At 39.5% G+C, this 49,823-nt stretch carries 49 protein-coding genes; 5 read left to right on the top strand and 44 right to left on the bottom strand.

Annotated elements, in window-relative coordinates; all coding sequences use genetic code 11:
- Positions 1 to 115: 115 nt before the first annotated feature.
- The 22 genes from V7124_RS03185 to V7124_RS03290 form a co-directional block, all read right to left on the bottom strand.
- Positions 116 to 871, bottom strand: a complete 756-nt coding sequence (locus V7124_RS03185) for a GntR family transcriptional regulator (protein ID WP_335485897.1) — start codon at positions 869 to 871, stop codon at positions 116 to 118.
- On the bottom strand, positions 871 to 1,554 hold the full coding sequence (locus V7124_RS03190) for a 3-oxoacid CoA-transferase subunit B (RefSeq protein WP_335485900.1): 684 nt from the start codon (positions 1,552 to 1,554) through the stop codon (positions 871 to 873). The genes V7124_RS03185 and V7124_RS03190 overlap by 1 nt, the downstream gene beginning before the upstream one ends.
- Entirely contained in the window at positions 1,547 to 2,239 is a 693-nt protein-coding gene (locus tag V7124_RS03195; RefSeq protein WP_420490500.1) for a 3-oxoacid CoA-transferase subunit A, read from the bottom strand. The genes V7124_RS03190 and V7124_RS03195 overlap by 8 nt, the downstream gene beginning before the upstream one ends.
- 19 nt (positions 2,240 to 2,258) lie before the next feature.
- Complete coding sequence (locus V7124_RS03200; RefSeq protein ID WP_335485905.1) at positions 2,259 to 3,212, bottom strand: MBL fold metallo-hydrolase; 954 nt, start codon at positions 3,210 to 3,212, stop codon at positions 2,259 to 2,261.
- Between the two features lie 16 nt (positions 3,213 to 3,228).
- Positions 3,229 to 4,926, bottom strand: coding sequence for a CocE/NonD family hydrolase (locus V7124_RS03205; RefSeq protein ID WP_335485909.1), 1,698 nt, complete (start codon positions 4,924 to 4,926; stop codon positions 3,229 to 3,231).
- Positions 4,927 to 5,097: 171 nt separating this feature from the next.
- A complete protein-coding gene (locus V7124_RS03210) occupies positions 5,098 to 5,511 on the bottom strand; it encodes a Zn-ribbon domain-containing OB-fold protein (protein ID WP_335485912.1) in 414 nt (137 codons plus the stop codon).
- 3 nt (positions 5,512 to 5,514) lie between these two features.
- Positions 5,515 to 6,678, bottom strand: a complete 1,164-nt coding sequence (locus V7124_RS03215; RefSeq protein ID WP_335485914.1) for a thiolase domain-containing protein — start codon at positions 6,676 to 6,678, stop codon at positions 5,515 to 5,517.
- A 40-nt stretch (positions 6,679 to 6,718) separates the two neighbouring features.
- Positions 6,719 to 7,720, bottom strand: a complete 1,002-nt coding sequence (locus tag V7124_RS03220) for a phosphotriesterase family protein (protein WP_335485917.1) — start codon at positions 7,718 to 7,720, stop codon at positions 6,719 to 6,721.
- Positions 7,721 to 7,741: 21 nt separating this feature from the next.
- Positions 7,742 to 8,764: a phosphotriesterase gene (locus V7124_RS03225; RefSeq protein WP_335485919.1), complete on the bottom strand. Its 1,023-nt coding sequence runs from the start codon at positions 8,762 to 8,764 to the stop codon at positions 7,742 to 7,744.
- Positions 8,765 to 9,236: 472 nt separating this feature from the next.
- Positions 9,237 to 10,685 (bottom strand): aldehyde dehydrogenase family protein, encoded by a 1,449-nt coding sequence (locus V7124_RS03230; protein ID WP_335409689.1) that lies wholly within the window; start codon positions 10,683 to 10,685, stop codon positions 9,237 to 9,239.
- Positions 10,686 to 10,699: 14 nt separating this feature from the next.
- Positions 10,700 to 11,686, bottom strand: coding sequence for an ornithine cyclodeaminase family protein (locus tag V7124_RS03235; RefSeq protein ID WP_335409686.1), 987 nt, complete (start codon positions 11,684 to 11,686; stop codon positions 10,700 to 10,702).
- A gap of 48 nt (positions 11,687 to 11,734) precedes the next feature.
- A complete protein-coding gene (locus tag V7124_RS03240; protein WP_335409684.1) occupies positions 11,735 to 12,790 on the bottom strand; it encodes a dihydrodipicolinate synthase family protein in 1,056 nt (351 codons plus the stop codon).
- Between the two features lie 196 nt (positions 12,791 to 12,986).
- Positions 12,987 to 14,228, bottom strand: coding sequence for an MFS transporter (locus V7124_RS03245; protein ID WP_335485921.1), 1,242 nt, complete (start codon positions 14,226 to 14,228; stop codon positions 12,987 to 12,989).
- A gap of 20 nt (positions 14,229 to 14,248) precedes the next feature.
- Positions 14,249 to 15,148 carry a VOC family protein gene (locus V7124_RS03250; protein WP_335485924.1) on the bottom strand — a complete coding sequence of 300 codons (900 nt, stop codon included), beginning with the start codon at positions 15,146 to 15,148 and terminating at the stop codon, positions 14,249 to 14,251.
- Positions 15,149 to 15,161: 13 nt separating this feature from the next.
- Entirely contained in the window at positions 15,162 to 16,154 is a 993-nt protein-coding gene (locus V7124_RS03255) for a VOC family protein (protein ID WP_335485927.1), read from the bottom strand.
- A 62-nt stretch (positions 16,155 to 16,216) separates the two neighbouring features.
- Complete coding sequence (locus tag V7124_RS03260) at positions 16,217 to 16,753, bottom strand: aromatic-ring-hydroxylating dioxygenase subunit beta (RefSeq protein WP_335485930.1); 537 nt, start codon at positions 16,751 to 16,753, stop codon at positions 16,217 to 16,219.
- 29 nt (positions 16,754 to 16,782) lie between these two features.
- Positions 16,783 to 18,126: an aromatic ring-hydroxylating oxygenase subunit alpha gene (locus V7124_RS03265; protein ID WP_335485933.1), complete on the bottom strand. Its 1,344-nt coding sequence runs from the start codon at positions 18,124 to 18,126 to the stop codon at positions 16,783 to 16,785.
- Between the two features lie 88 nt (positions 18,127 to 18,214).
- The gene (hcaB, locus tag V7124_RS03270; protein ID WP_335409672.1) at positions 18,215 to 19,030 is read right to left on the bottom strand and encodes a 3-(cis-5,6-dihydroxycyclohexa-1,3-dien-1-yl)propanoate dehydrogenase; all 816 of its coding nucleotides are present in this window, start codon (positions 19,028 to 19,030) and stop codon (positions 18,215 to 18,217) included.
- A gap of 278 nt (positions 19,031 to 19,308) precedes the next feature.
- Positions 19,309 to 20,199, bottom strand: coding sequence for a LysR family transcriptional regulator (locus V7124_RS03275; RefSeq protein WP_335485936.1), 891 nt, complete (start codon positions 20,197 to 20,199; stop codon positions 19,309 to 19,311).
- Positions 20,200 to 20,276: 77 nt separating this feature from the next.
- Positions 20,277 to 21,038, bottom strand: a complete 762-nt coding sequence (locus tag V7124_RS03280) for a cyclase family protein (protein ID WP_335485939.1) — start codon at positions 21,036 to 21,038, stop codon at positions 20,277 to 20,279.
- Between the two features lie 47 nt (positions 21,039 to 21,085).
- Positions 21,086 to 21,961, bottom strand: coding sequence for a 3-keto-5-aminohexanoate cleavage protein (locus tag V7124_RS03285; protein ID WP_335485942.1), 876 nt, complete (start codon positions 21,959 to 21,961; stop codon positions 21,086 to 21,088).
- 225 nt (positions 21,962 to 22,186) lie between these two features.
- A complete protein-coding gene (locus V7124_RS03290) occupies positions 22,187 to 22,597 on the bottom strand; it encodes an acyl-CoA thioesterase (RefSeq protein WP_335409663.1) in 411 nt (136 codons plus the stop codon).
- 156 nt (positions 22,598 to 22,753) lie between these two features.
- On the opposite strand from V7124_RS03290, the gene V7124_RS03295 reads away from it, so the two are divergent.
- Positions 22,754 to 23,659, top strand: coding sequence for a LysR family transcriptional regulator (locus V7124_RS03295; protein ID WP_335485944.1), 906 nt, complete (start codon positions 22,754 to 22,756; stop codon positions 23,657 to 23,659).
- A gap of 67 nt (positions 23,660 to 23,726) precedes the next feature.
- Here V7124_RS03295 and V7124_RS03300 read toward each other — a convergent pair whose 3' ends face one another.
- The 9 genes from V7124_RS03300 to V7124_RS03340 all read right to left on the bottom strand — a co-directional run bounded on the left by V7124_RS03300 (position 23,727) and on the right by V7124_RS03340 (position 32,233).
- Positions 23,727 to 24,653 (bottom strand): AEC family transporter, encoded by a 927-nt coding sequence (locus V7124_RS03300; RefSeq protein ID WP_335485995.1) that lies wholly within the window; start codon positions 24,651 to 24,653, stop codon positions 23,727 to 23,729.
- Positions 24,654 to 24,681: 28 nt separating this feature from the next.
- The gene (locus tag V7124_RS03305) at positions 24,682 to 25,347 is read right to left on the bottom strand and encodes an MBL fold metallo-hydrolase (RefSeq protein ID WP_335485946.1); all 666 of its coding nucleotides are present in this window, start codon (positions 25,345 to 25,347) and stop codon (positions 24,682 to 24,684) included.
- A gap of 21 nt (positions 25,348 to 25,368) precedes the next feature.
- Positions 25,369 to 25,851, bottom strand: coding sequence for a flavin reductase family protein (locus V7124_RS03310; protein ID WP_335485949.1), 483 nt, complete (start codon positions 25,849 to 25,851; stop codon positions 25,369 to 25,371).
- A gap of 16 nt (positions 25,852 to 25,867) precedes the next feature.
- Positions 25,868 to 26,761, bottom strand: coding sequence for a sulfite exporter TauE/SafE family protein (locus V7124_RS03315; RefSeq protein ID WP_335485952.1), 894 nt, complete (start codon positions 26,759 to 26,761; stop codon positions 25,868 to 25,870).
- A gap of 78 nt (positions 26,762 to 26,839) precedes the next feature.
- Positions 26,840 to 27,511, bottom strand: a complete 672-nt coding sequence (locus V7124_RS03320; RefSeq protein ID WP_335485955.1) for an RraA family protein — start codon at positions 27,509 to 27,511, stop codon at positions 26,840 to 26,842.
- 20 nt (positions 27,512 to 27,531) lie between these two features.
- On the bottom strand, positions 27,532 to 28,650 hold the full coding sequence (locus tag V7124_RS03325) for a cupin domain-containing protein (protein ID WP_335485958.1): 1,119 nt from the start codon (positions 28,648 to 28,650) through the stop codon (positions 27,532 to 27,534).
- 209 nt (positions 28,651 to 28,859) lie between these two features.
- Entirely contained in the window at positions 28,860 to 29,798 is a 939-nt protein-coding gene (locus tag V7124_RS03330; RefSeq protein WP_335409648.1) for a fumarylacetoacetate hydrolase family protein, read from the bottom strand.
- Positions 29,799 to 29,817: 19 nt separating this feature from the next.
- Entirely contained in the window at positions 29,818 to 31,014 is a 1,197-nt protein-coding gene (locus V7124_RS03335) for an acyl-CoA dehydrogenase family protein (protein ID WP_335485962.1), read from the bottom strand.
- Positions 31,015 to 31,036: 22 nt separating this feature from the next.
- Positions 31,037 to 32,233, bottom strand: a complete 1,197-nt coding sequence (locus V7124_RS03340; protein WP_335485965.1) for an acyl-CoA dehydrogenase family protein — start codon at positions 32,231 to 32,233, stop codon at positions 31,037 to 31,039.
- A 182-nt stretch (positions 32,234 to 32,415) separates the two neighbouring features.
- Here V7124_RS03340 and V7124_RS03345 point away from each other — a divergent pair, with 182 nt between their 5' ends.
- Positions 32,416 to 33,315, top strand: coding sequence for a LysR family transcriptional regulator (locus V7124_RS03345; RefSeq protein ID WP_335485968.1), 900 nt, complete (start codon positions 32,416 to 32,418; stop codon positions 33,313 to 33,315).
- A gap of 27 nt (positions 33,316 to 33,342) precedes the next feature.
- Here the strand turns inward: V7124_RS03345 and V7124_RS03350 are convergent, their stop codons facing one another.
- Complete coding sequence (locus tag V7124_RS03350) at positions 33,343 to 33,843, bottom strand: CarD family transcriptional regulator (protein ID WP_335409638.1); 501 nt, start codon at positions 33,841 to 33,843, stop codon at positions 33,343 to 33,345.
- A gap of 141 nt (positions 33,844 to 33,984) precedes the next feature.
- Between V7124_RS03350 and V7124_RS03355 the strand changes: the two genes are divergently transcribed.
- Complete coding sequence (locus V7124_RS03355; RefSeq protein ID WP_335485971.1) at positions 33,985 to 34,413, top strand: HTH domain-containing protein; 429 nt, start codon at positions 33,985 to 33,987, stop codon at positions 34,411 to 34,413.
- A 104-nt stretch (positions 34,414 to 34,517) separates the two neighbouring features.
- On the opposite strand, the gene V7124_RS03360 is transcribed toward V7124_RS03355, so the two are convergent.
- Entirely contained in the window at positions 34,518 to 35,321 is an 804-nt protein-coding gene (locus V7124_RS03360; RefSeq protein WP_335409635.1) for a nucleotidyltransferase domain-containing protein, read from the bottom strand.
- Positions 35,322 to 35,424: 103 nt separating this feature from the next.
- Positions 35,425 to 36,333, bottom strand: a complete 909-nt coding sequence (locus tag V7124_RS03365) for an AEC family transporter (protein WP_335409634.1) — start codon at positions 36,331 to 36,333, stop codon at positions 35,425 to 35,427.
- 251 nt (positions 36,334 to 36,584) lie between these two features.
- Here V7124_RS03365 and V7124_RS03370 point away from each other — a divergent pair, with 251 nt between their 5' ends.
- A complete protein-coding gene (locus V7124_RS03370) occupies positions 36,585 to 36,902 on the top strand; it encodes a hypothetical protein (RefSeq protein ID WP_335485973.1) in 318 nt (105 codons plus the stop codon).
- 81 nt (positions 36,903 to 36,983) lie between these two features.
- Here the strand turns inward: V7124_RS03370 and V7124_RS03375 are convergent, their stop codons facing one another.
- The 10 genes from V7124_RS03375 to V7124_RS03420 all read right to left on the bottom strand — a co-directional run bounded on the left by V7124_RS03375 (position 36,984) and on the right by V7124_RS03420 (position 48,012).
- Positions 36,984 to 37,514 (bottom strand): hypothetical protein, encoded by a 531-nt coding sequence (locus V7124_RS03375; RefSeq protein WP_335409630.1) that lies wholly within the window; start codon positions 37,512 to 37,514, stop codon positions 36,984 to 36,986.
- A 68-nt stretch (positions 37,515 to 37,582) separates the two neighbouring features.
- Positions 37,583 to 38,545 carry a LacI family DNA-binding transcriptional regulator gene (locus tag V7124_RS03380; RefSeq protein ID WP_335409628.1) on the bottom strand — a complete coding sequence of 321 codons (963 nt, stop codon included), beginning with the start codon at positions 38,543 to 38,545 and terminating at the stop codon, positions 37,583 to 37,585.
- Positions 38,546 to 38,854: 309 nt separating this feature from the next.
- Positions 38,855 to 39,154, bottom strand: a complete 300-nt coding sequence (locus V7124_RS03385; protein WP_335409625.1) for a BC1872 family protein — start codon at positions 39,152 to 39,154, stop codon at positions 38,855 to 38,857.
- Between the two features lie 160 nt (positions 39,155 to 39,314).
- Positions 39,315 to 39,716 carry a cytochrome C oxidase subunit II gene (locus tag V7124_RS03390; protein ID WP_335409624.1) on the bottom strand — a complete coding sequence of 134 codons (402 nt, stop codon included), beginning with the start codon at positions 39,714 to 39,716 and terminating at the stop codon, positions 39,315 to 39,317.
- 193 nt (positions 39,717 to 39,909) lie between these two features.
- Positions 39,910 to 41,652, bottom strand: coding sequence for an aminodeoxychorismate synthase component I (gene pabB, locus V7124_RS03395; protein WP_335485997.1), 1,743 nt, complete (start codon positions 41,650 to 41,652; stop codon positions 39,910 to 39,912).
- A gap of 57 nt (positions 41,653 to 41,709) precedes the next feature.
- On the bottom strand, positions 41,710 to 43,146 hold the full coding sequence (locus V7124_RS03400) for an amino acid permease (protein WP_335485976.1): 1,437 nt from the start codon (positions 43,144 to 43,146) through the stop codon (positions 41,710 to 41,712).
- A 128-nt stretch (positions 43,147 to 43,274) separates the two neighbouring features.
- The gene (locus V7124_RS03405; protein ID WP_335485978.1) at positions 43,275 to 45,257 is read right to left on the bottom strand and encodes an NAD(P)/FAD-dependent oxidoreductase; all 1,983 of its coding nucleotides are present in this window, start codon (positions 45,255 to 45,257) and stop codon (positions 43,275 to 43,277) included.
- A gap of 381 nt (positions 45,258 to 45,638) precedes the next feature.
- The gene (locus tag V7124_RS03410; protein ID WP_335485981.1) at positions 45,639 to 46,160 is read right to left on the bottom strand and encodes a cupin domain-containing protein; all 522 of its coding nucleotides are present in this window, start codon (positions 46,158 to 46,160) and stop codon (positions 45,639 to 45,641) included.
- A 107-nt stretch (positions 46,161 to 46,267) separates the two neighbouring features.
- Entirely contained in the window at positions 46,268 to 46,861 is a 594-nt protein-coding gene (locus V7124_RS03415; RefSeq protein ID WP_335485984.1) for an NADPH-dependent FMN reductase, read from the bottom strand.
- Positions 46,862 to 46,971: 110 nt separating this feature from the next.
- On the bottom strand, positions 46,972 to 48,012 hold the full coding sequence (locus V7124_RS03420) for a threonine aldolase family protein (RefSeq protein ID WP_335485987.1): 1,041 nt from the start codon (positions 48,010 to 48,012) through the stop codon (positions 46,972 to 46,974).
- A 226-nt stretch (positions 48,013 to 48,238) separates the two neighbouring features.
- Between V7124_RS03420 and V7124_RS03425 the strand changes: the two genes are divergently transcribed.
- Positions 48,239 to 49,576, top strand: a complete 1,338-nt coding sequence (locus tag V7124_RS03425) for a TrkH family potassium uptake protein (protein WP_335485999.1) — start codon at positions 48,239 to 48,241, stop codon at positions 49,574 to 49,576.
- The last annotated feature ends 247 nt before the right edge of the window (positions 49,577 to 49,823 follow it).

Raw genomic sequence — 49,823 nt, forward strand, 5'->3', positions numbered from 1 at the left:
TGCGGGGTCTCACTCAGCTCGTGCATCCCGCAGGAGTCGAGCACCTTTCGCTCCAATCAACAAGTTCTAAAATCAACAGTATTAATTTCACAGCCTTTTGAAAAAAGTTAAAGGATCAACGATTGACCGTGAAGGAAAACTTATAGTCATCGGCTTTATGGACAGCCCTTCTCCAGCCTATTAGTCGATCATTTCGCGTGTACAATTTTGTCTCTATTATGAGAACAGGGTCACCTATGTTTATTCCTAAAAGCTCTGCCTCCATGCTGTTAGCACTTGACGCACAGATTTGGTGGTCGCCTCGAGATATAAAAATGCCTTGTTCATTCTCAAGAAGCCTGAAGACACTATCGACCTTCTCAACCTCTTTTTTAGTCAGCTGGATATCCTCCGAGTTGGACAAGTAAGTCTGAGCCCATACCAGTGGTTTCCCTGAAAGAAAGATTAAGCGGGAGATTCGGAGAACCTTATCACTCGGTGCTAGACCAAGAATGGTGCATAGTTTCTCTGTAGATAACACACGATCAACACTTAATATTTTCGAAGTACAATCCAACCCTTGATCGCGAAGAAAACCAACGAGTCCTCCTAACTCTAATCCTGGAGGTCGCACTGGGAGTTCTTGAACAGGGAATGTGCCCCTCGCTCGCTCCCGGTAAACGTACCCTTCATCGGCTAGCTCCTTCAGTGCCTGGCGAATCGGTGCTCGACTCACATTGAAGCGCTCAACAAGTTCATATTCCGTACTGATAGGGCGACCACTAGCACCTACAGCAGCCTGTATCTCACTAATCAATATTTCCTTGATTTGTTTATAAAGTGGCACTGATGAACTGCGGTCAATGGAAGGTTCTGTAGAATGCTTAACCATTATTGTGCAGTCTCTCCTTGTGCTAGACCAGTGGTATGATTCTTAAGCGAAGCAGCAGTGTGCTCCTGCAAATATTCGAACGTAACCCCAGGTGCGAGTTCTTGGACGATAAGGCCCTCATCTGTCACGTCAATTACCGCAAGATCTGTATAGATTCGATCTACACAGCGCGGAGCGGTCAGTGGGTACGTACATTTCTCAACAATTTTCGGAACTCCTTTACTCGTATGCTGCATGCAGAGGAATACACGCTTTGCGCCGACAGTTAAATCCATCGCTCCTCCAACACGCCCAAGCGGTTTGTTAGGGAGTTTCCAACTAGCAAGATCACCGTACATTGAGACTTGAAATGCACCTAATACGGCTGCATCAAGGTGACCGCCGCGGATCATGGCAAATGAGTCTGATTGTGAGAAAAAGCTGCCGCCCGGTTTTAATGTGATGGGTTCCTTACCAGCATTAACAAGGTCCATATCTTCTTCCCCTGGTTCTGGTTTTGGACCTAAACCAAGGAGACCATTCTCACTATGCAAAATGATTTCTCGGCCTTCAGGAATCACATCAGCCACAAGCGTAGGGATACCAATACCAAGATTCACAAACCAGCCATCTTCTAAATCTTGAGCTACTCGAGAAGCTAACTCAATTTTTGACCAGCCAATTTTCAGTTCGTCTTTAACCATTTACTACCACCCTCCCTTCCGGTTCGGTCTGCAATTTTACTAATCGATGGACGTAGACGCTCTGTGTTGCAATATTCTCTGGATCCAAATCCCCAACTTCTACAATTTCATCTACCTCAGCAATGGTAACTTTCGCTGCAGTAGCCATTACCGGGTTAAAATTACGCTGCGTCTTATTGTAAACAAGATTCCCCCAACGATCTGCACGATGTCCCTTGATAAAAGCGTAGTCCCCCGTGATGGCGTGTTCTAAGACATGCAGACGGCCATTGAACATACGTGTTTCCTTACCTTCTCCAAGCTCCGTATGCGCTGCCGTCGGTGTATAAAAAGCAGGAACACCTGCACCACCCGCACGGATACGTTCTGCTAATGTTCCTTGAGGTGAGATTTCTAACTCAATCGTGCCATTTTGAAGTCGTGCAATTAAGTCGTCAGCATGTGGCCCAACAGGGAAAGAGCAAATGATCTTTTTTACTTGATTATTGCTGATTAAAGCTGCAACACCATCGCTAACGGCTCCAATATTATTTGATACTACAGTTAGATTCTTTGCCCCTTGCTCTACCAAAGCAGCAATTAGTTGTGACGGAAGACCGCTTCCACCGAAGCCTCCAACAAGCAGCGTTGCTCCATCATGGATATCGGCAATGGCCTCAGCTGTATTTTTAAACTGTTTCTGAATCATTCAGATTTTCCTCCTCTCATTCATTATGTGAATTAATTTTAAGTTCTTCATGGTAACCATTCATTGTGACAAAGAACGCACATGGTAAGTTCCGCGGATCACCTTTATAGCCAATCTCTTCAGCAATTGATCCAAACGGTTCATACAGACCATTCTGTTTAGTGGGAAGTCCATTCGTTAGATGGCGCTTTACCACATCTCTTAATTTTGCATCCATATCAAGACTGGCTTGTAATACCGTTGCTACTTGTCCACCCTCGATTTGTGCACTATCCAAATCGCCATTGATATTGCGGAATGGATGACCTAGGAATAACCGATTGGGACGAACTTCATCTAGCAAACGTTGGACACTTTTGCGATATAAAGTTGGTTTTTCAATCGTTGGTAAGCCACTAAACCCGCCATACATTTGAACCGCATCCGCTGCGAATGCCCAATCCAATTCATCCAAAACAAACGTTACAGACCCAATGGAATGTCCTGGAGTTTCAATCACTTTAAATGTGATATTACCTCCAAGATGGATGGAATCACCTTCAACTACCTCCAAATCTGGTTCGATCGGACCGCCAATATCGGTTGTTAGCATGTTGATATGTTTTTCTTGTATGGCTGGATCGCTGATGTATTTTCCTTGAAGTGACTTGTAATCAACAATTTGTTCATTTATATCTCGCAATAATCGAGCCTCTTTTTTTGGAATGACTACTTTGGCATTTCGTCCTGTTTTTTCCCATACCGCAAAAGCGCCGCCGAGGTGATCCACATGACCATGCGTTAGTAAAATCCAACGAATATCCTCAATGCGGATACCGTGTTTGGCTAAGGTTGGCTCTATGTCTTGCCATGCCGAGATACTCACACCCGTATCGATAATAGCTGGTTCCGGTGCGTCCACATAATAGGCAAATGCGGAAATGGGACCAAATTTGCATTCAATTGGTATTACACGTACTGATTTTGTCATATTGTTCAGTCCTTCGTTACTTATTCGTAACGTCAAATTGTTTAGGTATTACTGGTAAAACTAAACAAGATGGGTGTTCTGCATCTCGATAGATTTTGTGGGTTGTTGCACGCCCACTTGGCAGATGATAACTATCTGGCGGCAGTAATTTGGCATCTTCTCCATCAAGAGGTTCGTTACAGGCAAGTTCTAATTCAATCTGATGTCCTGGGTTAATTAAGAACGAGAATGGATATAAACGGATTGCATACTCGTTAATTTCACCAGGTGTTACTGGTACCACACGATTATGTGGGTGCCATGGCTCACCGTAAGTTGATTTTTCTGCATTTAATTCACGATGAGATGCTTTTAAATAACCGGATGTCATTAATGTCCGTTTGCCGCTTGGATTCACATCATATAGCTTGGCAATGAAGTTTGTATCGTCTGTATCGATTTCTGCATGAATATATAAAGCCCCTGTACCTGTCATTTCTACAGGCTCACGGAATTTATCACTCGTCCATTTAATCTTCTCTGATGTTGTTGTTACGGTTAATGGTGCCTGGTAAAAGCCATCTGGATGTGCATATTCCGATGTTAATGGCTCTGGTTTCTCACTAATTTTGTGGCGCGGACGCAAGTAGAACGCTTTCTTTTCTTCATATGGCAATGGCCAGTGATCTTCTTTGCGCCATTTGTAAGAACCTTCAACAGAGAATTGCACGGTTGGTTCGTCCATAATGCCATTTTCAATGCCCTTTAACCAGTAATCATACCAGCGGAACATTTCGTCATGACTTTCATGGAATGGGCGTTCCAACATGGGCGGAAGTGCTTGGATATCAAGCTTTTTAATGCCGGATACTTTGTGGAAGCATTCGATTGTCCCTTCAACGTTCCAACCGCGGCCCCATTTAGCTTGGAAGTAAGTCGGGATGTTGACTTTATGGGCTACTTCGATTGCGCTATCTTTTTGCCAGAAGGGTCCATCAAGTGGATTTAATAGGTAATCCATCCATAATTCGTGACGGTCTTGATAATGTAATAAGTGAACGAAATCTGACCAATGTGCAATATCTGGGTCATTTAACCGCTCTAATGTCTTCTCTTTGAGCTCTTCAGGCGAGAAAACCTTAGAACTCTTACTAGCTACATTATTGAATGCGTTACCACTATCACCGCCACGTCCTTCACGAGAGGCTCGAGGCATTAACCACATGATACCGCCATGATAACAAAGTTCATAAAGATCGAAGTGCCCACCGTTAGCAAAGATTGCTTTTAAATGTGGAGGCTGCTCTGCTGCCCCTAATATTTGAACAGATGCAAAGTAGGAAATGCCGATCATCCCGATGTTGCCATCGCACCAATCTTGCTCAGCCATCCATTCAACGAGGTCATAGATATCTTTACCATCACCATGACCGCCAGAATTATAGTTACCACACATTTCACCTTCAGAATGACCTGTACCCCGTACGTCAGCGATAATATGTGCATAGCCATGTTCTACAACTGCACGAATATCGCCCGCCTCAATTGCACCGTTCCAAAGATGACTTGGGCGTGCTTGGGGAGGTAATGTTAACGCTTGTGCTTGCAGTTCTTTCCCATACGGACTGAGTGCAAGTAATGCTGGTACTTTGTCTACTCCATCAGGAAGGTAGATATCAGCAGCGATATGGACGCCATCACGCATAGGAATGCATACATCCTTCATGATTCTCATTTTTATCTGCTCCTCTCTTCCATTCTTCTAAGTTTATTCGTTACTTCTCAATTCCTTGTTCAACCTTCACGGGCACGAATAACCTCTATTCGTTACCTCTTAACCCCTTGTTCAACCATTACGGGATCAAATAACTTTATCAAAATCTTACTTTATGTTTCTATTAAGCTATCAACCTTCAACAGGTGTAAAGCAAGGGATATAAGGACCTGGATTATCTTGATCTCCGCTTTGTTTAAATACAACCTTAACCCTTTGATTGATATGCACCGTATCGAGGTCACAATCGACGATATTAGTCATCATTCTTGGACCCTCATCAAGTTCAACGAAGGCAATTGCATATGGGACACCTCGTCGCATCACGCTATAGGTGTAAATGCTGCCAGTGCCCTTCGCCTCCACCCAGGTCGTTTTGTCACTCATGCAATGCGGACATAACACTCGTGGATAATAATGAAACTCTCCACAGGAATCGCATTGTTTTACCAACAGCTTTCCTACTGCAGCAGCGTCCCAATATTCTTTATGTTCTGGATGAATCTCAGGGATCGTCATCGATCTTTCTTGATAGGTAGTTCCCATTCTTTACACCCTTTCCATGATTAGTGTTGCGCTGCCGTGACGGGTTGCTAAACCTCCACCAGTTCCGTGGGCTAATGCAATGTTACAATTTTTCACCTGGACTTGAGGGTTGGCTTCACCACGAAGTTGACGAACAGCTTCGATTACTTTCACGATGCCTCCTCGACTTGCTGGATGGTTGTTATTCAATCCGCCGCCATCTGTATTAATGGGAAGTTTTCCAATACCTGAAATCAGGTTCCCATCAGCGACAAACCTGCCACCCTCGCCCTTTTTACAAAAGCCTAAGTCTTCAAGCTGCATTAACACGGTGATCGTAAAGCTATCATAAATGGACGCATATTTAATATCTTGAGGGGTAACTCCAGCCTCCTCAAAGGCTCTGGGTCCTGACCAAACAGCTCCTGAATAGGTAAGGTCCGTTTTTCCACCAAGTAATCCTTTAGGTGCTTCACCCGCACCTAATACTCTGACGGGTGGACGTTTTAGACTTTTTGCGATTTCAGGTTTTACAATAACTAAAGCACCGCCCCCGTCGCTTACGACACAACAATCTAATTTATGTAATGGGTCAGCAATCATAGTGGACGACAGTACATCTTCGACAGTCACTAAATCGCGCAGCATCGCATTTGGATTGTGTTGCGCGTGATGGGAAGCTGCTACTTTAACCCAGGCTAATTGCTCGCTCGTCGTGCCGTATTCATACATATGACGCATCGTGGCCATTGCATATTCATTCACAGCCGTAGGTCCAAATGGAAGTTCAAACGGTGTATCTGGAACATTCGCACCTACCTGTTTCTGTTTAACACCACTTCTTCCTTCTGAGCGGGGCCGGCCAGCCATTGTAATTAATGCGACATTACATTTGCCTGATGCGATTGCCTGTGCAGCATGTGACACATGGGCAATGTACGATGAACCGCCAGTGTCTGTACCATCAACATGCCGCACATTAAGCCCTAAGTAATCGACCATCGACAGCACTCCGCCTGGCGCATCACCGGCACAAAAATAACCATCGACATCGGAGAAAGTGAGTCCTGCATCCTCTAGTGCCCCCTTGGCACATTCAGCATGTAAGACTGCCACGGATTTATCCGGAGCCTTACGTGTTGGATGTTCGAACGCACCTGCAATATATGCCATTCCTTTAATCGTCATCTGAATTAACCTCCCGTTGATAACCTTCCGTTTTTACCAATTAACGAGATTCTTTCACGGCTTCTCTTTTTGCAAAATTGAGTTCTTGAGGTTCCTGCATGGTTAAGAACTTCGTTGGATTATGAATTAATAGTTGTTCAAATACTTCTTCACCGACACCAGCTTTACGCAAATCCGGTAAGAATTCTTCGAACAGGTAGTTAACAGAATGTCCTTTTAATCCTGGCCATCCTAGAGCACAGCAATTGGCGTCTGCCGAAATAAGGGCACGGTCGACATAACCTTTGTCAAGGAAACGAAGGAAATGTTCCACACGATCTTGTCGTGGACGAGACCAATATGGTGCACCTACCATCTCACTGTCGTAACCGATAGTATCGAAACCGACCCATCCACCTAAATCTGCAATCAGGTTATCACGGTTTTCATCAAGATAGCCGCCATCATCCGCGTGCCCCATTAGTACGCGATCAAGTGTTAAACCCTCTTCATCAAAAATAGCAATGGCGGTTTCAGCATCTACACATAAATGTGTAATAATTGGTGCACCTGTTTTTAATGCTGCTCGGGCTGCAGCCCGATAGATGCGTTTATCCAGTTCACTTAATTTCCCACCGCGGCTGACACCTACTTTGATTGCACCTGCTTTTGCACCCGTACCATCAATGCCAACTGTAATTTCATGGATGAATAAATCCATTAGGTACTCAACTGATTTATCACGGAAATACGGTAAAGCAGAGTCTCCCGCTACAAAGCCAGTAACAGCAATAATATGAACACCCGTTCTACGTGAAAGTACTTGGAAGTATTCAACATCGCGTCCGTTTCCAATCCCCGTACAATCAACGAAGGTTTTACCGCCAAATTCACGGAAGCGACGCAGCTTTTCAATTGTCACTTCAAACGCTTCTTCAGGTTTTTTCCACCATTGTGTGTCTAAGTCACATCCCGGAAGCCCAAATCCAATATGTTCATGGACTGCTATAATCCCTAAATCTTCTACCGGGATGGGACCTAAAACTGTATTTACCTTAGCCATATATTTATTCACTCCTCACATTTAGTTTTTTACTGATTCCTTTTCCGCTTTAACTGATGTCACAACCGTTAGGACTCGTTGTGGGTTATCTTCCAATAACGTTCGAACTTGCTCGTCCGTTAAACCAGCTTGCTTTAACATTGGCACGAATGTTGTCAGTAAGTAATCATAGCCGATATCTTTTGTGTTATGACCTTTGGCCACACCAAAGGCATTTGTTGAAATAAGCACACGGTCTCCGAGGCCTTCCTTAAACAGTTCGACGATTAATTGAACACGTTGTTCGTCGTTAATGTATCCTTCATGTGTAGCCGAGCCAACGTGGTCTAACGCCACCATTGCATCTTGACGAGCAACCGCGAATGCTTCGCTACGTTCAACAGCATCTATTCGGTCAAGTCCACTGATTATCACCCGGTTTGGTTCAATGCCTTCAGCTAATAGAATTTCTAGATCACTTACAGCATTTGCACCGTATTGTACAGATACAGGTACTCCTGTTGTGATGGCTGCTTGCGCTGAACCACGGAAAAGATTTGTTTCTTTCTCAGTAATCCCACTTTGACTTGCGATTGATGTCACTAATCCCGCTAGACCTGAACGCTCAATACGTGGGACAACGATTCCTTCTGTTACTTCTTTTGCGAACAAATCTGCAAATTGTTCTGCTGACCAAGGAGTTGGCGGATTTTTTTGCGGTGTCACAAAGTAACCGCTTAACATTGGCTCAGGCCCTAAACCTGTTGATGCTACGATATGAACCCCTGTTGTTTTAGATAGTGTTTCGTAAAGTTTTACATCACGACCATGAAACATACCACTGCGATCGACAATTGTCTTCCCGCCTGCACGACGGAAATCAGTAAGCTTTCTTTTTAAGACGTCAAAGATTTCGCTCTTGTCCATATTAATCTCAGGTGCATATTCTGCCCCAGGGAAAACGGAAAGAAGTGATTCATGAATGAGGACAACCCCTAAGTCTTCAGCTGGCACAAGTCCAAGAACAGTACGAACAACACTTTTTCCTTGTAAATTTTCTAGCATTGTAAAACCTCCTATCATTTTATTGACATCACCTTAGTTGTATTTAAGGTGATGATTTTGTTTTTAAGAGTTATTTGAACAGACCAGTTGGTTTAATAATAGCGGAATCAAAACGCTTAAACAGACCAGTCGGTTCATTAAGGCGAAAAGTTCAACTGGCATACCCGCCCATAATGCGATTTCTCTAATGTAATCGCTTACTATACGGTTAAATCAGTGATGTGAATCGATGTTGTTAAGACCATATTATTACATTGTTATACCAAAGTCAAAATATTTTTTAGATTTTTCTAAATTAAAGGAATATTAGAATACTAGTATAATATTTACATACAAATGAACATTATTTCCCAGTTTTTAGTTGAATTTCATAGGAAGGCCATTCTATAGATTTCGAGCTGCTTCGGATACATTAAAAATAGGACATCTGCTTTGATTCTTGCAGATGCCCTATTTCATGCGATTCCTCGATTTATTTTTGTAAATTGAATACAACCATTCTAACTTCTGTCATTTCTTCCACAGCATACCTTGGTCCTTCTCTGCCGGCACCACTTTTATCGATTCCTCCGTATGGCATAATGTCTGCACGGTAGGCAGAAGTATCGTTGATGATTACCCCGCCTGTTCTAATCGTTCTCGCTGCTTTCCATGCTAAATCGATATTGTTTGTGAAAACGCCAGCTTGTAAACCATATTCTGAGTCATTGACGTACGCAATGGCTTCATCAAACGTTTTATATGGAATGATTGAAGCAACTGGCCCAAATACTTCTTCGCAGACTACCTTCATTGCAGGGTTTACATTTTTTAGGATCGTTGGGTACATCATGGCACCCTCACGATTACCTCCTACTACGACTTCTGCACCCTCTTGAACTGCTTCCCGTACCCATTCTTCAACCCTTTCAGCCTCTTTCAAACTAATCATCGGCCCAACATCTGTAGCTTCATCTAATGGGTTTCCAACTACGAGACGATTTGTCGCTTCTAGCATTTTTTGGGTGAAATGCTCTACTACATTTTCCTGCACGTAAATCCGTTGTACAGATACACAAAATTGACCTGCTGAACCAAAAGCTCTTTTTGCCAATAAATCTGCTGCTACATCAATATCCGCATCCTCATGAACAATATTTCCTGAATTATTTCCAAGCTCTAATGTCACTCGGTTAAAACCGCTGTTTTTCTTAATTTGCAAGCCCACCGATGGACTTCCAGTGAAGGTAATCATTTTTTTACCAGGATGTGCAACTAAATAATCCCCTACCGTCCGGCCAGAACCAATTACTAAATTCATATACCCCTTTGGCAATCCTGCTTCTTCTAACAGTTTACATAAATAAATAGCAGACAGTGGAGTAGTCGATGCAGGTTTTAGCACGACCGCACAGCCAGCTGCTATCGCTGGCGCTACTTTATGAACAACTAAATTTATTGGGAAGTTAAATGGTGTAACCGCTGCTATGACACCTACAGGAACGCGAATATATAAGCCCATTCGGTTTTCTGAACCTGGCACCGCATCAAGAGGAACTGTTTCACCGTGAATTCTTTTAGCCTCTTCGGCAGCAGTCAAGATCACAGCAACACCCCGGTTCACTTCAGTAATCGCATCTTTTAAGGGTTTCCCGCCTTCCCTAGCAATTAATTTAGCCATCTCATCCGCATTTTTCTTAACGAGTTCCGCCGTACGTCTCAGGATTTCAAATCTTTCATGTGCCGCTAATGGACAATTCGCCATCGCTTCATTGGCTGCTTGAATGGCTGCGTCTATATCTTGCTGCCGGGCAACAGCAACGTTACCGATAACCTCGTCGGAAAACTTGTCGTATACCTTCATCGTTTCATTTGACTCGAGCCATTCCCCGTTAATATAAAGTCCTGTACCTTGTTGAGTTACCGAAAACACATTACTCATTGTTCCTCCCCCTCCTAATTAAACAGTTTTGCTTCCAAAAACTCACCGACATCGGTTCCTACCTTTAGCCTTTTGGCTTCTTCATAAACAGCCCGTGCTGCCATGATATCCTGAACGGCCGTTCCAACCGATTTGAAAAGAGTTATTTGTTCGTCATTGATTCGAACTTGGCGACCTGCTGCCAATTCTTTCAGCTCAACTACTTTGGAACGGTCATATTGCCCGCTTTTAATGGCTTGCAGTACATCACCGGATTCCTTTTCAAGATGTACGGTATCAATGACAATGCCATCTGCCTTCTCAAAGGTATCGGTATCTATTTCTCTCATAATAGGCATAGTCGAGCCAATCGAATTTACATGCATGCTCTTACTCATCCATTTGCCTTCAAAAGCAACTCCGTTTCCTTTTGTGGACGTATTGGTACATACATTCACAATATCTGCACCTTCTACAGCCATAAATGGTGACGCGACGGCTTCTACTTGTATTCCCAGCTTTGCGCTCATTTCCATTGCAAAAAGCTCTCTGCGTTGAGGATTCGGACTAAATACTCTTACGTATTCAATCTCTCTTACCGCACAAACTGCCTCTAGATTCGTACGTGCTTCCAGCCCTGAACCAATTACGCCAACAGTCCTTGCATTTTCTCTTGCCAAATATTTAGTCGCTAATCCGGTCGTCGCACCGGTTCGAACCGCTGTTAAATAGGAGGAATCCATCATGGCTTCCAAATTGTTATCCTTTTGATCAATGATTCCGATTAAATAACGGACCTGATCATTGCTTTTAAAAAATGCTTTAAAGCCCATATAACCGCTATCATTCATTACAGCAGGCATTAACCGAAAAAAACCTTGGTTATTCGTGGACATATTCATTCGTGGCGGCATGATCACGCCTCCGTTATATTCCTCTACAAGTCCCTTTTCAATTTGATCAATAATCGTTCGCATATTAATGGCCTGCTCAACATCTTTTAAATTTAATATTAATGTCATCGTAATCACCCTTACTTGATAATTTAATAAATAAGTAGAAGCCGCAAGTTAACTCTGCTTCAGTAAGTTGTTTTCATTCTTTACGTTAACTTCTGGATTACGACCAATGAAGAATTGTCTATCATCATCATTCGTTACATCAATTCCAGAATTTATAAGTGCTTGTCGGATAGCACTCATTTGAGTCTGGTTTATTTTCATGGTTGGTTGACGTAATGGTCCACCATTAAAGCCTGTCAGCCAAGATGCATATTTCCAAAGCATCCGATTCACTAAACCCGCGCCATCCGTAGATGCCATAAATCTTCCAATTGTCGATCTAGCAGGGGTTAGTTTCCAATATTGCTCATAAACTTCTTCAAATCTTCCTTCATTCATTAAATTAAATAGCTTTGGTAAAACATCACCGTACATTTCATAGTTACTCGTACCCATCCATTGAATCGGCACTAAATTACCTAGTGCAAATGCATCTTTTTCTAATGGAGTTGTCACAATAACATCATCATTAAATAGTTGATAACATTGAGTGAAGCCGGCAATTAATGGCATTCCGCCCTCTGCTTTAATTGCAACAATGTTTGGTACATCATCAAGTAGTTGTCTAATTATTTTCGGATCGATTGCTGCTGGATGAAGACGTTCAAAGTTCCAGAGCGGAACAGGAAATAGAATGACACCTAAGTTTGTCTCCTCACAGAATGCTTTCGTATATTCATAGATTTCTTGACTGTCCTTCGGGTAAAAATTCGCAGGGTATGACAGCAGAACAAGCTCAGCTCCAGCTTTTTCAGCGGCTTGAACAGCTGCAATATTCTCTTCTAACGTATGAAAACTTGCATGGTGAATGATGGTAAGTTTCCCTTGTGCCTCATCTACGGAGATTTCTGTAAATTGGATATACTCTTCAAGAGTAGTAGCCGTTTCTGCTACAAGTAATGTACCAGTAAACCCCAACTCAATTGATCTTCTTACATCATGCCTGATGCCCGTTTCGTTTAATCCTTTCAAATCTTGTGTAAACGATGGGATCACAACGTTTGCAAGTCCATGTAAATTTTCTTTCGCCCATTTTCTAGATTCTTGTCTTGTATACAGTACCATTTTATTTTTTCTCTCCTTCAAACAGATAGTGGAAACGCTTTACTAACAATAGAATACTAGACCGCGATAATAATTTGAAATATCAATAAATTATATTGATAATAAGGTTTACTTATTACCACCGACAAAAGCCTCCCTGATGAGAGACTTCCATCAAAGAGGCAACCTTATTTAGATTAATTCCCAACGAAAAGACTTATACAACAATATCGACTTCTTTGTTCACCAAAACCTTAACTGGCGCTGTTTCACGGAGAAATAGCGAGAAAGCAAAAGCTAAAAATGCAGCACTAGAGCTAATAATAAGTGGCGCTGCTAACCCCCATTTATCAGCGGCCATACCACTCAACATTGGATTTAAAAAGCCGCCAAAGAGTTCCCCAATACCAATAACTAATCCGACAGCCACTCCAGCATATTGGACCGGAACAGTTTCAGCCGGAATGGTTGACATCACCAATGACCCTACACCCATCCCTGCCGAAAATAGAAATACTAATACTAGAATTAATGCCATTGAGTCCATATAGATTAGGACAAGTGGAGTAAACCCGGAAAGGATTCCAAAAATGAGTGATGCCTGTTTTCTACCAATTCGATCTGAAAGAATCGGAACCAAGATTCCAAAGATGGCGAACCCCGCTCCAAAAGCAGCCATAACTAAACTCATTTCGCCTGGAGACATGCCTTTTGCGTTCACAAGGAAGACTGGACCAAAGATATTGAAAGACATAACATAGATTAAGAAGAAGCTGAAAATAATGATCGATAACCACATGTTTCGGTGTTTGAATACTTCCTTAACGCCCGCCTTTTTATTTGGAGCAGCAGAAGTGTTGATTGCTTTATCCATTACTTGCGGATTTCGCAAAGTCTTCATGATGAAAATGGCTAAAATGATACCTGGGATGATCGTAAGATAAAAAGCCGTGTGCCAATCAAAGACATTTGCCAATGCAACAATGACAAGCGGTGCTAGAAAGCTCCCAAAAATGGCATTTCCAGTATTCATCGTAAGTCCCATGTTGAATCCACGACGCTTCTCTGAAGATTCAACCGCCAAAATGGATTGTGTAATCGGTGTGATTGGACCTTCGACTATTCCCATAATCAATCGTAATACAAACAGAGTAGCAAAAGACGATGCCAATCCATGCATTAAAGAAACGAGAGAAAAACCGAGTACGAAAAAAGCTAAGAGTGCTTTTTTACTTTTCACCTTATCGGACAGATAGCCTCCCAATGGACCAGAGATAGCCCACGTAATCGCTAACGCCGAACCAATTAATCCGATTTGGGTATTGGTTAGTGTGAAATCCTTCTGGATAAAAGGAATCAAATAATTAATCGCTAGTCGATCAAAGAAGACAAATCCTACTGAAAAGAAAAATAGTGCTACTAATTTATTCTCATAACTCCAAAATTTACGTTTTTCCATCTACAAATCACCCTTTCTTATCACGAACCATTTTTAAATGAAGCTGGCATTTGTACACCCCATGAACTCATTGACTTGGTGATATCATTCCAAATCAAGGTTTCTGCTCGATCATCGACAACACGTGGCATTTCGGCACTCAACTCATAACGATTCCCACAAGCCCAATAATAAGCGTATAGATTCGCTCCAAGCGCATGCCTTCCTACTCCAAATTCTAGTTTCAAATCATGCAGTGCAAGCATATCCAATGCTCGTTTCATATGGTCGATATTTTCAAAAAGAAAGGCAATATGATCTAACGATTCTGTCGGACCGCCTACCCCACCCATGAAAGCTAATTCGTGGTGGTATTCCTGTACCCGAGACCAAACAGCGCCATAAACGCCCGGAGCTGGCATGAAGATATCAGACATTTTAAAATCCAAAGCGCTTTCTAAAAACTGCGCCAAAATTTTTGGATTTGCTACCTTTAGACCTAAATGATCGAGGTCATGAGGACCCGCTCCTTTTAAAGTTCTATTTGGACTAAAGGCTGGATTGAAATAGGACGGTCGATCCTCAACTGTTATCAATTCCATGCGAATCGGAATATTCGTAGCAGGCAAATCAAAAGCGATGCATTTTTTTTCACTTGGCTCAGCATCAGTACGCTCTTCTACTTTAATTCCATAGTCTTCAACCCGTTTTTTATAAAATTTTAAATCATCATCATTTTTTACTTGGAAAGCAAAATGAGCAATTCCCGCTCCTCCTGGTGTTAAGGCTAAATCGTAGTTATTATCAAACCCGCATCCAAGATAGATCGTTTCGCCAAGTCTCCCCATTTCTTTAAGACCAAACACATTGACATTATAATCAATAGCCTTTTTAATATCGGGTACCCTGAGCTCAGCATGAGCTAATTTTTCGATTGCCATGTTTATTTCTCCTTTACGATTTGAACATTTCCAATAGTTCAATGACTACTGAATATTCAGAGGTTGTATCCATATATGCATATTTGCCTGAACCATCATAGAAAAGTCCTTCTTGAATAGTCGGAAAACCAAGCTGATTCAACAAATCTCTTTTCTCATCGAGGTTTTCAACAAAGAAGGCAATATGGTGCAGCCCTTCTCCATGTCTTTCTAAATGTTCAAGCCATGTACTTGGTGAATCTTGGTCTGGTTGAACTAATTCAACTTGTATACGCGGTGTTTGAATAAAAGTAAAGTGGCTTCTACCCTCGGTAGGCTGACCTTTATAGCTCGCCACTTTGTTAACCGCCTCAAAGCCTGAATGAAAAATGGTCGATGGCCCAACACCAAGCATCGTACACCAAGCCTTTTGCGCCTCTTTCACATCTTTCACTACAAAGGCCATTTGAACAATTTTGCTTGTTCCAAGAAGCGGTTTTCCTTCATATTGACGATCACCTGTAAGTGGAGACAGTGATCCATCGGGCTTTGGTCCTTCATGCTCTAACAGTTCAATTAACGTTTTGTACTTCTCGCGTGTCTCCAGGAAAGCGTATCGACCTTTATCAGGATAAAACTCACCTGATTGAGCGACAATATACTTTTCCTCCATAGTTGCTACTGTTTCTGAGATTTTATCAACGTCAAAGGCAAAATGATTATATCCTTCCCCAACCTTGTCTAAACACTCTCGCATTAGGTTTGGAACAGCATCAGGCTCAACAAGTTCAATTTGAACACCTGGCGTTTCAAAAAATGCTAATTTGTTTCTAGCCGGGGTAGGCTCTCCATAGTATTTCACCTGTGAAAATTCTTGTGGGGCAGTTACAAATGGTTGCGGAACTGCAGTACCTAGTAACTTTGCCCATGATTTGGAAGATACTTCAATATCTTTGACAACAAAACAAATTTGATTGATCTCATTTGTACCTACTAAAGATTTTTTTACTAAAGGTTGTTGACTCATTAAAAACACTCCCTATCAATAAAGCGATTACCTAACTGCCTTATATTTATAGATTCTAAAATTTATAGGAAAAGCTGTAGATTTTTCATCCCAATGATCGTTGAATCTGCTAATATTTCCCGCTTCACCAATTTCAGCCCATCTTCTGTTTTTTCGATAATATCGCACCGTTCAGCTGAAAGAAGCTGATATTCTACAGCTTCAAGGCGGTTCCGCGTCATCAGGATATAACTCTTCACATCAAAGCGGTTATCATCCAATCTTGAAACACGAACATTTGTAATAAATCGACGTGCTCTTGAGGCCGGGTCTTCTGCCCAAGCATAGTCCGTTTCCATACGTCTAACACGTAAGATCATTGATTTATAGTTTTCATTAAAATGAAACATCTCTTTTGAAAAATGCGTTTTAATAAAGTTTTCACGCGTTGACCGAACTGGCATGGTATACTGTAAATTTTCACTTAACAGTGTTGTCCATTCCCTAAATTGATTCCCATCTAACAAAGCTGCCTCTGTTAATAAAAAACCATAGATTTCTAAATAGATAGGATCATTAAAATTAATAAACATACTGCTCGCTTTTACTTGACCGCTCATTTATACCCCTCCTCTTGCTCATCCGTATTTTAAGATTCCTCTGACATCAATTGCGCCCAGTAACCGAAGAAATTGCGTGAATTTTGTTCCGTATAGGTGGTTTGAGCAATTTTTTTCCCTGGTCCTGGCCAATTCCCTGGTTCATGTTCTGCATCCAATCCCATAATATAATGGAGTTTTAACTGTTTCTTCGCTGTTACCCCTTTTGTAACCCTGGCAATACCACTCCATACTTCCGCATCATCCGCCTCAAACATTCCACTCGCACCAAAATTACGAATATAATTGTCTCTGCTTGCATCTTTAAACTCTTGAGGAGCTTCTTTTTCAACTAGGAACCAGCTGAGAAGTTCAATTTCATTTGGTCCTTTTGGCTGCCATACCCGCATTGACATAAATGGAATCGGGTATTCGTTTTCTTCCAAGCCTGGAAGCTGCATAACATTAAGCAAAGAAAAATTGGGGAATACATTTCCCGGAACAAAATTCGATCTTCTTAATGCTTCCAATTGTGGTTCTGTCAGCTTGGCATGTGCTGCTTCGACAATTTCCTTCGGTAAAGCTAAATACTCAGGTAACGGAATATTTGGGGGAGCACCTATTACTCCAATACCATGACCATTTTCCATTGCAACCTGCACACCAAAACTCGCAAACATAGGATTCGGCGGCAACTGACCTAACTCCACTCCGGAGTAGTGTGTCATGACAGTGTGATAAGAATCTGAAGCAAAATTGTCAGCAGCAGATTTCCAGTTTGCTTTAATGATCCAGCGTGCCGGTTCTCCAACCACTTCCATCCCTAGTGGTGTACGATTGAAGTACAAGTCGATATACCATTTCATATCACCTAAATATTCATCTAACGGAGCTGCATCTTGGTTAAATGTGGCGAAAATCAAGCCTGCATATCTTTCAACGCGAGCGTTTACCAATTTAAATTGATTTCTGTCAAAAGCACCTTTATATGCTTCTTTCGCTGCAGGTGCTCCCATTACGGCCCCATCAGCCTTGTAGGTCCAGCCATGGTAGATGCAACGGAACGATTTTGTATTCCCACTGTCCGTACGGCAAAGGTGCATCCCTTTATGCATACAAACATTTAATAAAACATTGATTTTATTCTCATCTTCTCGAACAACGATGACAGGATCATTGGCAACAAATCGTGTAACATAATCCCCTACGTTCGGAATTTCCGTTTCATGGGCGACAAAATTCCAGACCTTCGAAAAGATTTTTTCCTGTTCAAGATCATAAATTTCTTGGTCTGAAAAGATTCTTGGTGAGATAATACCTTTTTCAGCATCCACTAAATCACTAATTTTTGTGCCGTCACTGAGCTGTGTTTCTTTGAGAGTCTTATTGATCACTAAAAAACAACTCCTTTTTAAATTTTTTATGAAAAGGTATGATTCCAAAATTATGAAGAATGTCTTACACGAAATCGCTTTCAATTTTTCAGAGATGCTCTCCGCCTGCTGCAGAGTGGAATCCCCGTACGCCTAACCCGCCGTCGCTATTGATGATAACACCTGTCATCGCCATTGAATCCTTGTTAGAAGCCAGCAAGACATAAGCACTTGTATGTTGTTTAGGTGAAGGTACGACGTGCAGAGGATTCGTTGTCTTCATTAGATTCTCGATATTATCTACTTTTGATTGGGTTTGGCTTTCTTGACCTAATGCAGTCGGACCTCTTAAATCCGTAAGCGTGCCGCCAGGAGCAACCCCATTAACACGAATTTTTGGAGATAGTTCATATGCTAATTCACGGACCAGTCCGACCACAGCATGTTTGGATGCCGTATAAAGCGGGCCACCGCCTGCAGGGTAAAATCCTGCATTCGATATAGTAAAAATGATATTTCCTTGTGTTTTAAGTAATTCTGGCAGTACAGCTTTGGCACCGTAAAGAGGTCCTTTTACATTAACGCCAAAAAGCTCATCAAATGATTTATCAAGCTTTTCATTTGGCAAATCTAGTAATGTCACAAAGTAATCAAAGATGCCTGCGTTGCCGATAAATGTATCAATTTTCCCAAACTCTCGGACCGTTTCTGCTACTGCTCGTTCATTATCCTCGATTCGGGTTACATCCCCTTGAACCACTACAACATGATCGCCAAACTCTTCCTGCAAATCTTTTACTTTTTCATGCGAACGTTCTAATACACCGATACGGGCACCCTCTTCAATAAACCTCTCAATCAGTGCTCGACCGATTCCAGAGCCTCCGCCAGTGATTAATGCAACTTTCCCCTCTAACCATCCCATTCATTTTCAGCCCCCTTATGAAGGTACAGCTAAAGGAAACACTTCCAACAATCCTTTAGCACACCTTTTTTAAAAAGATTAGCCAATGTTCTTGAACTTTGATTTCTGTTGAGCCTCTCTTATACCAACCAGTCTGTTTAATTCTATCAATTCTAAATGATTTTTCAAGAATTTTCTGTTAATTATAAATAATATACTTTTCCAGCTGGGTATATCGTACCTTGTATTTGTAAAATTTTGAAATACCAATGATTTATTTCCGCTATAAGCTCTACTTATTACCGCCAATTGATTACTTCTAGCTCTTTTAAAAACAATGGAATAGACGGATTAGGATTTGTTTTTTTCCAAGCAACCACAATATCCACCGTGTGATTCCATTCTTCAATCTCTATATATTTAAGCGAAGGGTTTGCATATACTTCTAGGTGCTTGGGGAGCACCGCGATGCCTAATCCTGCCTCAACAATCATCAATACGGTTTCAATTCTTGTGTTTTGTATGGATATATTTGGTAAAAATCCATGATTTGCAAAGAGCCTAAATAAATGGTCATATCCTTGTGGAGATTCTTTTCTCTCAAGCATGACAAATGGTTCATCCTTAAGGTCATAGATTGAAATACTCTCTTTGCTGGCAAGAGGATGTTCCTGATTCATAAACACAACATATGGCTGAGAAAATAATGTTTTGAATTCCCATTCGCTATTATCCTGGGGAATGAAAGACATCGTAAAGGCAAGATCGTCTTCTGCGTTTCTTAATCTTTCAACAATTTGGCCGGTTTGATAGTGATTTAGATTGATTTGAATCTCAGGGTATTTTCGCCTAAATTCCTTTACCAAATTAGGAAGGAACTTTTTTACAGGAGCATTTAAAAAACCAATGCTTATTTGTCCCACTTCACCAATTGCAGCCTTTCTTGCTTTTTTAATCGCGGCTTCGGATTTATTTAACATTTCCAAAGCATCTTTCAAAAAAACACTGCCAGCATGGGTTAATTGAACCGAATGTTTATCCCGATTAAACAGTTTAAAACCGATTTCTTTTTCTAAACTAGCAATTTGCTGGCTTACTGCTGGTTGCGCTACAAACAGCTTTTTGGCTGCCTCTGTGAAATTTAAATGTTCTGCAACAGCAATGAAATAACGTAATTGACGAATTTCCATAAAATCCTCCTCGTAAAAAAACAGTTTACTAGCTTATTATTTATGAAAATTCCCAGTTATATTAATTCCTCAAACAATTATTCTACAATTGCTACTGCTCGAACGGACCCTGCTGTACCGCCCTTGACTTTTATCGGAAAGGCACTAAATGTAAAACCATGTTTTACCGGTACCTTGTCGAGGTTTGCTAGTTTTTCAATGTGAAAGTACTCTTTTTTACGTCCGATAAAATGAGCAGGGAACAAAGCACTCTTATTTCCAGCCTTTACATCCGCCACCATCGCACCAAAAGGTCGATCAAAGGTATATGTGTCAATACCCATAAGCTTAACCCCCTGATCAATCAACCATTCCGTAGCTTCTCCAGTCATGCCTGGCTGATCCCTGAGGTAACTTTCCGTATAGATGTGTTTATCGAAGCTAGTCATTATCAATACAATGTCCTTCGGCTTAATCGTGTACTCCATATCTGCTAGTGCTTTTTGAACATCCTCCACCGTAATTCCGCTTCTAGGTTCTTTATGGCGCATATCCAAAATCACGCCATTGCCATAAAACTCCTCAAGGGGAAGTTCATCAATCGTACGTGAGGGTTTTCCTTCCGTAATCGGACCAAAGTGAATTGGAGCATCACAGTGCGTGCCGATATGGGTAAAAACCTGAGCATTGACATTCTCAACTGCAAGTGCGAGACCGTCTTGAAAATCACTAGGGTTGATACCAAGCTTGTCTGCAAGCTTCACTGCCTCTTGGGCACTGTCAGAAAACTCCACCTTGGGCGGCCATGGTTCGGCAAAAGGATTACCTTCCCAATAAACACTCAGATCATAAAACTTCAATTTGCATCCCCCTTCCATTTTTCCATTTTTTGAATCATAGAAACTACTTAAATACTTTTTGAAGCTTCTACTTTTTTAATTCCTAACATTTCTCTTGCTTCGTCAGGAGACGCAATCTCGTAGCCTAAATCCGTTGCGATGCCCACGATTCTCTCCACAAGCTGGGCATTACTTGTTGCAAGTTCACCTTTTCTATAGTAAATGTTATCTTCAAATCCAACGCGGACATTCCCGCCAAGCAGCAAGGATGCAATGGTTGCTTGATGCTGCTGCGCTGCAATTCCCATTGCTCCAAAGAACACACCAGAAGGTAATTTCCGAACCATGTGGGTTAGGTTTTCCATACTAAATTGAATCGAACCTTGATTGATCTTCTGCATACCAAAAACAAAGTTAAATGAAGCCGGACCATCGATGATCCCCATCGGCATAAAAATATTAACTACATCCTCAAGCTGAGCATGGTTAAAGATTTCTAATTCAGGTTTAATATTCCGTTCCTTCATGATTTTTGCAGCATTTACCAACCAGTCACGATCCCATAAAGTAGGTTTAATAAATTTCCCCGTATATGCCTGCATCAATCCACAATCAAGTGAAGCCATTTCCGGAAAGGCATCTAATACTTGTAAGCCATCATCAATATGGCTTTCTGGAACCATTGCAGGTGCTGTACTAAATTGGGTAATAATATTGCTTTTAGCCGTGACTTCAGCCTTAATTTCCTTAAAAACATTCACATCATTCGTCGGTCTCCCATTGATATCCCGGGCATGGATATGGGCAATCGCCGCTCCAGCATTTAAACATCGATATACCTCTTGTGCAATTTCCTTCGGCTGCTCTGGAAGCGCAGCGTTAGCTTCCTTCCCATGAAAATTACTAGTTGGTGCAACAGTAACAATTATTTTCCTTTTAGCCATAATGAATTCCTCCTGTTATATTAATTTTTGGCTGTGTTAATGGATACTGTTGATTTAAGAACCTGTTGATTGGAGCGAAAGGCGCTCGACTCCTGCGGAATGTACGAGCAGAGTGAGACCCCGCAGGTGCGAAGCAGCGAGGAGGCTCACGGCGAGCCCGCGGAAAGCGTAGCGCCTGTAGCGTAAATCAACAGCCAAGTTTAACACAGCCAATTTTTAAAAAATCTAAACGGAAACCGGATCGTGATGTTTAAGTAATTCTGATCGAATAAAATCCGGTATAGGGACAGATTTTCCTGTAGAACGGTCAATAAATACGTTGGTAATGCCTCCCTTAGCAACTAGAACATTTTCTTTGTAAAAGCTAAATGAAAATGTGTAGGATGACTTACCAATTTTAGAAATTGAGGCCTGCACTTCCAACTCGTCATCGTATTCTATATTTCCAAGATAACTACATTCCACATGGACACGCGGCATATCCAAACCTAATTGAAAAATCTTTTTATATGAATAGCCGATTCTCCTAAAAAAATCATGATCCATAATCTCAAAATAACGGAATATTGAACTGTAATGGATACGTTGTGACAAATCTGTATCTACAAATTGAATGCGAATGTTTTTTGTAATCATTCGTAATGGTCCTCCCCTCTAGTAATTCCTAAACTACTTATCTACATTATGTGATACTATTTAGTAAACATAAAGTTCAGAATATTTACAATTGCGTAAGAAAAACTTACAATAAAATATAGATCTACTAGATTGATGAAATGAGTTGTTTGATTAATGAATACAGAACATCTGCAATACATAATTGAAGTTTCTGAACAGGGAACGATTGCAAAGGCAGCGGAAAACCTACATGTATCTCATTCTGCTATTAGCCAAGCCATAGGTAATTTGGAATCTGAACTGGGTGTTAAGATCTTTAATCGTTCGCGAGCTGGAAGTCAATGTACCACGGAAGGAAAGGCAGTAATTAAATTATCCCTTGAGATTATGAATAAATTGGCGGAAATGAAAAACATTGGACAAGAAGCCACACTCCTAAAAGGCGATCTCAAAATTGCAGCCTCAGCCATTTACTTTTCTACTTTTTTACCTGAACTTCTTTATTCATTTAGAAAGAATTTTCCTTATGTGCAAATTGAAATGCATGAAAATGATACCCATAATATTATTGAAACCGTAAAGAGTAATCTTTTTGATATTGGACTCGTATTAGGGACTGATGAAACATTGAAAATGGAAGATCCAAGAATAACCTACGAAGTCCTTTTGCAGTCAAGTTTAGTGGTTTGCGTTAGCAAATATTCTCTTCTTGCTTACAACAAGTCAGTAGGACCTGAGGAATTGATCCGGCAACCGTTAGTAAGACGTAATGAAAAATTTGCCGATCGGTTTTGGAATAAGTTATTTTTAGATTATGGAGAAGGAAACGTGGTTTTTTATTCGAATAATCATGACGTCATTAAAAATCTAATCGCGAATAACATTGCGACGGGGATCTATTCTGAATTTTGGATTAGGAATGACCCATTAGTGTTAAACGGAGACATTGTCACGATTCCGTATGTTGATCATGACAAAGAGTATAGTAAATCCTATTTAATTAGTGTACTGCCAAAAACCAACCACTTGCCAAAAGTAACGAAAGAGTTTTTACAAGAAATAAAAAATAAGTTGAAGTAGAACTTATCCATATCGATGACAAAAGCCAATTTCCTGCATGGAAATTGGCTTTTGTCATCTTTCATCATCATCTATCTGAAATCGCAATTAAGATTGGCAAAATAATAAAGGAGGCTAGTGTCGTCCAAAGTATACATTTAGAAACGACTTTTGGTGCTGCATCGAACTTTTCTGCCAGTACAACAGCATTAACTGCAACTGGCATCGAAGCCAAAATGAAAAGAACCAAAAATTGCGTTCCTTTGATGTCTAAAACAACCAAAATGAAGAACGCAATCAGCGGAGCTATCAACAACCGCATGCTTAAACCGCTCCAAAAAGCCTTTAATTGACTTCGAGCCAAACTTACTTTCTGCACACTCGCCATTTGAGCGCCCAAGATACAAAGCACTAGCGGAGAATACGCTCCTGAAAGTAAGGATATCCCCTTCTCTATTCCCGTCGGAACCTGGAAATCAACCATTTGTACCAAAAAAGCCGCTATTGCTGCATAAATCGCTGGGAGCCTAAAGACGGACTTGATGGCTTGTTTAATCGAGAAGTGTGACCGTGCAGCAAAATACACACCCACAATATTCACAATGATCATTTGGATAATTACATATACAGATGCGTAATCCATCCCAGACTGTCCCAAGGCTAACAGGACTAGCGGGAAACCATAATTGACACTATTGGTAAAGGAGGAAATTAATGTAAGCCCAGCTAAATCAGCGGATGACATTTTTAACAGACGGCCCCAGACATTGGCTGCCATCCACAAAAACATAAGATTAATGATACAAAAAGCCAATGTCAGCATCGTGTCATTGGTGGCAACGTGTGATTTCGTTAACACATCAAAAATAAGGGCAGGACTTAAAATATATAAGGCTAGTGATATAAAAGGTTTGGTATCCAATTTTTGATATTTTTGGAGTAACCAGCCTGCAAATACTGGGATGGATAACGGTATAAAAACCTGGTAGAGTATAGTGAAAACTGCCTGTATCATCATCCCATATTCCTCATTTCTAATGTGCCTATTTCCCTTCAGCTAATGCTGAGATATTTCCCTTAACATGATCTTTACAAATTCCACCATGAAAACAGATGACCTTATCAATCTCATAATCTAAGAACCTACTAATCGATTGTTTCGCTTGTTCCATATCTAGCGTATAAATTGGATTAGGATAGTGTAATTGGCCTTGATCAGCAGTAAGCGCATCTCCTGAAATCAAGGTTTTCGTAGCATGATGATATAAGCTGATATGGTCTGGCGTATGTCCCGGTGTGAAAATGACGGATATTCCACCGCAAAACGGCAATATCTGACCGTTTGTAAGGGTATGATCTACCTGAATGCCAGACACTGTAACACCCGTTTTGATTAACTTTTTTTCACCTTGAATATATGGTTTGGTAAGCTCATGTGCATAGACTTCAATTTTTTGCTCATAACCGTTAATGACCTCAAATAAACTGCCAAGATGATCATAATCTTGGTGGGTAATAATAATCTTGGTTACTCTACCCTTAGACAGCTTTGCCACGTTTTCACTGATTGCTTCCAGCTGCCCAGGATAACCCGTATCAATTAGGATGACATCCGTATCATCCCAAATCACCGTAGGTCGAAAAATCATTTCATGATTGTTTACTACCGACCGTAAATCAATAAAGCCTATTCCTTCAGCAACTTGCATTCGATTACCCCTTTCAGCCACCTACACTGTAACAGGCTGGTCTTCTTTTAATGAACGGTAGCGGCCGCTGTAAAAAACAAGTGGTTCTGCATCTTCAAGATGAATATCCCTTACTTTACCAATAAATAGTGTATGATCACCCTCGACATGCTCGGCTGAAACCTCACAGGCAATCTGAGCAATCGCACCTGGAATGACTGGTTTTCCATCAAGACGATCAAAGATTACCTCCTTGTGTTCCTTTAATTGTCCGGCAAAAATCATCGAAAGCTCCTGTTGATTAGCTGCTAAAATATTCACTGTAAAGTTGTTGCTTTCTTTAATTTTGGGAAGAATCTTCGCTTTTTCTCCAATTGATATCACAACAAGTTTTGGAGTCAGTGACACAGACATGAACCCATTTGCGGTCATACCATGAACCTCTTCCCCTGCCACTTCGGTTGCGATCACGGTTACACCTGTTGCAAATTTACCCATTGCGTTTCGAAATTGACGATCATCCATACTAAAATTCCTCCAACTAATGATTTATTCTTCTTTTTATTTGGCCTTCAATGTTTTGTTGATTATTTTTCTGGACATTAGCATTTCTGTTTCTTAGAAGCATGACAATCAATCCTGCTAGTAGACATACTCCACTTGCGGCCAGAATAAAATAAAATGTATCTGAAACAATTAATTTTATTGCTCCAATCGTACCTAGAGCGAGAATGATTGATTTGAACATTTGTTGTGGTATGAGTGGTAACACCTTAATACCGATAAAGGTTCCGATTAAAACCGCGGGAATCACCATGAGATTGATTAAGATTGAACCCGAAGTAATCATCCCCAATTGAATGTAAAAAGGCACCTTAATCACATTTACAAATAGGAAAAACCAAGCACCCGTTCCGACAAATTCATTTTTGGGTAACCTCCGCGATAGTAAATAGACAGCCATCACAGCTCCCGCAACATTTCCAATCATGGTGGCGAAGCCTGCTAGAATCCCAATCATTCCAACAAACCAAATAGAATTTGGTAAAGACTGGTCCATTCTGGAACTAAATACATCTCGAATGATTTGAAATAGGTTAAGACCTATAATCAAAAATCCAAGTAAGATTTTGAGTTGTTCATTGTCGATATTCAACAATACAAAATATCCGATTACGATTCCGACCAATATCCATGGCACTAGAGAAAATAAATGCTTCCAGACTACTGTTCTTCGATAATACGTCACAGCAACGAGGTCGCCCATTAAAAGAATCGGCAGCAAGATTCCTACTGCTTCCTTCGCTGGAAAAATCAAACTCAACATCGTAACGGTAAATATTCCAAGTACAGATAGCCCCGTCGTTTTTCCAAAACCAGAAAGCAATCCAGCCAGCAAGATGAATACTAGGAAATAAAAATCCATTTCAATCATCGTCATCACCTACTCTAATAATGCATTATTTACAAATAGCCCAGGAGAGTTTCCTGAGCTCTTGTAATAGTTCTGCATCTAAATCGTAAATCCTTTATTTTGCAGCTCTTTATCTACCCAGGATCTGTCGATGGTCCTGTTTTTGATTTGCTCGAGCACTTTGACTTCTTTTTCAACCAAATTCCTCAATTTTGGTAATAACCCCTCGGCCTCTTCATGAGGAACAACAACTACGCCATCGCTATCTCCAACCACTAAATCGCCAGGTCGGACGACGACACCCCCACAAGCAATTAGAACGTTAATTTCTCCTGGTCCGTCTTTATAACAGCCACGATGGGTAACACCTTTCGCAAAAACGGGAATCTCGAGTGTTGGCAAAATATCGCTATCACGGATTGCACCATCGATTACAAGTCCGACAGCACCTCTCCTGATACAATTGCTTACTACTATTTCACCTACAGGGGCCTGTGTCGTATTTCCTCCCATATTCAAAACTAACACGTCACCCGGCTCCGCCATATCAATGGCTTTTTGAAGCACCAGGTTATCTCCAGGTGGACAGTGTATGGTTAGTGCATGCCCTGCCATGCTTGGTTTTGAATGAAAAGGTCTTATCCTGCTGTCGATCGCAAACATTCTTTCCATACCATCACTAATAATGGAGGTAGGTATTTCCGCATATGCGTTTACGATTTCTGGACTTACATACCGTTCTGAACGATTTATTCGATATCCAAGTTTCATGGAACACCTCATTTCTTCATTCATACATTAACTTGGGCAGGACTAAATTTCCCAACTTCTACTTGAAACCCTTTGTTTTCTGAATATTCCTCGACCCTTTGCAGTTCCATTCTTTCAAAAATAGGAATATCATTGGTAGAAAACAGAATAGCCTCTTCTGTTTCAGATGTATTTACGTGCTCATGTAAAGCCCATGTCGGAATGACTAAGTAGTCCCCTTTTTCCCAATCAAATCGGATTCCATCAATCAACGAATACCCTTTTCCTTCTTTAATATGGTATACCACGCTGTTAACATGGCGGTGTGCTTTCCCATGGAAACCTGCTGGCAGCTTTTGCAGCCATGCTCCAATGTTTTCATTCGCTGATTGTCCATTGGAAGGATTAATGTATTCGACTACATACCCTTCGACGGGATCTGGATCGTAGTGATCGCTTAAACCTTTGAGCGCGGCTAGCGTCGAATTGTATTTGTATGCTGGCAGTGGAGCCTGGCTTGGTTGATGATCAGCTAGTGGTCTAACCATGCCTCCCTGGTATTTATTAATACTTGATTTTCGTGTTATTGGCTGCTTTTTTAGTGCATGTGGCTCAAAAAACGTACCGTGCAAATAGAATATTAGTGGCGTATCTAGACAATCCATCCACATCATCGGTTCTGTTCCTTCGTGCTCGTGTTCATGCCATAAACCCTTTGGGGTGATAACATAGTCACCCTCGGACATGTACACTTTTTCCCCTTCCACTGCACTATATGCACCCTCACCCTTTACAATATAGCGAAGTGCTGTCTGTGTATGGCGGTGAGGTGGTGCCTCCTCACCTGGCAGCAGGATTTGTACGCATACCGACAATGTTTGCGTTGTTGCTCCCCAGCCGTACGGTTCTAAATCTCTCATTCCAGGATTAATTAACATCAATACCCTGCGGTCGCCGCCATTGTTAAAATTAATGATTTCTGCTGCCTTATTCATATGAAGCTCAATTACTTCTCTTTTCCAAATATATGGGATAGGTTTCGACTTAGGCTGTCTGTGCATCACTTCAGGTGCTGCCATCCATAATGGTTCAAATGCATCTTTTGATACTTCTTGATGAAACGCATCCATTTCAGGCGTAACTTTAACTGGACCTGCCATTTCTCATCACCCTTTTCAATTTATGGCTGTTCTCGTAACGATGGTTGTTAAAATCTTAAAGCCGATTTTAACGTGGAAATAGTTATTTTGAGCCTTGAATATAGTTTGCAAGCTCTTTTCTATTAAATTTCTGCTGTATTCTGCAAAAACACTGCATAATCATAAATTTTTGTTATTATAAACAACAAAGTTTAAGAAAAGAGCCTTGTTTATTCGTTTACAATCGGATTTTCTAGAGCGCCAAGACCCTCAATTTCTACGCGGACAATGTCTCCATGCTTCATCCATGAAACAGGTTTTCTAGCCTGTCCTACTCCACCAGGTGTACCCGTACAAATAATATCTCCAACCTCTAGCGTCATAATATTAGATAAGAAATTTACTAGATATGGAATATTGAATACTAGGTTTTTAGTATTCGAGCGCTGACGTTCTTCTCCATTAAGTGTAAGGACTAAATTACAGTTGTGTGGATTTGGTAAGCTTTCTTTTGTTACTAGGTGAGGTCCCAATGGCAGAGTCGTATCGAATGTTTTTCCTTGCAGCCACTCTTTGGTACGCTTTTGGAAATCACGAATAGTAGCTTCATTGCCAATAGTATAACCTGCGACGTAATCCATGGCATTCTCTTCAGGGATGTATTTGCCTTTCTTCCCGATTACCACAACTAATTCTGCTTCATGATCAAGATCGTCAGAGACTTTCGGTTTTAAAATGGGGTCTCCATTTGCAATAATCGTATTATTATATTTTGCGAACACAACCGGGATGGTTGGAATTTCTCTTCCCATTTCCTCAATATGTTCGCGATAGTTAAGTCCTACGCAAATGATTTTTTCTGGCTTTTGAATCGGTGACTCCAACTTTACTTGTCGGCCTTTGTAGTACAGCTTTCTATTTACATCATCGGAAAATTCATTGTTTTGAACGAATTCGATACTTTCCTTTGCAAGATTCTGGCTATCTTCTCCGCCTTGTAAAAAACCAATCATATTAGGCGGAATGTAAGCTTCTGCTATTTGCTTTGCCCGGGCTTGACCCTTGCTTTCAAATAAGAGTTCGCAAGACTTATTTAAATCGATATAGGATTCGTTCATTACTGCAGCAATCCTTTGTTCACCTTCCACACTTACTGTTGCTAGACGCATTATAAAACCTCCTGTTAATTTATAAAATTAATGTACTTTTTGGATCAAGCGGAATCCCTAACTCCATTTTTCCAAACATTTCGCCCAACATATCCATGTTAAAAGCGTAATGCATAGAGGATCCTTGAACATCCCGCCAATACCGGTTTAGTGGGTTTCCCTCGTAAACTATACCAGCTCCACTATGGTCTACGATCGTTTTGACGGCATTGTTGCACATTTTTGCAATAAATCCGTAGTTTCGACGAAGACGTAATTTTTCATGGGTATCAATTGGTTCTCCGGTACCTAGCCTTGTTATCGTTTTTTCTAACAATGCTTCAGCAGCTGCTAACATAGCAGAAACTTCTGCCACTCGAATTTGTTGATGGGTAAAATCGGCTACTTTTGTGTTTTTGGCGCTTACTTTATTTTTCATTGTATCTCGCCATAGCTCATAGGCACCTTGACTTGCTCCTAACAATGCCGAAGATAAGCTGACTGGCATCGCTGCAAATAACGGGTGACTATAAAGAAGACTTGTATTTGTTTTTCTTCCAGGACCCTCACCCTTTTGACACCAGGCGATCATATCAAGAACGCGATGTTTGGGAACGAATACATTTTTAAGTGTAATATTATTGCTGCCAGTACCCCTTGTTGCAACAGTTTTCCATGTTTTTTGAATTTCAAAATCTTCTTTTGGTACCATCATCATCAATATTTCATTGGGTATTCCATCAGCTGGGTCTACATCAACAAATCCCATTACCATGACCCATTCCCCGTGATCGATTCCGGACGAATATCCCCATTCCCCATTCAATTGATATCCACCTTCTACGGAAATCACTTTGTTTGTGGGGAAGGGATTAAAAGAAGAAGCAATACTTGCATCAGGATTTTTCTCCCAAATCTCACGCTGTACCTCCTCCGGAAAGTAGCCAAGCATCCATGAATGGATGAGCAGCAACGTGTAACACCAGCCTGCAGAAGGATCGGCTTTCGCTATTTCCATGGTCGTTTTAGACAGGGTATGAAAACCTAGCTCATGTCCTGCCCACTGTTTTGGTGTCATGACACGGACTAGCCCTGATTCAATAAAGTCCTGAATCGTTTCTTCGGGCTGACGAGAAAGTTCCTCCGTCAATTTAAAGCGTGGTTTAATCTTGATTGCCAAATTTCTAGCGTGTTCAATTGCCTCTTCATTCGTTAATTGCTCCGTTACTTGGTTCAAATATATACCCCCTTCCTGTTAATTATGATATTAATGAATCTTTTTGACTAAGTGGCAGGCCTAACTCCAACTTCCCAAACATCTCGCCTAACCAATCCATGTTAAAGGTAATATGCATGGACGATGCCTGAACATCTCTCCAATAGCGGTTGACTGGGTTCCCTTCATAGACAATGCCCGCTCCGCTATGATCTACAATCGTTTTGACTGCTTGGTTACACATTTTCGCCACATACCCGTAATTTCTACGAATACGCAATTTTTCATAGGTATCAATCGGTTCCCCCGTACTAAGTCTTGTTACCGTTTTTTCTAACAGTGCTTCAGCAGCTGCTAACAAACCAGAAACTTCGGTTAACCGAATTTGTTGATGGGTAAAATCGGCCACCTTTGCATTTCTGGCACTGACTTTATTTTTCAAGCCGTCTCGCCAAAGTTCGTACGCACCGATACTAGCACCTAGCAAAGCAGACGTTAAACAGACTGGCATCGCTGCATATAATGGGTGGCTATAAAGAAGACTTGTATTTTCCTTTCTTCCAGGACCTTCCCCTCTTTGGCACCAAGCAGCCAAGTCAATGGTTCGGTGTTTGGGAACGTATACATTTTTAAGGAGAATATTATTGCTGCCTGTTCCCCTTTGAGCGACCGTCTTCCATGTTTTTTGTATTTCAAAATCTTCTACTGGTACCAGCAGCAACAGAACTTCTCTAGCTAACCCTGTTTCTTGATTTACATCAATATTTCCTTGCATCATCACATAGTCACTGTGATCAATCCCTGATGAAAAACCCCATGTGCCGTTAATTTGATACCCATCCTCTAGTGTAAGTATTTCATTCTTGGGAAATGAAGCAAAAGAAGTAGCAATCGTTGCATCTAGATTTTTTTCCCAAACCTCTCGCTGTGCCTCCTCTGGAAAGTAAGCAAGCATCCATGAATGGACGACCAGCAACGTGTAGCACCATCCCGCCGATGGGTCCGCCTTCGCTATTTCAACACCCGTTCTAAATAAAGTATCGAATCCCAATTCATGTCCGCCCCAACGTTTCGGAACCATTGCACGGATGAGTCCAGCATCGATATAGTCGGAAATCGTTTCTTGTGGTTGACAACCATTTTCCTCCGTTAATTTAAAGCGTAGTTTAATCTGGTTTGCTATACTTCTAGTACGTTCGACTGCCTCATCATGGGTTAATTGTTGCAATAATTGGTTCAAATAAATACCTCCTTGTTCGTTAATTGGACGCTTCCGTTAGTACTATCATATATAAATGTCTTAATTTTTGGAAATATCAGAAAACCGTCTCCGTGATAAGGTTTTCCTTATAACGTTTGTTCATTTTAGAGTTTCCTTTTATAATAGTTTCATAACTTTTAATAGGATTGGTGGGAATGTTCATGGACCTTCGTCCATTACGGTACTTTATTGTAGTTGCTGAACATTTAAACTTCACGGAAGCCTCTAAGCAGCTTTATGTCGCACAACCTGCTGTGAGTCAACAGATTGCCTATTTAGAAAAAAAAATAGGTGTAAAACTATTCAACCGCACGAAACATTCCGTGCAATTGACAGAAGCTGGTACTGTTTTTTTGAAGGATGCGAAGGAAGTATTAAGGAAGCTTGATGAGTCAATTGAAAATGCCCATCATGCTGAGGAAGGGTTAATTGGTACCATTAATATTGGCTTATTGAGCGTCCCTGTGAGGGATTTTTTACCCCTGTTGATTCGAAAATTCAGACGCAAATATCCAAAAGTGACGATTCGGTTAAACTATTATCATGTAGGGGAAATCATTGAAAAATTAAAAAGCGATGATCTAGATATTGCTTTTACCCTGTCATTGGGACTGCAAAGTATTGGTGGATTGGAATACAAAACATTATGGACACAGCCCCATTGTATCATCATGCATCAAGACCACCCATTTGCTAATAGAAAAAGTATCAATATTGCAGAATTGGCAAAGGACTCCTTTGTCATGCTAGAAAGAGAAGTCTCCCCTCCAGGCTTTGACCTCTTACTAGCTGCCTGCAACAATCATGGTTTTTCTCCAAACCTAGTTAATACGGCTTCCCATATTGAAGCAGTGTTAATGATGGTCGATGCTGGAATAGGCATAACCATTCTACCAAAATATTTCCAATCTTCCGCAGCTCCTACACTTCGTTTTATAAACATTGAAGGGGATGATCATAAAGTGGATATTCTTGCCTCTTGGAAGAAAATAAATAAGAATCCCTCTTTAGCCTTATTTATTGAGGAACTAGAGTTACTGCTTTCTACTAAAATACCATAAAAAAAAGGAAGGCAGCTGCCTTCCTTTTCAAAGTTCAACAGATACATATCTTGTTGTCTTTTCAAATATTTCCTCAAACGTAGTATCCAAAGAAATGGCTAATTCTTTGAATAATATATTTTGAACGGATGATAATAGTCTTCGGTCCGGATCACCGATTTTCTTTCCATTTCGGTCAGCTTCATATTTCTTACGCATCAATGTGTTAACGATTTTTGAAATCTCTATTCGGTTTCCCCTATTTACAATATCAGTATATTCTCGTGTTCGGTCGTGTCCTTTGTCTATCCAATGAATACCGGGTTGCTTGAAGGATTCGAGAATTTCTTCTGCCTCGCTTCGATTAATAATGCCAAGCATAACTACCTTATCATTATCAACAGGATTATGAATAGTTAGGTTGTGATCTTCAACCGGCTGAATTTCATAGTAGTTTCTAGTTTTTCCGTTATATGTTCTTTCACATATATTAACTATTCGACATATACCAAGTGATGAATAGATTATCAAGTCGCCAACATTAAACATGATTGAGTCTCCCATTCTACTAATTGTCAACTTGGTTGACTATGTTAATTTTACTACAATATCACCATTACGTCAACTAAGTTGACAATCCTTTGTCTGTTTTGTATATTTAAGTCGATTACGATAATTGGAGTGAAAGCATTGAATCCTGGATTACAAAACTTAGATTTAATAGATTTATTAAGTGAGCGGCATCTACTTCTTAGGAGATTATTAGAGGAATTGTGGAACGATAACAGTAATATTCAAATAGCAAATTCGGAATGGTTCATCATGGCTCGTATATATAAAAAGCAAACAACGATTTCCTATGTAACAAAGCATGTAGACATATCACGGCAAGCCGTTCATAAATTCATTAAAAGTCTTGAGTCAAAAGGATTAATTGAGGTTATGAGCGTAAAGAATAACAATAAAGAAAAAGGGATTCAATTAACTTTATTAGGCGAGCAATTTTTTGAAAAAAACGAGGCACTAAAAGCAACTATAGAGAAAAAAATTGAGGAAAAGATTGGAACGGAACAAGTAACATATCTAAAAGAAATCCTAAAAGCTGATTGGGGATTATAGACGGGGTTTTCAGTGTTATTCATATCGCACAACAAAAGGCTTAGAGAATATTTATCTCTAGGCCTTTATTTTTATTGATTAAATAAATTGCTTAGTTGAAATTTTTAGGATTTTTCATCCCAAACTTCAGTTAATGTATCTCTAAAGAGCTGATTAAGTTCACTAGTTGGATCAGGAATCTCTATGTTTAAACCCTTTGAGTAAGCCTCTAGATGCTCAATTTCCTTGTAAAGAAATTCGTTAATGCTATCGATTCTTGGTTCCATATTTAACTCTTCTCCTGCGATTTTCCTTTTTAATAATGTTAAGACAGACTCCTTTAACTCTCCAGGTTCCAATATCTCTTCTACTAGTGCTTGAAATTCCATTGGAGGAATAGAATGATACTTTTCAATCCATTTAGCCGCCAAAATAGGCCGAAGCACGTAAAAATACTTTTTAATCCTAACATCGTTTCCTTGAAGATAATCGCGAAAATTTCCTTTTGCCATATTCAAATAATGATACAAACAAGATGTTGGCGAAAAAATATTCTTATCTAGTGCTCTCATTTTTTCAATGGTTGAATACGACTGATAATAAACGATGCTTGACCTAAGCCATTCTAAAAGAGGTGGGTTTGACTTTCTAAAAAGTCTTAGTGCTTTTGTTAACTCCCACCCACTTAGGTCCAATAAAGGGTGGATGGGGATTGAAATTGGATCCCTAGCAGGAATTTCAATCACATCTCTTTTTTGGTCAATTGATAAATACCAATTTGGATTATGTATATAAATAAACCGTACATCATAATCACTATCTTTGGAAGGGAACCCCCAGGCTCGACTCCCTGACTCGCAAGCGAATAAAATTTTTACACCATAATCTTTCTCTATTTGCTTCAATACTTCAATAATGTGTGGTCTCATTTAATTTCCTCCAAAAAATACATATCACAGGGCTATTTCAACATACTCTTTTTCGTTCGTCTTCTATCACTTTTAATTAACCTGTACCTAAGTTGAGTAGACATTAAATAATGTTAGCAAAAACATACAATATTACGATACTTATTACTATCGTGATATTTGAAATCGTAGCGATTAAACGAATAGATTCGGTACGATATTTAAATTCTACTGCGAAGGTAATTGCCGATGCTGCTGCAGGCAGCAATAGTCCAATCAACACCGTATAACGAAACATTTGATCGTATGGGAGAAAATAGAATAAGGCGATTCCAAAAAGCAAGCCACAGCTATATCGGAATGTTAAATATTTTAATATAGGTTTAATCGTTTGTTTTTCCAAATTAAAATTTAAGTAAATGCCCAATAATAATAACGATAATGGCATATTGGCTCCTGATAGTGTATTGGCAATATTAATCAAAATCTCTGGTAGATGGATTTGACTTAAATTTAAAATACTCGCAATTAAATAGGTCATTAATGGGATAGACTTGCCAAGTTTTTTTATAATTTCAACTGGATTAAGATTTAACCCTTCTTCGGAAAAATAACTACCCAAAATATAGGCGATTCCAAAGACGATAAAGGAAGCTCCAACATCGAACATACTAAAATATGTTAATCCATTCATTCCCCAAATGGCAAAAACGAGTGGAAAGGCAAATAATCCAACATTAAATCCGGATGATAGCATGAGAAAGGAACCTTTCCGTTCTCTTTCCTCATTTTTAAAAAATAGCAAACCGAAAAATGTTGTAATGATTCCAAAAAGGATGACGATAATTGGTAAGAGCATTAATGAAGTTTCTATTTTCACCTTATCGAATGTAACTAGAACTAATGCAGGTAGGGTTATTTTAAAAATAATTTTTGCAATGACTTCTCCATCTTTTTCTTGTAAGATCTTAAACCTTTTTAATAGATACCCAAGGGCAATGATGAGGATGATATAAAGAAATTCTTGGTTCATTAATATATGCACTCCTAAATGATACTTTGATTTTGTTTTACAAGTTGTCCATTAAGCAAGGATATCTCTTTTTAATGTTTTCTGAAAGCCATTTGTCATCAAAATTTTTATACCGATTGTAAACCTGTTATTTTAATCACACCATCCCCCGATTAGGAATTGTAAAATCATATTATATGGACATAAAAGGAGCTGGGCGATGATTGGTTGGAAATTGGGAAATCAGCACAACTATTTTAGGGGGGATACTTTTGCTTAAAATTTTTATTTTCGTTTTAATACTTATTACCTTAGTCATGTTGAGTATTTTTATTGATGGTGTACTGGAGCTACATAAGCAAGAAAAAGAAGATAAAATGAATTTGGTTAGAGACGGGATGGAAGGGTACTTAGACAGAACATTTGGTTTTGGGAATGTTACCATTTTCAAATCTATCCTTGATGCTGAGGGAAATACCAGATACTTAGTCTATTTACCAAAATATGAGTGGTTCAAGTCACCGCAATATGAATGGTTTGAAGTGTATACCACTCAGAGCGGATTTAAGCATGAAGCCATAACGAGATAACAGAAATTCACATTAAAAAAAAAACGCTGCGTCGCGGCGTTTTTTCGTTTTATCTAGTGTATTATTTCTACCGGCTGTTACTTAACTATTTTTATTTACTTCTTCAAATACAATTTGTTTTGGCAATAGCTTACTGCATAGGTAAACGCTTTGATACGGAATACCGTTAATGGGTACAGGATTAGCATAGTCCTTAAAATAGCCTACTCGCGGGCTTAAATACATGACTTCGAAAGCCTTATCTTTAAATAAATTTGCTTTATCCTTACTATCAAATAGACCAACCACTCCTATAAGCATGGCAAAAGGTATACCTAATTCAAATAATCGTTCTATCACTTCAATTTTAACAGAATAGGGTGGATTGCTAATGATATAATCACAATCTATCTTTAAGTTAAAAAAGTCCTCTCCATTTTCAATATGCGTTGCGATTACAGTATGTCCCTCTTTTCGCAATTCCTTAACAAAATGGCTTTCATTCGTGTCAAAAGGACACCATACTGTTGAGTTAGGTTTTAGGTATTTTTTTACAGGTTGTACTGCATAAGCAGGTGTGAAGTATTCATCACTGCCGTTTTTGGCGATCTTGAAAGGGTGCCCCACTTGCATTTACAATCTCTCCCTTATGTCTTGACTTTGGTGTCTAAAAAATGTATAAATTTGAGGTGTTTTTTGGTTTAAACTGTTCCTCTCTCAATTAATTTTACAACGATCTCCTCATGAAATTGATTCGTTTGTTGAATAGCTTGGAGGAAGAGTTTTTTCCCGATTTCTATTAATGGGATTTCCAGAGTAGTAATGTTCATCATTTTCGCAATCGGTTGGTTATCAAAGCCCATTATTGCAAGCTCATTCGGAATTAAAATATTTTGTTCTTTACAGCAGGTTAGGATCCCAGCAGCTACTTGGTCGCTTGTAACTAATAAGGCAGAAGGCGGATCACTCAATTTCATTAGTGATTTCACCACTCGCTCCCCATCAACAAAATTAAAACAATCAATAAAAATGTACTTTGGCTCAATGTGTTTTTTTACTTTCAGGTGGAAATCTCTGTACGCCTTCTCCCTCAGCTCACTATTTGCCCCTGAGTTCCTGCCTATACAATAACCAATTTTATGATGTCCCCTATTATGTAAATATTCTAATGCCTTGAAGAACGTTTTATAGTGGTCGATAAAAGTTGAAGACACATTGTGGCCCCTTGAATCTTCACATAATACAATTGGACCATAGCTTCTATACTCATTAATCATTTCCCATCCACAAATCCTTGAACAGATAATTAATGCATCGATTTGTTTATGCTGCAGCATTTCTAATGCTTCAATTTCGCGATTTTCTTCATAATTTGTTTGAAACAGAACTAACTTTTTGTTATATTTCACTGCTTCATTCGCTATTCCTTCTATTAATAACCCAAAATAGGGATGATTGGAAAAGGGAATCACCACGCCAATAAGTTGTGTTGCACCTTTACTTAGATGAACAGCATTAATATTGCGCTGGTAATTACTCCCCTCGATTACCCGCAAGACAGCTTCTTTTTTCTCCTCACTTACATATGGATGATTATTTAATACACGTGAAACAGTTGAAACGGAGACCCCTGCCATTTTTGCAATGTCTTTAATATTCGTCATAGCCTCACCTTTTTGAAAAAACTTTTCCTTGCTCTGAAACGCGTTTCATAAATTAAGCTTTGTATATAAATAAAAGGAGGTACCTTATATGTATATAGTAGGAGTTATTTTATATTTAATTTTCTTATGTGGATCAATCTTGGTATTTTCATCATTTCCTATTTCTCTTTATCAGAAAACACATCGAACAAAAAAAGACAAAACAAGTCATTATTATAGCTATTTATTTGATGTATATGATTATGATAGCAATCTCAATAGATAAATGATGGAAACTATTAGGGACTTGAGGTATACTCTAGTCCCTACCTATAGCCATTCCTCTGCTATCGAACGATTATCCGCTAGTGAAAATGCTGCATTTGTTATCGCTTGTGCTAACGTATCACCCGTTTCACAAACCTCATTAAAACAAACCTGATAATCACCAGTTGAACTGTATGTATAGCCGAAACTTTTTAGCTTTTCAACGATAAAAAGTGCATGCTCTAGGTTTTTATCAGGCTGGAAATCATATATGAAAATCCTTTTCTCAGGATCAAACCATCTATCCCAACGATTTAATTTCCATCCTAGTATTCTACGGGCGATTACCTCTATTTCGTTCATATCAAATAACCTCTTTTTCTCCTCTGATTTATCTATTCTACCATTTTCAACCGTTTGAAACTATATCCGGCTATTTCAAATAGACAAAAAGACAAAGAAAAAAGAACCAAATTAACGGTTCCTTCTTCATCATTTATTAAAGGTTTTCCCTATAAAAATCTTAATCTACAATTTTAAGTGAAATCTTCATGGCTTCATGGTCCTCTGTTGCCCCACACACAGTGGAACAGATTAATTCGTATGTACCTGTTTTATCAGCTGTAAATTCTGCTGGTTTATCGGCACCCAATTCAATACCTAAATCCTTGCTGCTAATTGTATGCATACCTTCTTTGTTGACTAAATTTATTTTAACGTTTGTTCCTTTTTTTATCGTCAATTCTTTATCTGATTTGAAATCCCAGTTTGTTGCAGTAATTGTATATACTTCGACACCTTCTGTGGATGATGCTTCAGTTGATTGCTCTTGTTTTGGAGCTGTTGTTTCTTCATCTCCGCCTCCGCAAGCCGCTAAGCCCAGTGATAATGCACTCGCTAAGAAAAGTAATCCTAGTTTTTTCATAATTATATTCTCCCCTTTTGTTTTTCTGTAAATTAGTAAATCAGTTTGTCTGCTTTACTACCTTTATTTTAGCGCTCTATTCATTACTTTTCCTTGATATAAATCAAGACTATAGTGTATTAATTTCACTTAAATAAGCATAAAAAAAAGCAATTGCCTATTGAACAATTGCCCTACTGGAAAAACAGTATTTTTATATTAAATGTACCTCTTGCCATTTCCGAACACTATTGATAAACCAGATTTTTTCTGCCCTTTTTAAGTCAGTGTGTGTAAGAGTTTTTTCGTGAATTTCCCCTATTTTTATTAACCTGTCTCGAAACGTTCCTGCTAGTAATCCGCAGTTTACTGGAGGTGTCCATAATGTGCCGTTTATTTCCAAGACTATGTTGCCATTTGTAAACTCCGTTAACTCAAAGTCTTCATTCCACAGCAGGATATCAAAAGCTTCTGAAGTCAGTTGTTTTTGAAATTTCGTATAAACCTCTCGATTGGTTGTTTTATGATATAAAAATGGGTTATTTTTATCGACTGGTTCTTTCGCAAGGATCACTTTAACAACTGCTACTTGAGGGGAAATGGGCTGCCCTTCAATCGTCAAATCACCATTTTTTGCTGCAAGAAGGCGAACTTTACGCAACCCGGTGTTATTTTTACTTGAAAAATCCTTCAGGGTATTCTTAACTTTTTCTATATCTAACTCAAAACGAAAATAACCTGCTGATTTTCCCATCCGATTCAGATGTTCTTCAAGTAGAAAGTATTCTCCATTGTCTACTAATATACTTTCTAAGAGCTCAAATTCTGACGGTACCCCTTCCAATACTTTAGCTTTCGCAAGGATTTCGTGGTACTCCCCTTGCGAAGTGGAATCCCAAGTAATTCCCCCACCTACCCCATAAACTGCTTCACCAGATTGATGATTAATCACAACCGTTCTAATTGGTACATTAAAAATCGCTTCTTTATTCGGTGATATGTAGCCTATTGCCCCGCAATAAACTTCACGTGGTTCATTTTCTAACTCTGCAATGATGTTCATGGTACTAATCTTTGGTGCACCTGTAATCGACCCACAGGGAAAAAGGGCCTTAAAAATGTCCATTAGACTGGTAGTTTCGGAAACTTGAGCTGAAATCGTTGAGGTCATTTGATGAACGGTTGGGTAGTGTTCAATTTCAAAAAGCTTATCTACTGAAACGGTTCCAGGTTCTGCAATCATCCCGAGATCATTCCGTAACAAATCGACAATCATCACATTCTCGGCGCGATCTTTCTCAGAATGATAAAGCCAATTCGCGTTGGCACTATCTTCATCAGGTGACACCCCGCGTTTTACCGTTCCTTTCATCGGTTTGGTGGTAATTTTCCCTTGATGCAAGTGAAAAAATAACTCCGGTGAAGCAGATAAAATACTATGATCACCTGTATGGAGATAAGCACTATAATTGGAGGATTGTGCTTTTTTCAGCCTTTCAAAAAAAGCTAACCCATCCCCGGTAAAGTGTGAATGGAGACGAATGGTATAGTTGGTTTGATAGGTATCTCCGCTTTCAATACATTGTTTTATATAGTTAATTGCTTCTTTGTATGTATCCATTGAAATGGAAGGTTTCCATTCTGATAGTGTAAAGGTCCCCGAGCTATTTAGATATTTATGACCGGGCTCTGAAAAAATACCAAACCAAAGCAGCGGCATGGAACTCCCACGCTTGACCCTAAATGCAGGATCGAAAGCAGGAGCACTTTCGTATGATAAAAATCCGGCTGCATAAAACCCGTTTTCAACTTCCTCCTGTACAAGTTGAAAACTAGGGATAACATCCTCAATTTTATGAGCTGTAATTACGCGTAGCGGTTTCTGAAATGTAACCGGTTTTACTTTTCCGTTAGAATCTGCAAATTCAAATGATAAAAGAGGTTCTGTTTGTTCCATACTATTTGTCTTCACCCTTAAGCTTCTTGATTTTCAAAGAAAGAAACCTCTTTAAGTTTATTTATCCTTGTGAGTCTCGTCAACCTTTTCGGCTATTTCCTCTGAAAACTCTGTAACAAAACTTGGTTGAAAATCCCTTTTAGCTGGTTTCGTTGTATCTTTCGCTTTTAAACCACTCCGATGGTGGGCCACATAATAAATCAACGAGAAAACCACTACCATGCTTGTTCCTGTTACAAGCCCAGCAGTTTGACCAGGAATAAAGGGCATACACAATAAAACTGCGATTAAGCTTATCAACGCAATCCATGAAGTATATGGAAATCCTGGCATTTGACAACGCCCTCCTGGAGGACAGCCTTCCCTTTTTCGAAAACGAATATGGCTTGCCATAATCACTGCATAGGTAAAAATCAAAGCAAAGCCACCAGAAGTAATTAATACTAGGTAGGCTCTTGGAAATAAAAGTCCAAAAAACAACCCAATCAGCATGGCTAGACCAGAGAATAATATTCCACGATAAGGCACATCTCTTACGTCTCTAAGCCAATTAGGAGCATGACCTTCATCAGTTAGTGAACGAATCATTCTTCCTAATCCAAAAATACATGCCAGCATCGCAGAAAGAATAGCCGATATTAGCACTAAATTAAGGGCAGTACCTGCCCAGCCAATCCCCCAACGGTTAAGAGATGCGACCATCGGACTAACATTTTCACTTAGATCCGCGGTAGGAATCAGTGGCAATAATACAGCCGCGTACAGAATATACAAGCCCACAAGGGAAAAAACCGTATATCGGATAGCTTTCGGTATGGTTTCTGTTGGATTATCCGTTTCTGTAGCTGCTAATCCAATTATTTCAAAGCCTGCATAAGCAAAAACTACGAGTAACATACTGCCAGCAATGCCTTTTAATCCACCAGGCATTAATGGTTCCCTTGCTAATTCGCCTGCACCAATTGCTGGTGTATCTGGCATTAATCCTGCGATTAAAACCAATGCTGTTAGGATAAAAAAGATAATCGCAAAAATCTTGACAGCTGAAAGCCCGCTCGCGAGCTTGCCTATTTTATCTGCCCCTAATAAATTTAAGAGGGTAACACCAACAATTATCGAGCCTCCCAGCCAAGCAATCGAAACATTGGGAAACCATTCACGGATTAAAATGGATATCGCTGTTGCTTCACTTGACATCGATAGTACAGTCCCTGTCCAATAAAGCCAGCCGGCGACAAATCCAGTACCTTGTCCAAGTTCCCTGGCTGCAAAGGTACTAAAGGAGCCAACGGTAGGATTTCCCACTGTCATCTCTGACATTGCAAACAGGATTAGGTACACGAGTACTCCAGCTGCTATATAGGATAATAAAATAGACGGACCCGCTGCGTTGATTGCAACAGATGAGCCTAGAAAAAAAGATCCGCCAATTACACTTCCTAACGCCATCATTGTCAGCTGCCAGGCAGATAATCCTTTACGTTTAATCTTCAACACCATTCACCTTTTTCTAAAATGAGCTATGGTTATTATTTGCCTAAATTAGAAAAGGATTCTTTATGTTAGAAATTGGAACGAGCAAAAACTCCTCTGACTAGGTCAAAGGAGTTGATAATGCGATATTAAATAATTTCCACCAATTCTTTTGCCGATTCTTTTTTTATTATAAGTGATTCTAGGACATATGCCTTTTCAAACCCATCTTTTATTGCATTTGTTATCGAGCCAGGATTGATTGCATCGCCAATTACAAAGACATTATTAAAGTGTTTACGATAAGACTCCTCTAACGGATTAAAGGATTGGGTTCCCATTGAGAACACAACATGATCCAACACAATATCCCGTTGCTGATTATATTCATTCTCGATGATAATAGAGTTAGGTGAAATTTTAATAACGTGTTGGCCTTCGATTACTTCAACATTTGCTTTTTTCAATCGATTGATTAGCATTAATCTTGTTGGAGCGGATACCTTACTACCGGTCTCAGTTGGTACCTCAACCAAGGTTACATCAGCAGCCTTTGCAGAAAGCTGGCTCGCTACGCTATAACAAACCATCCCACTACCTACTACAACAACCTTTTTATCTGTAAAATCATTTCTCTCTAAGAGAACATCTTCATAGTCACATACAAGAGGTAAGTTATTTCCCTCTACATCGGGAATAATCGGTTTGGCACCCGTTGCTAAGAAAACAGCATATGGGTCTATTTCTTTGATTTTTTCAATGGACGCCTCTGTATTAAGTAGTACATCAACATTTAGCCGTTCCATTTCATTGGTATGATAGTCAATGATCCAGTTCATTTTCTCTTTTGCGATCGGAGCTGTTACCAGATTCAATTGTCCGCCTAGCGTAGTGTCCTTCTCAAAAATAGTGACATCGTATCCTTTTAAAGTCAGAACTCTAGCCGCTTCCATTCCACCAGGTCCACCACCAACAATCGCAACTTTTCGTTTTTCTTCTATTTTTTTTAGTTCCCTGAATTCTAACTCTCTTCCTGCTCGAATGTTTATCGAACACGATATGTGAGCTGTTACTCCTCTGGTACAATGTAAGCAGCAAATACACTTTCTAATTTCCTTATCTCGCCCTTCCTGCGCTTTCTTTGCCCATTCCGGATCGGCAATATGGGGACGTCCCATTGCGATAAAATCTGCTTTTCCATCAGCAAGAATTTTATCCGCAAACTCTGGCTCTCGAATTACCCCAACTGTTATGACAGGTATCGTCACTGCTTCTTTTACTGCTTGTGCAAGATAAACTCGCCAGCCTTGTTCGAACATCATCGATTCGATCATTTTATCCATTGAATTATAATTTCCACAGCTGGCATGGATTGCGTCAGCGCCAATCTTTTCTAAATACTGAGCAATCTGCTTACTCAATTCTATAGTCGTTCCTCCCTCTTCAAATTCATCCACACTCAAACGAATGGAAACAGGAAAGTCCTTCCCACACATATTCTTAATCCCGACTACAATTTCCTCGACAAATCGCATTCTATTTTCGAAGCTTCCGCCATACTCGTCGGTTCGAAGATTTGTGTTTGGGCTTAAGAATTGATTAATTAAGTAGCCATGTGCACCATGAAGTTCGACACCGTCTGCTCCCGCTCTTTTACACCTATAGGCACCCATTACAAATTTATTGATCGTCTGTTTCACTTCTGCATTTGTCATTTCTCTTGGTTCTTCCCCAATGGCTGTACAAGTTACGGAACTAGGTGCAATGATTTGCCTGCCATCACCTAATACCATGGAGGTTGTTTCTCTGCCTGAATGTTGCAGCTGGACGAATACCTTTGCCCCATATTTTTGAACCGCTGTTGCCAGTCGATGTACTCCAGGTACAAAACGTTCTTCATCGATTCTTAGCTGATTAAAAGTAGACTTTCCGTAGTCATAATCAATCGAAGTATATTCAACAATAATTAACCCAGTTCCGCCCTTTGCTCTTTCTTCATAATAGGCAATCTGGTGGTCTGTGACCTCTCCATTTGGTCCAGCCAGTGACGTACCCATTGCTGGCATTACAACACGATTCTTCAGTTCTAAGCTCCCGATTTTTCCTTTTTCAAATAAATGGCTGTACTTCATCCAACTCCTCCTTTTTACTTGTTCAATATTTCACAATCTTATGTAAAAAAATACTTCCACAAATATTATAGTCGATAATACTTAAGGAAGTTGTGAAATAGAAATGACATTTATGGTAGTCTATGTATAAATTGACAGTAAATTTACAATCCTTCAACTTTTGCTTAATAAAACCCCTTTATACTAATGATATAAATCAATATGAAGGAGTGGTTTCCATGCTAGAGCTCATGTTTAGAATTGTAGTCTTGATTCCAATCTGCACTTTTATGTGATTCATTCCATTTCCAATCTCTACACAATTTTTTTACCTTCCTTTACTAATTCCATCCTAGACCAAAAACACTCCATGAATATGTCATAATACTCACGGTCAAAGATTTACTTTGGCAGTTCCTTGTACGCTAGTTTCATGATGATCTCCTTGTGCTGGGGATATTTTTGCAATAAATCAGACTGTGTAAATAATTCAAAGTCTTTGAACTCGAACCCTGGGGAAACCATGCAGCCAACAAGTGAGAATGTATTATTCTCCTTAACAGAAGATCCAAAGATTGAATTTTTCTTCACTAACACTTGAGGGACCTCTCCCTCATCAAGATTCAGCCCTAATTTCATTTCTTGATATTCACCATTTTCATGAATTACGTGTACTGTCAAAGAACTTCCTCCATGAAAATACCATAATTCATCCGATTTAAGGCGATGAAAATGTGAAACATTCTCAGAGGTTAAAAGAAAATAAATACTCGTATAAAGCTTTCGCTGACCGTCAAAATTCACAGATAACTCATTATCAGAGATATTCTCAGTAGAACCATATGTATTTTTGTAATAGCCACCTTCTGGATGTGGGGTAAGTCCTAATTTGGTCACCCAGTTTTGTAATTCATTTATATGCATGAAAATCATCCCTTCATTGTCTCTAATAAGCTATTATATATGGGTTAACGAGAAAAAGCACTTATCATAAGTGCTTTTAGTCTCTCTATGCTTATAAATTTGATTTCTTATCTTACCGTTTTTAAAGCGCGGCCCCACTCTACAACTTCACCTAGCATTGCATTTACATTATCAAGATGTAAATCCGCTGGTTTAAAAACACTCATATTTTCAAAATCTGTGAATAATGAAAGTGTGGGATGTGTGCGGACATCAGCTATTTTTAATTCTGCACAGATTCCGCGTAAATGCTCAGCAGCACGAGCACCACCAGTTGACCCATAACTTACAATTCCTGCTGCTTTGTTATACCAATTTTCACGAGCAAAGTCTAAGGCATTTTTTAAAGCCCCAGTAATGCTGTGATTGTATTCTTGAACAATAAAAACAAATCCATCAAGACTAGCTAATTTTTCATTCCAAGGTCCACCTTCTGCTCCATCCGTTGTTCCTAGAAATGGTAAATCGAAATCAGCAATATCAACGATTTCATAATTGGCATCCCCTCGCTTATCGGCAATCCCTTTGACCCATTCACCTACTTGTGGACTAACCCGTCCTTGACGTGTGCTACCCAGGATAATTCCAATGTTTAACTTTTCAGTTGTCATTTGTACTTCCTCCTTCGTTTGTTTCCCAAATAGTTTGTCTAAAAAGCCCATATTTACACCTCCGTTATATTTATTATGATGTTTTTTTCAAATAACATTCTCAACTGAATATAAAAACTCCAACACTCACGAAATTAGTGAGTATTGGAGCTTTTTCTTGGTCATACAGTGCTGCATTTTAGTACCTTTTTAAGTTCCTCAATAAATCCAACTACTTCTTCTTCCTTTGTTGCCCAAGAAGTAACAAGGCGAATGGCAGATTTATCTAAATCAACCTTTTCCCATATATGAAAAGAATACTTATTTAGCAGGATAGTAATTACTGAATTCGGGAATATCGGAAATAGTTGATTGGATGGAGAATGGGTAAGAAATTTGATATTTAAATTACTTAATTCCTCCCTTAGTAACCCTGCCATCCTATTCGCATGTTTGGACAAATCAAAGAACAAATCGTCCCGGAAAAGTTCTAGGAACTGTATACCCAATAATCTTCCTTTGGCAAGGAGAGCGCCTTTTTGTTTCAAATGATATCGGAAATCCTCCTTTAAAGAATCAGTGGAGATCACTAATGCTTCGCCAATTAGTGCACCATTCTTGGTTCCACCAATATAGAATGCATCCACTAGGTCAGGAAGATCACTTAGCTGAAGATCATTTTCTTCAGAACACAATGCAGAACCAAGTCTCGCACCATCCATATACAAAATCAGGTGGTTACATTGACAGAAATCATGTAGCTCCTGAAGTTCTAGCTTAGAATAAATGGATCCTATTTCAGTAGAATTTGATATGTATACGAGTTTCGGTTTCACCATGTGCTCATCAGGATGACCATCAAGGACTATCTGCAAATCTGCTGCTGTAAGTTTTCCATCTTTCCCCTCTACCGAAAGGATTTTATGACCGGTAGCTTCAATTGCCCCTGTCTCATGCCCAAGAATATGCCCGGAACTAACTGCGATTGCTGCTTCGTGCGGTTTTAAAAAAGATGAAATGGCAATAAGATTGGTTTGTGTTCCACCCGATATAAAGTGAATATCAACGTTAGTGCTAGCGATCTTTTCTTTGATCAGCTCCTTTGCTTTACAGGAATATTGATCCTCCCCGTATCCTTCATCCTGCTTTAAATTGGTTTCAAGTAATGCAGTCAATATTCTAGGATGTGCTCCTTCGCTATAATCATTTTTAAAGCTATACATTTGATTGCCTCCGTCATGTTTAATACTTGATTTATCCCTTTTCAACATAACCTATCATATCAAGAATAGTTATCTCTTTCCAAGTGAGAAGCAATCTTATCGTTCATGCTCAACAACTTTTAATAAATGTTAAAAATGACTTCTACACTATTGTTCCTTTTTTTGGTATCCTAACGTAAAAGCATATTATTATGGGTCCTAAAAGGAGCGCTAAATTGTGGAAATAATGAAAAGAAAAGGCAACTTAATCAAAATGCATCCTGCCCAAATACTCGTTTTAGGCTTTGGTTGTTTAATATTATTAGGGACTTTTTTATTTATGCTGCCTATTGCAACCAATGAAGAAGGAAGCGGCCTAAGTTTTATTGATGCTTTATTTGAGGCGACCTCTGCTGTTTGTGTAACGGGGCTGGCTGTCGTGGATACCGGGACTACATTTACCTTATTTGGCGAAATTGTCCTTCTATGTTTGATTCAGATTGGCGGCTGGGGGTTTATGACCACAGGCATATTTATGTTCATTATTTTAGGGAAGAAAATTGGTTTAAAGGAGCGGTTACTTCTTCAAGATTCATTAAATGTATTTTCTCTTGCCGGTGTTGTCAGCTTAGTTAAGCATATAATTCTCATCACGTTTATTTTTGAACTACTTGGTGCAATTGCCTTAGCCATTCGTTGGTCATTTGAAATGCCAATTCAAAAAGCCATATATTATGGAATATTTCATTCGGTATCCGCTTTTAATAACGCAGGTTTTGGACTTGAACCTGATAATTTAAGTAAATGGGTCGGTGATCCAACAGTAAATATTGCGGTCACATCACTTTTTATTATCGGGGGAATTGGTTTTACAGTTATTCTCGACATTCAGAATAAAAGGTCTATACGGAAACTATCGCTACATTCTAAAGTTGCCATTCTCATGTCACTATTCCTTAGTATTGCAGGATTTTTAATTATTTTGATCTCAGAATTCAATAATGCTGCCACCTTAGGAAACCTTGATCTTGAAGATAAACTTTGGGCAGCCTACTTTCAAGGAGTTGTAACAAGAACTGCTGGATTTAATACGATAGACATTGGTGCTATGAACCTCTCATCTCTTGTATTTATGATGGCTTTAATGTTTATTGGAGCATCTCCAGGATCCACTGGCGGTGGAATAAAAGTAACAACCTTTGCTATTATCATTTTAGCTTTTTGGACAGTAGTAACAAATCGGCACAATGTGAACGTGTTTAAACGAAGAATTCCATGGGAATTAGTCAATAAATCACTTTCAATTGTGGTTGCAGCTATTTTCTTTATCTTTCTCATTTTCTTTTTACTCACTTTTACTGAAAAAGCTGATATGAGTAAACTATTATTTGAAACCCTGTCCGCCTTTGGTACGGTGGGTTTGTCAGCCAATCTCACAACAGAATTGTCTCCTTTTGGAAGAATCTTAATTACGATTATGATGTTTATTGGTAGGCTTGGTCCACTTACCCTGGCCTTTGCTCTGTTGAACCCTCGTAAAGAAGCAAAGGTTAAATATGCAGAAGAAAAAATCTTAATCGGCTAATACAAAAAACACCGTTGAACGGTGTTTTTTGTAGGTTATAGTTATTTTCCAAGGGTCTCCATTATATTCCACCTATGCTATAAAACCTTTACCTGCAGAATTAATGTGGGCTCTTTGCCTTAGTAATCTCAACTTCTGTTTTTTTGTTAATCTTCTCCAGAACTTTACTTTGAAATACATATAAAGCCCTCCTCAATTATCTTCGATTAGCACACTGCCAATGATATATTTAAACATTTTTCACTTT

This window comes from Neobacillus niacini (assembly GCF_036961885.1).
GTDB lineage: Bacteria > Bacillota > Bacilli > Bacillales > Cytobacillaceae > Neobacillus > Neobacillus niacini_H.

Excerpts from the sequence above, each read along its gene's own strand:
- V7124_RS03230 (WP_335409689.1), bottom strand. The coding sequence starts at position 10,685 with ATGAGTAATGTGTTTTCGGTAACTCAACAAGGTACAGGACTTTATATT.
- V7124_RS03260 (WP_335485930.1), bottom strand. The coding sequence starts at position 16,753 with ATGAGCGGTCAAGTAAAAGCGAGCAGTATGTTTATTAATTTTAATGAT.
- V7124_RS03200 (WP_335485905.1), bottom strand. The coding sequence starts at position 3,212 with ATGACAAAATCAGTACGTGTAATACCAATTGAATGCAAATTTGGTCCC.
- V7124_RS03285 (WP_335485942.1), bottom strand. The coding sequence starts at position 21,961 with ATGGCTAAAAGGAAAATAATTGTTACTGTTGCACCAACTAGTAATTTT.
- V7124_RS03190 (WP_335485900.1), bottom strand. The coding sequence starts at position 1,554 with ATGGTTAAAGACGAACTGAAAATTGGCTGGTCAAAAATTGAGTTAGCT.
- V7124_RS03390 (WP_335409624.1), bottom strand. The coding sequence starts at position 39,716 with ATGAAAAAACTAGGATTACTTTTCTTAGCGAGTGCATTATCACTGGGC.
- hcaB (WP_335409672.1), bottom strand. The coding sequence starts at position 19,030 with ATGGGATGGTTAGAGGGGAAAGTTGCATTAATCACTGGCGGAGGCTCT.
- V7124_RS03275 (WP_335485936.1), bottom strand. The coding sequence starts at position 20,199 with ATGGAAATTCGTCAATTACGTTATTTCATTGCTGTTGCAGAACATTTA.
- V7124_RS03185 (WP_335485897.1), bottom strand. The coding sequence starts at position 871 with ATGGTTAAGCATTCTACAGAACCTTCCATTGACCGCAGTTCATCAGTG.
- V7124_RS03295 (WP_335485944.1), top strand. The coding sequence starts at position 22,754 with ATGAATACAGAACATCTGCAATACATAATTGAAGTTTCTGAACAGGGA.
- V7124_RS03290 (WP_335409663.1), bottom strand. The coding sequence starts at position 22,597 with ATGATTACAAAAAACATTCGCATTCAATTTGTAGATACAGATTTGTCA.
- V7124_RS03215 (WP_335485914.1), bottom strand. The coding sequence starts at position 6,678 with ATGACGATTAAAGGAATGGCATATATTGCAGGTGCGTTCGAACATCCA.
- V7124_RS03380 (WP_335409628.1), bottom strand. The coding sequence starts at position 38,545 with ATGACGAATATTAAAGACATTGCAAAAATGGCAGGGGTCTCCGTTTCA.
- V7124_RS03385 (WP_335409625.1), bottom strand. The coding sequence starts at position 39,154 with ATGAACGAAATAGAGGTAATCGCCCGTAGAATACTAGGATGGAAATTA.
- V7124_RS03305 (WP_335485946.1), bottom strand. The coding sequence starts at position 25,347 with ATGCAAGTTGCTGAAGGAATAGGCTTTATTGATTTACGGTCGGTAGTA.
- V7124_RS03365 (WP_335409634.1), bottom strand. The coding sequence starts at position 36,333 with ATGAACCAAGAATTTCTTTATATCATCCTCATCATTGCCCTTGGGTAT.
- V7124_RS03245 (WP_335485921.1), bottom strand. The coding sequence starts at position 14,228 with ATGGAAAAACGTAAATTTTGGAGTTATGAGAATAAATTAGTAGCACTA.
- V7124_RS03345 (WP_335485968.1), top strand. The coding sequence starts at position 32,416 with ATGGACCTTCGTCCATTACGGTACTTTATTGTAGTTGCTGAACATTTA.
- V7124_RS03420 (WP_335485987.1), bottom strand. The coding sequence starts at position 48,012 with ATGTATAGCTTTAAAAATGATTATAGCGAAGGAGCACATCCTAGAATA.
- V7124_RS03310 (WP_335485949.1), bottom strand. The coding sequence starts at position 25,851 with ATGGATGATCGTCAATTTCGAAACGCAATGGGTAAATTTGCAACAGGT.
- V7124_RS03235 (WP_335409686.1), bottom strand. The coding sequence starts at position 11,686 with ATGACATTAATATTAAATTTAAAAGATGTTGAGCAGGCCATTAATATG.
- V7124_RS03250 (WP_335485924.1), bottom strand. The coding sequence starts at position 15,148 with ATGGCAATCGAAAAATTAGCTCATGCTGAGCTCAGGGTACCCGATATT.
- V7124_RS03315 (WP_335485952.1), bottom strand. The coding sequence starts at position 26,761 with ATGATTGAAATGGATTTTTATTTCCTAGTATTCATCTTGCTGGCTGGA.
- V7124_RS03240 (WP_335409684.1), bottom strand. The coding sequence starts at position 12,790 with ATGGTACTGTATACAAGACAAGAATCTAGAAAATGGGCGAAAGAAAAT.
- V7124_RS03225 (WP_335485919.1), bottom strand. The coding sequence starts at position 8,764 with ATGCTAGAAAATTTACAAGGAAAAAGTGTTGTTCGTACTGTTCTTGGA.
- V7124_RS03360 (WP_335409635.1), bottom strand. The coding sequence starts at position 35,321 with ATGAGACCACACATTATTGAAGTATTGAAGCAAATAGAGAAAGATTAT.
- V7124_RS03350 (WP_335409638.1), bottom strand. The coding sequence starts at position 33,843 with ATGTTTAATGTTGGCGACTTGATAATCTATTCATCACTTGGTATATGT.
- V7124_RS03300 (WP_335485995.1), bottom strand. The coding sequence starts at position 24,653 with ATGATACAGGCAGTTTTCACTATACTCTACCAGGTTTTTATACCGTTA.
- V7124_RS03210 (WP_335485912.1), bottom strand. The coding sequence starts at position 5,511 with ATGGGAACTACCTATCAAGAAAGATCGATGACGATCCCTGAGATTCAT.
- V7124_RS03320 (WP_335485955.1), bottom strand. The coding sequence starts at position 27,511 with ATGAAACTTGGATATCGAATAAATCGTTCAGAACGGTATGTAAGTCCA.
- V7124_RS03330 (WP_335409648.1), bottom strand. The coding sequence starts at position 29,798 with ATGCGTCTAGCAACAGTAAGTGTGGAAGGTGAACAAAGGATTGCTGCA.
- V7124_RS03415 (WP_335485984.1), bottom strand. The coding sequence starts at position 46,861 with ATGGGCTTTTTAGACAAACTATTTGGGAAACAAACGAAGGAGGAAGTA.
- V7124_RS03405 (WP_335485978.1), bottom strand. The coding sequence starts at position 45,257 with ATGAAGTACAGCCATTTATTTGAAAAAGGAAAAATCGGGAGCTTAGAA.
- V7124_RS03410 (WP_335485981.1), bottom strand. The coding sequence starts at position 46,160 with ATGCATATAAATGAATTACAAAACTGGGTGACCAAATTAGGACTTACC.
- V7124_RS03425 (WP_335485999.1), top strand. The coding sequence starts at position 48,239 with ATGAAAAGAAAAGGCAACTTAATCAAAATGCATCCTGCCCAAATACTC.
- pabB (WP_335485997.1), bottom strand. The coding sequence starts at position 41,652 with ATGGAACAAACAGAACCTCTTTTATCATTTGAATTTGCAGATTCTAAC.
- V7124_RS03255 (WP_335485927.1), bottom strand. The coding sequence starts at position 16,154 with ATGAGTCAACAACCTTTAGTAAAAAAATCTTTAGTAGGTACAAATGAG.
- V7124_RS03325 (WP_335485958.1), bottom strand. The coding sequence starts at position 28,650 with ATGGCAGGTCCAGTTAAAGTTACGCCTGAAATGGATGCGTTTCATCAA.
- V7124_RS03375 (WP_335409630.1), bottom strand. The coding sequence starts at position 37,514 with ATGCAAGTGGGGCACCCTTTCAAGATCGCCAAAAACGGCAGTGATGAA.
- V7124_RS03205 (WP_335485909.1), bottom strand. The coding sequence starts at position 4,926 with ATGAGAATCATGAAGGATGTATGCATTCCTATGCGTGATGGCGTCCAT.
- V7124_RS03220 (WP_335485917.1), bottom strand. The coding sequence starts at position 7,720 with ATGGCTAAGGTAAATACAGTTTTAGGTCCCATCCCGGTAGAAGATTTA.